The organism is uncultured Treponema sp. (assembly GCF_946187725.1).
Taxonomy (GTDB): Bacteria; Spirochaetota; Spirochaetia; order Treponematales; family Treponemataceae; genus Treponema_D.
In genome coordinates this window covers 1-57,671 of the sequence record NZ_CAMHSK010000001.1, presented here as the reverse complement: position 1 = coordinate 57,671, position 57,671 = coordinate 1, and the positions used below count along the sequence as shown (strand labels likewise).

General features: G+C 42.5%; 53 protein-coding genes and 1 riboswitch (1 of these 54 running past the window's edge). Of the genes, 33 read left to right on the top strand and 20 right to left on the bottom strand.

Annotated elements, in window-relative coordinates; genetic code table 11:
* Nucleotides 1-52: the 5' portion of a hypothetical protein gene (locus Q0Q74_RS00265; protein ID WP_294427413.1), read on the bottom strand. 680 nt of this gene lie to the left of the window's left edge; only the first 52 of its 732 coding nucleotides appear in the window; the start codon lies at nt 50-52; its stop codon lies off the left edge, out of view.
* 146 nt (nt 53-198) lie between these two features.
* On the opposite strand from Q0Q74_RS00265, the gene Q0Q74_RS00260 reads away from it, so the two are divergent.
* The 3 genes from Q0Q74_RS00260 (at nt 199) to Q0Q74_RS00250 (ending at nt 5,103) form a co-directional block, all read left to right on the top strand.
* The gene (locus Q0Q74_RS00260) at nt 199-1,974 is read left to right on the top strand and encodes a bifunctional diguanylate cyclase/phosphodiesterase (protein WP_294427412.1); all 1,776 of its coding nucleotides are present in this window, start codon (nt 199-201) and stop codon (nt 1,972-1,974) included.
* Nucleotides 1,975-2,093: 119 nt separating this feature from the next.
* Nucleotides 2,094-3,353, top strand: coding sequence for an OmpA family protein (locus Q0Q74_RS00255; RefSeq protein WP_294427411.1), 1,260 nt, complete (start codon nt 2,094-2,096; stop codon nt 3,351-3,353).
* Between the two features lie 79 nt (nt 3,354-3,432).
* Entirely contained in the window at nt 3,433-5,103 is a 1,671-nt protein-coding gene (locus Q0Q74_RS00250) for a RecQ family ATP-dependent DNA helicase (protein ID WP_294427410.1), read from the top strand.
* Here Q0Q74_RS00250 and Q0Q74_RS00245 read toward each other — a convergent pair.
* Entirely contained in the window at nt 5,015-5,248 is a 234-nt protein-coding gene (locus Q0Q74_RS00245; RefSeq protein WP_294427409.1) for a hypothetical protein, read from the bottom strand. The genes Q0Q74_RS00250 and Q0Q74_RS00245 overlap by 89 nt on opposite strands.
* A 71-nt stretch (nt 5,249-5,319) precedes the next feature.
* On the opposite strand from Q0Q74_RS00245, the gene Q0Q74_RS00240 reads away from it, so the two are divergent.
* From Q0Q74_RS00240 to hisF, 3 genes are read left to right on the top strand one after another with little or no spacing between them, the layout of a single operon-like run.
* The gene (locus tag Q0Q74_RS00240) at nt 5,320-6,525 is read left to right on the top strand and encodes a tyrosine-protein phosphatase (protein WP_294427408.1); all 1,206 of its coding nucleotides are present in this window, start codon (nt 5,320-5,322) and stop codon (nt 6,523-6,525) included.
* Nucleotides 6,526-6,556: 31 nt separating this feature from the next.
* Entirely contained in the window at nt 6,557-7,186 is a 630-nt protein-coding gene (hisH, locus tag Q0Q74_RS00235) for an imidazole glycerol phosphate synthase subunit HisH (protein WP_294427407.1), read from the top strand.
* Nucleotides 7,180-7,944, top strand: a complete 765-nt coding sequence (gene hisF / locus Q0Q74_RS00230; RefSeq protein ID WP_294427406.1) for an imidazole glycerol phosphate synthase subunit HisF — start codon at nt 7,180-7,182, stop codon at nt 7,942-7,944. The genes hisH and hisF overlap by 7 nt, the downstream gene beginning before the upstream one ends.
* Before the next feature lie 73 nt (nt 7,945-8,017).
* On the opposite strand, the gene Q0Q74_RS00225 is transcribed toward hisF, so the two are convergent.
* The 5 genes from Q0Q74_RS00225 to Q0Q74_RS00205 all read right to left on the bottom strand — a co-directional run bounded on the left by Q0Q74_RS00225 (nt 8,018) and on the right by Q0Q74_RS00205 (nt 13,551).
* Nucleotides 8,018-8,422 (bottom strand): DUF6672 family protein, encoded by a 405-nt coding sequence (locus Q0Q74_RS00225; protein WP_294427405.1) that lies wholly within the window; start codon nt 8,420-8,422, stop codon nt 8,018-8,020.
* Nucleotides 8,422-9,543 carry an ABC transporter permease gene (locus Q0Q74_RS00220; RefSeq protein ID WP_294427404.1) on the bottom strand — a complete coding sequence of 374 codons (1,122 nt, stop codon included), beginning with the start codon at nt 9,541-9,543 and terminating at the stop codon, nt 8,422-8,424. The genes Q0Q74_RS00225 and Q0Q74_RS00220 overlap by 1 nt, the downstream gene beginning before the upstream one ends.
* A complete protein-coding gene (locus Q0Q74_RS00215; RefSeq protein WP_294427403.1) occupies nt 9,540-10,604 on the bottom strand; it encodes an ABC transporter permease in 1,065 nt (354 codons plus the stop codon). The genes Q0Q74_RS00220 and Q0Q74_RS00215 overlap by 4 nt, the downstream gene beginning before the upstream one ends.
* Nucleotides 10,588-12,219: a sugar ABC transporter ATP-binding protein gene (locus Q0Q74_RS00210; RefSeq protein WP_294427402.1), complete on the bottom strand. Its 1,632-nt coding sequence runs from the start codon at nt 12,217-12,219 to the stop codon at nt 10,588-10,590. The genes Q0Q74_RS00215 and Q0Q74_RS00210 overlap by 17 nt, the downstream gene beginning before the upstream one ends.
* Nucleotides 12,220-12,330: 111 nt before the next feature.
* Nucleotides 12,331-13,551, bottom strand: coding sequence for a DUF3798 domain-containing protein (locus tag Q0Q74_RS00205; RefSeq protein WP_294427401.1), 1,221 nt, complete (start codon nt 13,549-13,551; stop codon nt 12,331-12,333).
* Between the two features lie 236 nt (nt 13,552-13,787).
* Here Q0Q74_RS00205 and proB point away from each other — a divergent pair, with 236 nt between their 5' ends.
* The 3 genes from proB (at nt 13,788) to ilvY (ending at nt 16,426) form a co-directional block, all read left to right on the top strand.
* Nucleotides 13,788-14,582 (top strand): glutamate 5-kinase, encoded by a 795-nt coding sequence (proB, locus tag Q0Q74_RS00200; RefSeq protein ID WP_294427400.1) that lies wholly within the window; start codon nt 13,788-13,790, stop codon nt 14,580-14,582.
* A gap of 55 nt (nt 14,583-14,637) precedes the next feature.
* Nucleotides 14,638-15,426, top strand: a complete 789-nt coding sequence (gene proC / locus Q0Q74_RS00195; RefSeq protein ID WP_294427399.1) for a pyrroline-5-carboxylate reductase — start codon at nt 14,638-14,640, stop codon at nt 15,424-15,426.
* A 106-nt stretch (nt 15,427-15,532) separates the two neighbouring features.
* A complete protein-coding gene (gene ilvY, locus Q0Q74_RS00190; RefSeq protein ID WP_294427398.1) occupies nt 15,533-16,426 on the top strand; it encodes an HTH-type transcriptional activator IlvY in 894 nt (297 codons plus the stop codon).
* A 135-nt stretch (nt 16,427-16,561) separates the two neighbouring features.
* Here ilvY and Q0Q74_RS00185 read toward each other — a convergent pair whose 3' ends face one another.
* The gene (locus Q0Q74_RS00185; protein WP_294427397.1) at nt 16,562-19,024 is read right to left on the bottom strand and encodes a glycogen/starch/alpha-glucan phosphorylase; all 2,463 of its coding nucleotides are present in this window, start codon (nt 19,022-19,024) and stop codon (nt 16,562-16,564) included.
* A gap of 43 nt (nt 19,025-19,067) precedes the next feature.
* Entirely contained in the window at nt 19,068-21,170 is a 2,103-nt protein-coding gene (gene glgX, locus Q0Q74_RS00180; protein ID WP_294427396.1) for a glycogen debranching protein GlgX, read from the bottom strand.
* 196 nt (nt 21,171-21,366) lie between these two features.
* On the opposite strand from glgX, the gene hisG reads away from it, so the two are divergent.
* The 7 genes from hisG to Q0Q74_RS00145 all read left to right on the top strand — a co-directional run bounded on the left by hisG (nt 21,367) and on the right by Q0Q74_RS00145 (nt 30,235).
* Nucleotides 21,367-22,239 (top strand): ATP phosphoribosyltransferase, encoded by an 873-nt coding sequence (hisG, locus tag Q0Q74_RS00175; RefSeq protein WP_294427395.1) that lies wholly within the window; start codon nt 21,367-21,369, stop codon nt 22,237-22,239.
* 72 nt (nt 22,240-22,311) lie between these two features.
* Nucleotides 22,312-22,926 carry an imidazoleglycerol-phosphate dehydratase gene (locus Q0Q74_RS00170; RefSeq protein ID WP_294427394.1) on the top strand — a complete coding sequence of 205 codons (615 nt, stop codon included), beginning with the start codon at nt 22,312-22,314 and terminating at the stop codon, nt 22,924-22,926.
* A gap of 108 nt (nt 22,927-23,034) precedes the next feature.
* The gene (gene hisIE, locus Q0Q74_RS00165) at nt 23,035-24,336 is read left to right on the top strand and encodes a bifunctional phosphoribosyl-AMP cyclohydrolase/phosphoribosyl-ATP diphosphatase HisIE (RefSeq protein WP_294427393.1); all 1,302 of its coding nucleotides are present in this window, start codon (nt 23,035-23,037) and stop codon (nt 24,334-24,336) included.
* Between the two features lie 215 nt (nt 24,337-24,551).
* Nucleotides 24,552-24,648: riboswitch (glycine riboswitch) on the top strand.
* Between the two features lie 70 nt (nt 24,649-24,718).
* Nucleotides 24,719-26,140, top strand: a complete 1,422-nt coding sequence (locus Q0Q74_RS00160) for a sodium:alanine symporter family protein (RefSeq protein WP_294427392.1) — start codon at nt 24,719-24,721, stop codon at nt 26,138-26,140.
* 55 nt (nt 26,141-26,195) lie between these two features.
* Nucleotides 26,196-26,891, top strand: coding sequence for a hypothetical protein (locus Q0Q74_RS00155; RefSeq protein ID WP_294427391.1), 696 nt, complete (start codon nt 26,196-26,198; stop codon nt 26,889-26,891).
* Between the two features lie 109 nt (nt 26,892-27,000).
* Nucleotides 27,001-28,392 carry a DUF3943 domain-containing protein gene (locus tag Q0Q74_RS00150; RefSeq protein ID WP_294427390.1) on the top strand — a complete coding sequence of 464 codons (1,392 nt, stop codon included), beginning with the start codon at nt 27,001-27,003 and terminating at the stop codon, nt 28,390-28,392.
* A gap of 61 nt (nt 28,393-28,453) precedes the next feature.
* Entirely contained in the window at nt 28,454-30,235 is a 1,782-nt protein-coding gene (locus tag Q0Q74_RS00145; protein ID WP_294427389.1) for a dihydroorotate dehydrogenase, read from the top strand.
* A gap of 54 nt (nt 30,236-30,289) precedes the next feature.
* Here the strand turns inward: Q0Q74_RS00145 and pyrF are convergent, their stop codons facing one another.
* Genes pyrF through Q0Q74_RS00130 form a run of 3 tightly spaced genes read right to left on the bottom strand, consistent with a single transcriptional unit; the run spans nt 30,290 to nt 33,091 of the window.
* On the bottom strand, nt 30,290-31,225 hold the full coding sequence (pyrF, locus tag Q0Q74_RS00140) for an orotidine-5'-phosphate decarboxylase (protein WP_294427388.1): 936 nt from the start codon (nt 31,223-31,225) through the stop codon (nt 30,290-30,292).
* Nucleotides 31,226-31,273: 48 nt separating this feature from the next.
* Nucleotides 31,274-32,392 carry a hypothetical protein gene (locus Q0Q74_RS00135; RefSeq protein WP_294427387.1) on the bottom strand — a complete coding sequence of 373 codons (1,119 nt, stop codon included), beginning with the start codon at nt 32,390-32,392 and terminating at the stop codon, nt 31,274-31,276.
* 39 nt (nt 32,393-32,431) lie between these two features.
* The gene (locus Q0Q74_RS00130) at nt 32,432-33,091 is read right to left on the bottom strand and encodes a hypothetical protein (protein ID WP_294427386.1); all 660 of its coding nucleotides are present in this window, start codon (nt 33,089-33,091) and stop codon (nt 32,432-32,434) included.
* Nucleotides 33,092-33,194: 103 nt separating this feature from the next.
* Between Q0Q74_RS00130 and folD the strand changes: the two genes are divergently transcribed.
* The 4 genes from folD to Q0Q74_RS00110 are packed head-to-tail and all read left to right on the top strand — an operon-like array spanning nt 33,195 to nt 36,775.
* Nucleotides 33,195-34,070 (top strand): bifunctional methylenetetrahydrofolate dehydrogenase/methenyltetrahydrofolate cyclohydrolase FolD, encoded by an 876-nt coding sequence (gene folD / locus Q0Q74_RS00125; protein WP_294427385.1) that lies wholly within the window; start codon nt 33,195-33,197, stop codon nt 34,068-34,070.
* A 29-nt stretch (nt 34,071-34,099) separates the two neighbouring features.
* The gene (locus tag Q0Q74_RS00120; RefSeq protein WP_294427384.1) at nt 34,100-34,993 is read left to right on the top strand and encodes a HindIII family type II restriction endonuclease; all 894 of its coding nucleotides are present in this window, start codon (nt 34,100-34,102) and stop codon (nt 34,991-34,993) included.
* Nucleotides 34,986-35,882, top strand: a complete 897-nt coding sequence (locus Q0Q74_RS00115) for a site-specific DNA-methyltransferase (protein WP_294427383.1) — start codon at nt 34,986-34,988, stop codon at nt 35,880-35,882. Before Q0Q74_RS00120 ends, Q0Q74_RS00115 begins: the two co-directional genes overlap by 8 nt.
* An 11-nt stretch (nt 35,883-35,893) precedes the next feature.
* Nucleotides 35,894-36,775, top strand: a complete 882-nt coding sequence (locus tag Q0Q74_RS00110; RefSeq protein WP_294427382.1) for a GTP cyclohydrolase I FolE2 — start codon at nt 35,894-35,896, stop codon at nt 36,773-36,775.
* A gap of 31 nt (nt 36,776-36,806) precedes the next feature.
* Here the strand turns inward: Q0Q74_RS00110 and Q0Q74_RS00105 are convergent, their stop codons facing one another.
* Entirely contained in the window at nt 36,807-37,169 is a 363-nt protein-coding gene (locus Q0Q74_RS00105) for a helix-turn-helix transcriptional regulator (protein WP_294427381.1), read from the bottom strand.
* A 132-nt stretch (nt 37,170-37,301) separates the two neighbouring features.
* On the opposite strand from Q0Q74_RS00105, the gene Q0Q74_RS00100 reads away from it, so the two are divergent.
* Complete coding sequence (locus Q0Q74_RS00100) at nt 37,302-38,081, top strand: outer membrane beta-barrel protein (protein WP_294427380.1); 780 nt, start codon at nt 37,302-37,304, stop codon at nt 38,079-38,081.
* 210 nt (nt 38,082-38,291) lie between these two features.
* Here Q0Q74_RS00100 and kduI read toward each other — a convergent pair whose 3' ends face one another.
* Together kduI and Q0Q74_RS00090 are read right to left on the bottom strand one after the other, a co-directional pair.
* Complete coding sequence (gene kduI / locus Q0Q74_RS00095; RefSeq protein WP_294427379.1) at nt 38,292-39,134, bottom strand: 5-dehydro-4-deoxy-D-glucuronate isomerase; 843 nt, start codon at nt 39,132-39,134, stop codon at nt 38,292-38,294.
* 2 nt (nt 39,135-39,136) lie between these two features.
* The gene (locus Q0Q74_RS00090) at nt 39,137-39,445 is read right to left on the bottom strand and encodes a hypothetical protein (protein ID WP_294427378.1); all 309 of its coding nucleotides are present in this window, start codon (nt 39,443-39,445) and stop codon (nt 39,137-39,139) included.
* Nucleotides 39,446-39,627: 182 nt separating this feature from the next.
* Between Q0Q74_RS00090 and Q0Q74_RS00085 the strand changes: the two genes are divergently transcribed.
* The 5 genes from Q0Q74_RS00085 to sppA all read left to right on the top strand — a co-directional run bounded on the left by Q0Q74_RS00085 (nt 39,628) and on the right by sppA (nt 48,146).
* Nucleotides 39,628-41,202: a GGDEF domain-containing protein gene (locus tag Q0Q74_RS00085; RefSeq protein ID WP_294427377.1), complete on the top strand. Its 1,575-nt coding sequence runs from the start codon at nt 39,628-39,630 to the stop codon at nt 41,200-41,202.
* A gap of 100 nt (nt 41,203-41,302) precedes the next feature.
* Complete coding sequence (locus Q0Q74_RS00080) at nt 41,303-42,871, top strand: GGDEF domain-containing protein (protein ID WP_294427376.1); 1,569 nt, start codon at nt 41,303-41,305, stop codon at nt 42,869-42,871.
* Nucleotides 42,872-42,880: 9 nt separating this feature from the next.
* Nucleotides 42,881-46,318, top strand: coding sequence for an MFS transporter (locus Q0Q74_RS00075; protein ID WP_294427375.1), 3,438 nt, complete (start codon nt 42,881-42,883; stop codon nt 46,316-46,318).
* An 84-nt stretch (nt 46,319-46,402) separates the two neighbouring features.
* Complete coding sequence (locus Q0Q74_RS00070) at nt 46,403-47,047, top strand: DUF975 family protein (RefSeq protein ID WP_294427374.1); 645 nt, start codon at nt 46,403-46,405, stop codon at nt 47,045-47,047.
* A gap of 19 nt (nt 47,048-47,066) precedes the next feature.
* On the top strand, nt 47,067-48,146 hold the full coding sequence (sppA, locus tag Q0Q74_RS00065) for a signal peptide peptidase SppA (protein ID WP_294427373.1): 1,080 nt from the start codon (nt 47,067-47,069) through the stop codon (nt 48,144-48,146).
* Here sppA and Q0Q74_RS00060 read toward each other — a convergent pair.
* The 3 genes from Q0Q74_RS00060 to Q0Q74_RS00050 all read right to left on the bottom strand — a co-directional run bounded on the left by Q0Q74_RS00060 (nt 48,137) and on the right by Q0Q74_RS00050 (nt 50,793).
* On the bottom strand, nt 48,137-49,066 hold the full coding sequence (locus tag Q0Q74_RS00060) for an alpha-hydroxy-acid oxidizing protein (protein WP_294427372.1): 930 nt from the start codon (nt 49,064-49,066) through the stop codon (nt 48,137-48,139). The genes sppA and Q0Q74_RS00060 overlap by 10 nt on opposite strands.
* A 48-nt stretch (nt 49,067-49,114) precedes the next feature.
* Nucleotides 49,115-50,509 carry an amino-acid N-acetyltransferase gene (gene argA / locus Q0Q74_RS00055; protein ID WP_294427371.1) on the bottom strand — a complete coding sequence of 465 codons (1,395 nt, stop codon included), beginning with the start codon at nt 50,507-50,509 and terminating at the stop codon, nt 49,115-49,117.
* Between the two features lie 74 nt (nt 50,510-50,583).
* Nucleotides 50,584-50,793: a helix-turn-helix transcriptional regulator gene (locus tag Q0Q74_RS00050; RefSeq protein WP_294427653.1), complete on the bottom strand. Its 210-nt coding sequence runs from the start codon at nt 50,791-50,793 to the stop codon at nt 50,584-50,586.
* Between the two features lie 94 nt (nt 50,794-50,887).
* Between Q0Q74_RS00050 and Q0Q74_RS00045 the strand changes: the two genes are divergently transcribed.
* The 7 genes from Q0Q74_RS00045 to Q0Q74_RS00015 all read left to right on the top strand — a co-directional run bounded on the left by Q0Q74_RS00045 (nt 50,888) and on the right by Q0Q74_RS00015 (nt 55,665).
* Nucleotides 50,888-51,172 (top strand): DUF898 family protein, encoded by a 285-nt coding sequence (locus Q0Q74_RS00045; protein ID WP_294427651.1) that lies wholly within the window; start codon nt 50,888-50,890, stop codon nt 51,170-51,172.
* 63 nt (nt 51,173-51,235) lie between these two features.
* On the top strand, nt 51,236-51,433 hold the full coding sequence (locus Q0Q74_RS00040) for a hypothetical protein (RefSeq protein ID WP_294427370.1): 198 nt from the start codon (nt 51,236-51,238) through the stop codon (nt 51,431-51,433).
* Between the two features lie 85 nt (nt 51,434-51,518).
* Nucleotides 51,519-51,764, top strand: coding sequence for a hypothetical protein (locus Q0Q74_RS00035; protein WP_294427369.1), 246 nt, complete (start codon nt 51,519-51,521; stop codon nt 51,762-51,764).
* 20 nt (nt 51,765-51,784) lie between these two features.
* Entirely contained in the window at nt 51,785-52,261 is a 477-nt protein-coding gene (locus Q0Q74_RS00030) for a DUF3990 domain-containing protein (RefSeq protein WP_294427368.1), read from the top strand.
* Complete coding sequence (locus tag Q0Q74_RS00025; RefSeq protein ID WP_294427367.1) at nt 52,251-52,709, top strand: hypothetical protein; 459 nt, start codon at nt 52,251-52,253, stop codon at nt 52,707-52,709. Before Q0Q74_RS00030 ends, Q0Q74_RS00025 begins: the two co-directional genes overlap by 11 nt.
* 95 nt (nt 52,710-52,804) lie before the next feature.
* A complete protein-coding gene (locus Q0Q74_RS00020; protein WP_294427366.1) occupies nt 52,805-54,784 on the top strand; it encodes a Na/Pi symporter in 1,980 nt (659 codons plus the stop codon).
* Nucleotides 54,785-54,849: 65 nt separating this feature from the next.
* Nucleotides 54,850-55,665, top strand: coding sequence for an esterase-like activity of phytase family protein (locus Q0Q74_RS00015; protein WP_294427365.1), 816 nt, complete (start codon nt 54,850-54,852; stop codon nt 55,663-55,665).
* 157 nt (nt 55,666-55,822) lie between these two features.
* Here the strand turns inward: Q0Q74_RS00015 and argC are convergent, their stop codons facing one another.
* Nucleotides 55,823-56,767, bottom strand: a complete 945-nt coding sequence (gene argC / locus Q0Q74_RS00010) for an N-acetyl-gamma-glutamyl-phosphate reductase (RefSeq protein ID WP_294427364.1) — start codon at nt 56,765-56,767, stop codon at nt 55,823-55,825.
* A 217-nt stretch (nt 56,768-56,984) separates the two neighbouring features.
* Nucleotides 56,985-57,467 carry a hypothetical protein gene (locus Q0Q74_RS00005; protein ID WP_294427363.1) on the bottom strand — a complete coding sequence of 161 codons (483 nt, stop codon included), beginning with the start codon at nt 57,465-57,467 and terminating at the stop codon, nt 56,985-56,987.
* Nucleotides 57,468-57,671 lie beyond the last annotated feature (204 nt).

Below are 57,671 nucleotides of genomic sequence, written 5' to 3'. Positions count from 1 at the left end.
TCGTAGGGAACAACTCATCATAATATTCTGCAATATTTTCAAGTAATTCCATGATTTAATGATAAGCCTGAAATCTTCAAAATGCAAGCAAAAGTCGAGGTTCAAAACTTTTCTTGTCATTCACGCAAATTAGGGCGATAATATTATAAAGGTCAACTTGTTTATTTTTTGCGGCGACCATCAAAATAGGATTTAATAATGATAGAAACAGATTTCAAGGAAATTCTAGAGAAAATTTCCACACCAATTATGGTTCTTACTTCAGGTAACAAAAAGAATGTAGAAAATTTTTCGACAGATTACACTGTCTGCTTTGAGAATGAAAGTTTCATAAGTACATACGGTGACCTCATAAAAATAGGACTCACCGCAGCTGAATGTGAAGAAAAACTCACAAAAGGAATAGATTGGATTGCACTTGCAATCGACAGCATTGAATCAGGTGAAGAAAGAGAAAACACTTTCTTTTCACAGATTCGCTCAACATGGCTTCGTGTTCACATCAACTCAACACAGAGCGGTTACCTTATAATCGCAGTTGTAAACATTGATAAAGACAAAGACCGCGAGCAGCAGCTTTTGCGTCAGAATTTAAGATTTGCGGCCCTCACGGACGAACTTTCGGCATCACGCGAAGACCTTAAAAAGCAGCTCGAACGCATTAATTTCCTGAACGAACAGCTTGAATTTACGGCTTATCACGATGCCATGACAGGCCTTTCCAATCGACAGAAATTCAAGATGGATTTCGAAAAATGGAACAAAGAATGTAAGGCAAATGAAGAAAAATTCGGTCTGATTCTGCTCGATCTGGACAACATGAAACTCATAAACGATGCACAGGGGCATTCGGAAGGCGACGATTTAATCTGTCACGCCGCAGAAATTCTCAAACGCTTCAAAAAGGAATTTTTCAAAGTCTACCGTTACGGCGGCGATGAATTCATCGTCATGATGAAGAAAATCAACTCGCAGGACACAATTCTGAATGCGGGCGACATGCTTCTTGAAGTAATGAACGAAGAAGGCATTGATTTTTCGGGCGGAATTGCGATTTACCCTGATGACGGCGACAATTACGATGATTTGCTCAAATACGCTGACATGGCAATGTACGAAGCAAAACGCAAAGGTAAGAACGATTTGAGCTTCTTCCAGTCAGTCATGCGCGAAAGATTCATGGAAAAAGTCTCTATCCAAAGCAAGTTAAATCAGGCGGTTTCAGAAGAGCTTTTCCAGCTTTACTACCAGCCGCAATTTGATGTCGCGACAAACAAACTTCGTGGATTTGAGGCACTTCTGCGCTGGTACGATGAAGATACTGGCTGGATAAACCCGGAACAGTTCATCCCAATCGCCGAAGAAACAAAACTCGTTATCCCGCTTGGTGACTGGATTCTGGAAACAGCAATTTCTACGCTCAAAGACTGGATTCAAAAGTACAATTTTGACGGCATTATGAGCGTAAATGTATCGCCGATTCAGCTCAAAAAACCGACATTCATTTTTGATTTAATGCAGCTCATCAAAAAGTATGATATCCCGACCGCAAATCTTGAAATTGAGATTACAGAAGGCGTTTTCATCGACAACAAGAGCGAAGTCATCATGCTGCTTCATCAAATCCGTGATATGGGAATCGGTCTTTCGCTCGATGACTTTGGAACCGGCTATTCAAGTCTCAGCTATTTGCAGATGCTCCCGATTACCACGCTCAAAATCGACAAATCTTTCATCGCTAACATCACTGACCGAGGCGGCGTTGAGGCAAACATTACCGACTCAATCATCTCTATGGTTACAAAAATGGGACTGGACACAATTGCAGAAGGAGTTGAACGCACAGAACAGCTCGATGTTTTGAAACAAATCAACTGTAAAAATATTCAGGGATTCTTGAAGGGAAAGCCAATGCCCAAAGAAATGTGCGAAAAAATCCTCAACGGTAATTACGATTTGGCCGACCATTTATAATTGGGGGCTACCGTGCTTCGCACGGTCGGGTGTTACGCATTTCCGCTTAACGCTCCATTGCCTTCGGCAACGCTTCGCGATGCTCCATACCCTAGCCCTTTTGAACGGAGGAATTTTTTATGAAAAAAATCATTAATCAGCGTAATCTGTGTAAGCTGTGTTTTTTCTTTCTTCTGACTTTTGACGCGAATGCCCAGGACAGCGAAAAATTACTCCGTTTCAAATACAAAACCGGCGACAACTATCGTGTGCTTTCAACGGTCAATGAAACCGTCAAAGTAAACGGCAGATTGAACCATGTCGCAGAAATCGTAAACCGCGTTTCAGCACACATCACTGATGTCGATGAAAATGGACGCGGATTAAACGAAGCGACTTTTATGACGACAGAAAATTCAACATCAACAAGTGCAAAAGGCACGCTCACTTACGGCAATGAATACGAGAGCAAATACTGGCGAGATGCGAAAGGCGTCTACGAAATCGGAAAGCAGTATTTTATGCCTGTTGTCCGTGATGTCCCATGCCTGCCAGAAAAAGCCGTAAAACCAGGTGATACATGGACTGCAAACGGTCATGAAGCTCACGATTTGAGACGCTCTTTTGCAAATGAAGAACCTTACATTGTGCCCTTTACTGCGACCTATAAATATATTCGCGATGAGCAGGGTGTTTCATCAGATTCAAAACACGAAAAAAAGACATTTCAGGTTCTTTCTGTAAAATACACGATGTCATTCGAAAGTCCAATTCCTGAAAACGCATGGTCTCTCGATGATTTTCCTGTCACCACGATGGGTTTTTCTAATCAGACACTCTGGTGGGACAATGAAAAAGGACAGATTGACCATTATACCGAAGATTTTAGAATCGTAATGGAAACCTATCTCGGCAATCAGTATGATTTCACAGGAAGGGCACACGCTGAAGTAACAGACTTTGAACGAAGCGCAACCGATGAAAATCTCTCCGTCGTGCTTGAAAAAGTGAAGGTTCTTGAGCTTGAAGATGTTTCCGTCACAAAAAGCGAAAAAGGCCTTACAATTGCACTCGAAAACATTCAGTTTAAGCCGAATTCTGCAGTTCTTATGGATTCAGAAAAAGCTAAACTCAAAAAGATTGCTAAAATCATTGAAGATTTCCCGAACGACCTTCTGATTTCAGGCCACACAGCCCTTTCCGGCACACCTGAAAGCTGTCAGGTTCTAAGTGAAGAGCGGGCAGATTCTGTTGCGCAATATCTGATTAAAACCGGCGTTCGTGACAAATATCACATCTTCACACAGGGATTCGGTTCACGCGTTCCACTCGCCTCAAATTCCACCCCTGAAGGAATGGCCAAAAACCGTCGCGTTGAAATCACGATTCTCGATAAATAATTTCTCAAAAATTTCGATTTTTTTCCTTCAAGATTGCCGAAATGTGATTTTCTTTTGCTATATATAGTCAGAGGAAAAAATGGAAAAAAATGAAAAGATTTCTTTTGACGGCGAAGGTGTTTCCGAAGGCACTGAACTTTTTGATGCAGACAATGCGGTAAAAGCAGCGCAAAACGGCTTTCATGTGAGCTATCTGTTTCCATGGCAAAGAATTGTTATCGCAAATATTCTTGATGGAGAAGCAGCCCTCAAAGCAGACAAAGAATTTTCGGAAAATCATGACGATGATGATTTGTATCGCGGGAGGCAGATTGTGCTGCTTCCGACCGGTGCCGGTAAGTCAATGTGCTTTCTGGTGCCGGCTCTGCTTCTTGAAGGGGCAAGCCTTGTAATTTATCCGCTTCTGGCCTTAATGAGCGATCAAAAACGACGCATGGAAGACGCAGGAATAAAGTGCGTTGTTTTTAAGGGCGGCCAAACAAAAGAAGAGCGTGAGGAAAATTTCAAAAGCCTTGAAGATAAGGAAAATCCGGCACGCGTGATTATCGCTAATCCCGAAGTCCTGAGCGGCGAAAATCTGCTTAACCGGCTGTCAAAAATCAAAATTTCTCATATCGCAATTGATGAGGCTCACTGTGTCTCAGAATGGGGAGATTCTTTCAGACCGTCATACCTGGAACTTGGCCGAATCATAAAAACGCTTGGCTGCAAGCTGATTACCGCATTCACTGCAACAGCAAGCAAACCCGTTCTTGACCGAATCGGTGAAATCCTTTTTGACGGGAATTATCATCTCGTTCAAGGAGCAAGCGACAGGGCAAACATTCACTACGAAGTAAAATATGCCTACGCGAAGAAAAAAGCCGCCCTGGAAGCCGCACTCACAATGAAAAAACCGCTGATAATTTTTTGCGGAACCCGAAGACGCACCGAAGAAATGGCTCATCTGTGCTCGGCATATTTTGGACTAGATAAAATCCGATTTTATCATGCAGGGCTTTCAAAAGAAGAAAAAATTGCCGTTGAAGAGTGGTTTTTCAATTCAAAAGACGGAATTTTAGCGGCGACTTGTGCGTACGGAATGGGCGTGGACAAGTCAGATATTGCAAGCGTGGTTCATTTAGATGCCCCTGAACATCTGGAGAATTTTGTTCAGGAAGCTGGACGGGCAGGACGAAACGGCGATAATGTCAATTCTCTTTTGATTTGGAATCATGCAGATGAAATCAGATGGCGGCAGGCAAGTGAAGGAAGCCGGGAGCGGGCTTTGGGTGACTTCGCACTGAGCAAAACTTGCCGCCGACAGATGATTTTGGACTATCTTGGCGGCGAACAGGCTGTATGTTCTGGGTGCGACATTTGCGACGCAGCACAGAAAGGCACAAAAATCGACTACAAAGCATGGGATGCGGAACTTGCATTCAATTTTATCAGAAAAAACCGGCGGCTCTATACAAGGGAAGAAACCGTCAAAGAACTTACAGAAATCTGCAATCGTAAGAAACTGGGGATTTTTGGAATCAATGTGTGGGAAGCAAAAGACATATCTGAAATTCTGGCTCAACTCTTCTCGGAACAGCGGATAAGAATCTGCGGAACCTTCTGGAAAGGCCGGCTAGACATAATAAAGTCACAAAAGAAGCAAAAATCCCTCTATTCTCTTATTCCTCATCGCCACCTGCATCGTCTCCACCGCCTTCGGCAGCATTTTCTGCGGGTGCAGGAGCTGGTGCAACAAATGTTTTCTTAGGCTTGCCAGCTTTAGGCTTTTTTCGGTATCGCACGACATAAGCGCAAAAATCCATAAAGAGGAACATAATCACGGCTGTAACAATCACGCGCTTGTCAGAGAGAACTGCTTTTATAACTGGAACGAAATCATTAGTACTCATCATATAATCGATTATCGGCAAAAAAAGCAGGATTCTTGCTAAAGTCTTCGGAAAAAGTGTAAAATCACTCACCAATGGACAGTCTGATTGTAAATCAAAAAGAATACAAAATCACTCAGGAAGACCGCCAGAAATGCTTTATCGAGGACAAAGAAAATTCCCGGATTCTGTTCATCTTCGATCATGCGACATGGGGGCAAATTCAGCCTGTTGAATCAGCCTATGTATGCGGTTCGTTTAATTCGTGGCAGGAAAATGAAGATTTCAAAATGCACTACTCACCAGAGCTTAACCTTCATTACCTTGCAGTTGATTTTTCAAAAGTCAGCATAATCGGAAATTCGGGCTACCCGGAATACAAATTCTGCATAAATCATGAATTCATCTGGTTGCAGGGCATCAACTTTATCCCGCCGGGCTACGCTTTTTTCAGCAGCGACAGAAATCTCGTCATAGTCCATGAAGGTGAAGATTTAAGCGAAGTCATAAAAGAAAGCAATATCGGTGAGACAATAAAATCACTTTCCGATTTTGACTTGAACACTCGCGAAGGTCAGGAAGAAATCTCAAATTTCAGGCTCGTTCCCGGCACAAAAAAACTTTTCCGGTGCTTTCATCCATTTTACTCAACAGGCGGAAGAAGCAACCGTTATGAGACAGAAAAAACACGAATCGAACTGGTTCAAAAACTTTGTGAAGAAGAAGGCATAAAGTCCGACATTAACCTTACTGACGACTACACCATTTATGCAGGCGAAGACATTCACTGGTATGACGGTACAAGCGGCAAGGTAACTATTCCTGATTTTTATCAGAAAATGCTCGATTCAAACAGCGTATGCAATGTAATGTCGGCCTCTGAAGTCGTTCCATACTACGATTATGTTTACACAAAACCGCGTGGTGAGCTTTTCGGTGAATGGGTTCAGAATGTCGTGTATTTTATAATCGATGATGCACACGAAGCCCCGTTTTCGATTCATTGTGCGATTGGTACGGACAGAACCGGCGTTTTCAGTGCATTGCTAGGCGGACTTTGTGGCGCAACTTGGAACGAAGTCGCAGAAGATTATCAAAAAACAAACCGGATGGGCATAAACGAGTACCGCTCAAAGGCACTTCTGGCTCAGGCATTTCAAAATCTGCTCCAAACCGAAGATGTCTCAAAAATCCCAGATTTTCAAAAAGCTTTGTGGGATTATTTCACGACCACTCCCCTTCACGGAAAACCAATTCTCACCGAAGAAGAGATTCGTAAGATAATTTTAAAACTAGATTGAGAAATTATCGTCTTTATGCTACATTTTCTGCATGGTAGGAATTGTAGATTACAACGCGGGCAACATCAAAAGTGTAGAGCGCGCACTGGCTTTCTTGAAGGCTGATTATGTTCTTTCAAAGAATCCATGCGATTTGGAAAAATGTGACAGACTGATTTTTCCTGGCGTAGGTGAAGCAAAATACGCTATGGAACAGTTAAAGCTCACTGGTTTCGACACCTTCTTAAAAGACTGGGCACAGGCAGGCAAACCTCTTGTAGGAATCTGTCTTGGTTCTCAGATTATTTTTGAACATTCCGAAGAAGGCGATGTTGACTGTCTGGGCCTTCTCAAGGGCACAATCCGCCATTTTGACAGCGTATGGAAAGAAAATTCCCATTCACTCAAAGTGCCTCACATGGGCTGGAATAATCTTGAATATGTAAACGGCTCTACCCCGCTTTTAGACGGAGTTGACCCAAAATCAGATTTTTATTTCGTACACTCATACCTCATTCAGCCGAGCGATGAAAGCATTGTAAAAGCTTATGCCGACTACGGCTGCAAAGTTCCTGCCTGTGTAAGCCAGGGAAGCATCACCGCATTCCAGTTCCACCCAGAAAAGAGCGGAAGAGCAGGCCTGAAGATTTTGGAGAATTACATCGGGGGCGTGAAATGCTAAAAAAACGAATCATTGTCTGTCTGGATGTTAAGGACGGACGAACTACTAAAGGCGTTAAATTTCAGAATAATGTTGATATCGGCGACCCGGTTGAAATGGCAAAAAAGTATTATGAGCAGGGCGTTGACGAGCTTGTTTTTTATGACATCATGGCAAGCGCACGCGGACGAGGCCCGATTCTCGACCTGATTTCACGCGTAGCAGAACAGGTTTTCATTCCATTCTGTGTTGGTGGCGGAATCGGCTCAATCGAAGACATTCGCTCAACAATTCTTGCAGGTGCCGAAAAAATCAGCCTGAACTCTCAGGCGGTCAAAAATCCCGACCTCATTCGTGAAGGCGCAAGAGTCTTCGGAAACCAGTGCATTGTTCTTGGAATGGATGCCGCAAAAGACAGCGAAATGCCGAGCGGCTACCGTGTTTACATCAACGGCGGACGCGTAAAAACCGACCTTGACGCTCTCGAATGGGCAAAAAAAGCCGTTTCGCTCGGTGCTGGTGAAATCGTTCTCAATTCAATTGATGCGGACGGTGTTCGGCAAGGATACGAGCTTAATGTCACCCGCATGATTGCCGAAAATGTGAGCGTTCCTGTAATCGCTTCGGGTGGCGGCGGCACTCCACAGCATCTGGCCGATGTCCTTACAAACGGCAAAGCTGATGCCGCTCTAATCGCGAGTATGGTTCACTCAATGGGTTATACCGTTGACGGAATCAAGCGTGATTTGTCAAATCTCGGTGTACCGGTAAGATTATAAAAACCCATAAAAAAAGAGGTGTCCAGAAAGCCATGTGCATTCCGAACACCTCTTTTATTTTTAAAGAAATTCCTTAGTTCAACTGAAATTCTTCCATTGCCTGTGTTTCATCCATTCCCGCAGCAAGTTTCGGGATTGAAATCAGCACACTGTCAGTCTTCAGCGGAATCTTGAAGGTATAGACCTTATCAATTTTGCCGTCAAATGACTGAACCTTTACTTTCAGTGTTTGCCCTTTGATGACGAACTTGTCGCGGTCACCTTTCATGAATTCCGACGGTTTGCTGTTGTTAACCGTTACAGTCATGCCTTTAATTGCATTGTATGAGCCGTCTTCTGCAGCATGATTGTCAATCAAAACCGTGTGGCTTCTTCCTGAAACAAACATGATTATAGCAAGAAGAATATAAATCACAATGATGACGCTTCTTACAACAAGCGAGCGTTTTTTACTGTTAGAAATCAACTGCAAATTCATTATGCGTTTCCTCCTGCCGCAGCCTGTCTGAGTGATTCACGGGCTTTTTCGGCCTTTCTGTGCGTTCTCCATGCGTGGATTATCAATGCGAAAGCGATTGCACCATAGCCGATGAACTGTCTGAAATATTCACCGATATTAGCGTTTCCGAAAAGATTCTGTCCGGCTCTTGGAACGACAATGTACATCAAATGAAGAAGAACAACGCCTGCAAAACAGTTTTTGATGCTCGCTTTTGAAGCCGAAGCACCGCCGACCAAAATTGCCGCAGCAGCAAAAAATCCGGTCTGGTCATGCGCATTATAAGTCTGCATGTTTCCCATGTTCTGCAAGAAGATAATTTGTCCAATACAGGCAAATGCAGTTGAAATTACGATTGAAATGATTCGTGTGCGTTCAACCGGAATTCCAGCAGAATTTGATACAGCCTGATTCTGACCGACAGCCCTCATATCCTGACCAAGCTTTGTCTTTCTGAACCAGATGATGATAAAGCAAAGCCCGATGATAACAAGATAGCTTGACATCGGGACAGAAAGTGAGCCGATTTTGAGCATGAGAATGTTATCAAGACTCTGACGAACAGGATCAAGGTTCAGCGTGTTTCTGACTCCATAACCGCGTGAAAGAGCGATTGCCTTGTTGTGAAGCGGAATAAGTGAACCGAAGAGATAGAGAACGATGAACTGATAGATTCCGTTAAAGAAGAATCCGATGATGTAACTTGTGACCATCTCGCGGCCTCGTGCCTTGTTCAAAATGTTGCCCGCAATGCAGCCAAGAAGAATCGAAATTGGAAGACCGACGAGAGCAGCAAAGATAAGTCCCTGCATGCCTGCAATTCCCCAGTCCATTGCGAAAATAAGTCCAATCTGACCGGCCATTGCACCCAAGACCATACCGAAGTTGATTCCCATACCCGCCATGATTGGAAGAATCAGCGAGAATACAAGGAATGCGTTTCGGGCGATTCGGTTCAAAAGTTCCTGAACAATAAACTGACCTGAATACTGCGACAACGGAATTGATACGATTGTGAGTGCAAGGAAAATCTCCGCAACCAGATAATCAGCCATCGCACTTTTTAATTCTTTTGGTTTAAGTGATTTTATTGAGTTCATCGTGTTGCTCCTGTTTTTCGAGTCAAAGCATAAAGAATCATGCCGTTTGAAAGAACGATACGAATTACTTCCGACATATCAGTTTGCAATACGCTGTTGATAACCGAAGGCGTGAGTGTAAGAATTCCCTGGAAAAGAATTGTTCCGATTATGACATTTGCGATTGAGACTTTGTTGATTGAAGCACCGCCAATGAGGACAGCCGCAACAGCAGGGAAAGCCATGTAAAGAGGAGCCTGATAAAGCTGGATAAATCCGTAACTCTGCTGATACATGAGGATTCCGATTGCACCAGTTACTGTTGAAACGATTACGCTGATTGTCCTCATCTTGTTGATGTTGATACCGCTTGAACGGGCATAATCCGGGTTTGATCCAACCGCCGTGATTGCAGTTCCAGTTTTGCTTCGCATGAAGAGCCACATGAGGAAGCTGCAGAGTGCACAGAACAAAATCATACCAGTCGGGAACTCAAAATCACCAATTTTAATCATAAGGAAATTGCTGAACTGCTTGACCCAATAACCGTCAAGAGTGATTGTTGTTCGCAAACCTTTTCCTTCATAGCCCCAAACCATGTTCACGCTCGTATAAGGCAGAATAAGCCACATGATTGACATGAACATGACGGCCGCAAATCCGACATAAAGAGCAATTGTCATTTCTTCGCCACGAACGCGGTTCAAAAGAAGACTGTAAAGCCAGCCGAAAAGAACACCGAACGGCACAGAAATAGCGATTGCGCCAAAAATACCTGCCCAGCCAGTCAGGCCAAACTGCATCGCAAGAGTTGAGCCTAAAAGACCACTGATTACGCCAAGTGAAAGACCAAAATTCAAGCCAGCTCCAGAAAGAATCATCGGCACCATAGCAAGTGTCAGAAGTTCATTCTGGCCAAATCGGTTGCAGATATCCTTGAGGGTTGCCGACATTGAAACGCCCACGAAAGGAGCGGCAATAAAAAGCACCAAAAGAAATCCTGCAATAATGAGACGCGGCAGACCGAATTCACGCAGGCTTTCACGAATTTTTTCGCGTTTTGAATCATTTATTTGAATCATTTTCTGCTCCTTCTGTAATGCCCGACATCAGCAGGGCAAATTTTTCAGGTGCTTCACGCGGCGAAAGGACACCTGCAATCTTTCCGCCTGTGACAATCGCAACACGGTCACAAACAGAACGAAGTTCTTCAAGTTCGCTTGAAACCATTACGATTGTCGTTCCCATCTGCCTGTTGTACCTTCTGAGCGTATCAAGAACGATAGCCTTCGCTCCGACATCAATTCCACGAGTCGGCTCCGAAACAAAAAGAAGCCTTGGATTGAGGGAGAATGCCTTGGCGAGACAAACTTTCTGCTGATTACCGCCCGAAAGTTCCTTTGCCTTTTGCTTTGCACCAGTACACTTTATCGCAAGCATTTCAATGTAGCGTTCTGCATTCTTTTTCATTGCCTTTTCATCACGCAATTTGAAAAGTCCGCCCAAATAAGGCTTTAAATACTCACCGTTGACCTGCATTGCCGAAAAACAAATGTTCCAGTCAAGGCTTTCGTCAAGCAAAAGACCAACACCGCGCCTATCCTCAGAAACGAAAGCAAGGCCTTTTTTAAGCACGGCAGCGGCATCATTGAGAGGAACTTCAGCGTCCTCAAAAACGACTTTTCCACCAGCTGCAGAAAGTCCCATGATTCCGTTTGGAATTCCAAGCTTTCCCTGACCCGCAAGACCGCCGATTCCAAAAATCTCGCCCTTTCTGACCTTAAAATTTACATCGCGTACGGTTTCACCGGGCATATCGACCCACAAATGCTCAACCGAAAGCACATAATCTTCAGGAAGCGTAGTTTTTTCAGCGGCATTAAGTTCTGCCTGTTTTTTCAGATGCTCTGCGGTTACTGTACGACCGACCATTGAAGCCGCAATATCAGAAACATTTGTCTCAGAAGTTGCAATGTCACGGATAGTTTTTCCGTCACGTAGCGTTACAACGCGGTCACAAATCTTCATGATTTCGTGCAGTCGGTGTGAAATAAAGATGACTGCAATTCCCGAAGCGGCAAGTTCTTTAATCGCCTTCAAGAGAATGTCTGCTTCTGATTCGGTTAAGACGGCTGTCGGTTCATCAAAAACAAGAATCCGAACATTGTCTCTGTCAATCTCGCGCGCAATTTCTGTGAACTGCTTGTGTCCGACCGGCATTTCAGAAACCTTCATTGACGGATCAATTTCAACACCGAGACGATTAATTGCCTTTTCGGCACGCTTTTTCATTGAAACATGGTCAAGAACGCTCATTCGCTGACCAAAAATGTCAACCATCGGATTATTCTTTGTAAGTTCGCGGTTGAGCATGATGTTTTCTGTGGTAGTGAAGCCCGGAATAAGAGAGAATTCCTGATGAACCATACCGATTCCAGCATCAAGTGCATCAAATGGACTTGAAAATTGAACTTCTTTTCCTTCGAGCTGAATGCTTCCGCCATAACCGCCAGTCGAAGCGATTACAGGCATTCCAAATAAAATGCTCATCAAAGTGGTCTTGCCCGCACCGTTTTCTCCGACAAGACCCAAAATTTCGCCTGAATGCAGATCAAATGAAACATCTTCCAAAACGACTGTGCCTGCAAAATCTTTTGTTACGCTCTTCAAACGCAACAATGGAGTTTCTTCTTTCATTGTAAAATAAGAATTGGTGGCCGAATCTGCTAAAGCCACCAATAAAAAAGAGAAGTCATTCGCAACGCCAGAGGCAAATGCACAGACTCAATGACTATTTATTAAAATCGATTATTTTGTGAACTTAATCTTGAAGTATTTCTCTGGAACCTCAAGTTCTGTTGTCTTGAGGAAGCCCTGTCCAAGAATGTATGTGTCCATGTAGATAAGAATCTGATTCTTTGCACGAACGCCTGTGCTCTGATCAATGTAGTAACCACCGTTCCAGTTAGCCTCTGGAGTGAACTCTCCGAGAGCCTTGAACAAATCAGCGCTTGAATCTTTGCTTGCAGTTCCTTCAATAACTCGTTTTGCAAATTCACCCAAACCAGCACTTACAGAGAAACCGTAGCTGAATGCCCAGGTTCCGAATTTGCCAGCACCACCGTGCTCACTAACAACCTGCTCAACTTTTCTGAGGATTTTTGGGAAATCACCAGCTTCTTCAGTCAAGTCAATTCCGAATGCTCCAGGATAACCCATGAGTGGAGAAGGCAAATCAGCCTCAACAAAGAATCCGCCGTACTGTGAGAGCTGTTTCAAAAGTGGCTCTGTGTGTGCGTCGTTTGTACAGAAGAATGCAGTATCTTTTCCGTATTTTTCAACCCACTGAGGAACTTTCTCAAGGATGAACTGCTGTGCACCAGCAACACCGACATCGCTTGTTGGATCAGGAGCAGTCTCGAAAACGAACTGAATTCCCAAATCTGCACAAGCCTGTTCCATGATGTTTCGGCGCAAGCCCAAAGATTCATAAGACATGTGGCGTGGGAAAGAAATGTGAACGAAAGTCTTTGCACCAAGCTGTTTTGCAGCCCAAACGATTGTGTAACCGCGAGACATGAAATCTGCGCTTACAGCCAAATCTGCTGACTTCTGGATAACAAGTGGATCTTCATGTGGCTCACCAGTAAAGCAAAGAATGTCCGGGTGAGCTTCTTTGATTCGGCGGAAAGCTTCTGCTGTTCCAGGAACACCCTGGTTTACAACAACGGCCTTCATTTTTGGGTCATCTGCAAGTGCAACAATCTGAGAAATTGTTGTTTCCTGCTGAGACATGAAATCATCCGGGTAAGTGATGTGCTGAATCATGCCACCGTCTTTTACGGCACCGTAGCGGCGGATAAGCTCTTCTGCACCACGCAAGTCATCCTCTGACTGCGAAACTGTTCCTGTTACGACTCCGATGTGGAAATCGCTTTCTGCTTTTGTATCAGCTGCTTTTTTATTACAGCCAATCAAAACGAGAGATGCAGCACAAACAAGGGCTGCAAGTTTTGTAACTTTTTTCATCAAGATGCTCCTGACTTTATGAATTCGCTACGGAAATATTAAAATTTTCGTAACAAAAAATTATATCACATTGTTAAAAAGCATTTCAATAATTATGAATAACAGAAAGAATCTTTTTCCGACATTTTAGGATTTTTCCGTATTCGCTTTAAGTCATCAAATATCGTGCACGCATCGGCATACTTCTTAACATGAAACCGAAAATCTGTTACTATATATAGAAAATAGGAAGAATTATGACTATCTCACAAATATTGAACGAATCACGCAAAATCGTTATCAAAATAGGCTCAAACACACTCGCAAAAGAAGACGGAACTCAAAACACCGAATTCATGCATTCTTTTGCCCGTCAGTGCAAAAATCTCATCTCTAAGGGCAAACAAATTGTCGTTGTCTCTTCTGGAGCGCAGGTTTCCGGGGTTTCAACGATTTCAGGCTGGTCTCATAAAAAGGACATCCATTATAAACAGGCACTCGCTTCAATCGGACAGGTTGAGCTAATGAGCCAGTGGCGCAAGGCTTTTGCGGAACAGGATTTGCACATCGGTCAGCTTTTGCTCACAAAAGACGATTTTGAAGACAATCACCGCTCGCTCAATATCCGCAACACGCTTTTTACTTTGATTGACGAAGGCGTAGTTCCAATCATTAATGAAAATGACTCTGTTGCAATCGAAGAATTCACAATCGGTGACAACGACAACCTTTCGGCTCTCACAGCCATTTTGTGGAGCGCGGATTTACTCATACTGTTCAGCGACATCGAAGGAATCTTCACGGACAATCCAAAAACAAATCCAAACGCAGAACTCATCGAATCCGTAAAATCAATTTCTGAGCTCCGCAAAAAAATCACAATCGGTGAAACAAACGCATTCGGCACAGGCGGAATCGAAACCAAAATTCAGGCCGCAACCAAAACCACAAGCTATGGAATCCCGATGATTCTGGCAAACGGCGGAATCGAAAATGTTCTGGACAAACTTGTGGACGGAAGTGCCCGCGGAACGCTCTTTTTGGCTGACTAAAAATCCCGGAACAAACCGGCAAATGCAATAAGTTTTCTATATTTTGGAGTAGATTATGACAATATCTTGTATTGGAACTGGTGCAATGGGCGGTGCAATTATGCGCGCTGTCTGCAAGAAATTTGATGTAAAACAAATCAAAGTAACAGATAAAAATGCCGAAGCAGGTAAAAAATTTGCCGCTGAAAACGGCTGTACTTTCGTCAAAACAAACAAAGACGCTCTCAAAGCAAAATTCATTTTCCTGGCAGTTAAGCCTCAGTTTTTGGGCGATGTTTTTGATGAAATAAAAGAAGAAATCGGTGCTGAGTCCGTAATCATTTCAATGGCTGCAGGCGTTAAAATCGAAAAGCTTCAGTCATTCGCTCCAAAGGCACGCTTCGTACGAATGATGCCGAATGTCTGTGCGCAAATTGGCGAAGCAATGACCGCAATCACCTGCAATGACGACATAACAGAACAGGAACTTTCTTATGTAAAAGACATTTTGAGCGCGGCAGGCAAAGTTGAAGAAGTTCCCGAAAAGCTCATGGACTGTGTTACTGCTGTAAGCGGTTCAGGACCGGCTTTCGTGTTCATGTTCATTGAGGCACTCGCTGATGCCGCCGTACGCTGCGGAATGCCACGCGCCCAGGCCTACACTTACGCAGCCCAGACAGTCTACGGTTCAGCGGGAATGGTCTTGCAGTCAGGTACACACCCGGCAGTCCTCAAAGACATGGTTTGCTCTCCGGCCGGCACAACGATTGAAGGAGTCGCCGCATTGGAAAAAAACAATTTCCGTAATGCAGTGATTGAAGCCGTAACTGCCGCAAACAGCCGTTCAATTGCACTTGGAAAATAAAAGCCGCACAGCCTTGTAGCACCTGCGAAGCAGTTCCGAAGCAGAGCGAAGGAATGAGGGTGACCGAAGTGCGAAAAGGCGTCAGACAGTTAATTTTGCGCCATAAATGGACTTTTTTGAATTAAATGCCTTTTTGAATCTTTCTCAAACGCTTCATTTTGCCCACACGGCCGAAAAAGTGAACCTTAGTCCGTCCGCATTGAGCCGATTGATTTCGCGCCTCGAAGATGAGACAGGCACAGTCCTTCTCGAACGCAACAACCGCGAAGTAAAACTAACGCCGCAAGGTGCCGATTTTGCCCGTTTTGCCAAAAAATGCCTCGAAGAGCAGGAAGACATCTTCAATTCATTCAAATCGTCCGGTGACGAAGTTTCGGGCTCGCTCCATGTCTACGCTTCGGTCACGGCCTGCTATTCAATCATGCCGCCGTTTTTAAAAGAACTTTCCGAAAAATACCCAAAAGTTCACCTCGAAATAGAAACCGGTGACCCAGCCGGTGCCGTGAATGCTGTCAAGGAAGGCCGTGCTGAACTTGCCGTAGCCGCCATTCCAGAAAGCGGACTTTCAGGCTTCGACACAATTCCTGTCCGCCGAACGCCTCTCGTCTTTGCGGCAAACATCGGCGGTGCGTATGAAAATGCCGCCGGAAGCCCGCAGGATATCGTTTCTTCAGTACCGCTGATTTTACCAAAAACCGGCCTTGCCCGCGAACGATTTGACACCTGGATTGAAAGCCGCAATGTAAAGCCCATGATAGCCGCCGAAACCGAAGGCAACGAAGCCATCATGGCATTGGTTCAGCTTGGAATTGGAATCGGCTTAATTCCGCACATCGTACTCACAAACGGCCCGTACAACCAAGGCTTCACCTGTCTTTCCGCAGGCAACGCGCTAGGCTACTACGAAGTCGGCTTCATCCAAAAGAAAGAAATTTCCGGCAGCGAATCCCTCAAACGAATCCGCCGGGCAGTGAACGAGATATTGGACAAAATGCGGTAGGGGAAAATATACAAAGCAAAAAAAACGCTCACGATTCAGCAAATCACTGAAAAGTGAGCGTTTTTGTTTTTGCGGTAGGGATGCGTCGCAACTTTGTTGCTTAGCCCGACGGCACGAATGTGCCGTACCGCCCTATTATTTTACTTCGCTGTCGTCAACGATAACTTTCTTCAAGTGCCAGATGTCGCGGACATAATCCTCGATTGTACGGTCACTAGAGAATTTACCAGCGTTGGCGATGTTGATGAGAGCCTTCTTTGCCCAGCCTTTTTTGTCCATGTAAGCTTTTGCAAGCTCTTCCTGTGCCTTACAGTATTTGTCGAAATCTGCAAGAACATAGTAAACATCTGGACGCTGACCTTCAACACCGTAAACAAGTGAATCATGCAATTCCTTGAAAATCTGGCGGCTTGGGTCGTAAGTGCCATCGATAAGCTGCTCGACAACTTTTTCGAGGCGTGGGTTGCGCTCAAGATACTGCTGCGGGTTGTATGAGTGCTCTTCTTCCATTTTGAGGATTTCTGGAGTTGTGAGACCGAATACGAATCCGTTCTCTTTTCCAGCTTCCTCGAAAATCTCGATGTTAGCACCGTCAAGTGTACCCATTGTGAGTGCACCGTTGACCATGAACTTCATGTTTGAAGTACCAGAAGCTTCCTTACCTGCTGTAGAAATCTGCTCTGAGACATCTGCTGCCGGGAAAATCTTTTCTGCTACAGAAACACGGTAGTTCTCGATGAATACGACGCGGAGTTTTCCACCGATTCGGCGGTCGTTATTTACGCGCTCAGCAACTGTATTAATGAGTTTGATGATTGACTTTGCACGGCGGTAGCCAGAAGCTGCCTTTGCACCGAAGATGAAAGTTCGGTTTGGTGCATTGTATGTCGGGTCCTCAATGATTCGGTTGTAGAGATACATGATGTGCAGAATGTTGAGAAGCTGTCGTTTGTACTCGTGAAGTCGTTTAACCTGAACATCAAAGATTGAATCCGGGTCAAGGAATTCGTTCTGTTTGTGCTTGAGGTAATCAACCAAAGCCTCTTTGTTGTGGCGTTTGATTGTGATGAGTTCTTCGAGTGAAGCGTCATCATCAGCGAATTTCTCAAGTTCCTTGAGTTTTGTCAAATCTTTTTCCCAGCCGTGACCGATTCGTTTTGTAATGAAGTCAGAAAGCTCTGGGTTAGCGCTCAAAAGCCAGCGGCGCTGTGTGATACCGTTGGTCTTGTTGTTGAATTTTTTAGGATAAAGCTCGTACCAGTCTTTAAGTTCCTGCTTTTTGAGCAAGTCTGTGTGGAGGGCAGCAACACCGTTTACGCTGAAACCTGCGTGGATTGCAAGCCATGCCATGTAAACCTTTCCGTCATGGATAATTGACATGTGGTTGTGCTTTGAGTAGTCGCTCGGATATTTTGCACGAAGCTCAATCATGAAGCGGCGGTTAATTTCCTCAACAATCTGGTAGATTCGTGGGAGCAAGCCCTGGAAAATTGCGATATCCCACTTTTCGAGTGCTTCTGCAAGGATTGTGTGGTTTGTGTATGCAAATGTCTTCTGAACGATATCCCATGAAGCATTCCAGCCCAAGCCGTACTCGTCCATGAAGATTCGCATAAGCTCAGGGATAGCAACAACAGGATGTGTATCGTTGAGCTGAATGACATGGAGTTCCGGGAAGCGAGTGAAATCAGTACCATAGTTGGCAACAAAGTGATGTACCAAATCCTGTAATGAAGCAGATGTAAAGAAGTACTGCTGCTTGAGGCGGAGTGCCTTACCTGTTGGGCCTGAATCGTTCGGATAAAGAACGCGGCTTACATTTTCTGCACTGTTCTGTCGGAAAACAGCCTCGTTGTAGCGCATATCATTGAAGAGCTGCAAATCGAAGCCGTTCGGTGAAGATGCCTGCCACAATCGGAGAGTATTTACAGTGTTTGTGTCGAAACCGACGATTGCGATATCGTAAGGAGTAGCTGTTACTTCTTCTGCATTTTCGATATAGAAGCGGTCCTGACCATCCGGAGTTTTACCATATTTGATTTCGCCGCCGAATTTGACTGTTACAGCCAAGTCAGAGCGTTTGATTTCCCATGGATCGCGGTGTTTGAGCCAGTTGTCAGGATATTCAACCTGATATCCGTTTTCGATTTTCTGCTCGAACATACCATACTGATAACGGATTCCGTATCCGTGTCCTGGATAATCCAATGTTGCCAATGAGTCAAGGAAACATGCTGCCAATCGGCCAAGACCACCGTTTCCGAGACCTGCATCAGGCTCTTCATCTTCAATGAGATTGAAGTTGATGTTCATGTCTTTAAGAACTTTTTTTACTTCCTCTTTGATTCCGAGGTTGATGAGGTTGTTGCTCAAAGCGCGTCCCATCAAGAATTCAGCAGAAAGATAGTAGAGCTGCTTTGTTGGCTTCTTCTCATAAGCATTTCGAGTAGCCATCCAAGCCGGCATAATCAATTCCTGTACCGAAGCTGAAACTGCGTCGAACAAGTCGTGACTGTTTGCCTGAGAAATGTCTTTTCCGTACTGTCGGCGAAGACGAGCGGAAAGGTTCTCTCTGAATTTCTCTGCATCAAATTTCATGTGTTTTCTCCTTTTTAACTACGCTTCAGCGTCGTTACACATTTTATTTGCTTATTAAAACCAGGATGCTGTTTGCAACAAGCACACAGTGCTCCTGGGAATTTAAGTTTTCTTCTTCACCGCTCAACAAAATCGATGAACGGTTGGAAATTGAAGTATCAATTGCCCTGTACCATTTGCGCCCGCTTGAAGGCTTTGGCACGGTAATCGTCATGTCATGAATATCCATATTTATAGCGATGAAAAAATCATTGTCATCTTTGGGCAAGCCCGCAGCCTTTCCGCCAAGTCGGAACGCAAGATAACGGTTCATTTTCTTCCAGTCGGGAACAGTGCCGTCATAATTGAACCAGCTGATGTCTGGAGGCTCATTGAACTGACTTGTGGAAGCCCCGCCAAAGAAAGTCCGGCGATGGAAAACAGGATGCTGATTTCGCAAAGCGATTAATTTTTGAACGAACTCAAGTATCTGGGAGTTGTTATTTAAATCTTCCCAATTGAACCATGAGGTCTCGTTATCCTGACAGTAGGCGTTGTTATTGCCCCCTTGAGTACGACGCACTTCATCACCAGAAAGTATCATTGGAACACCCTGAGAAATCAAAAGTGTCGTAAAGAAATTGCGGATTTGCTGGGCACGCAGGTTTTCGATTTTTGGATTTACGGTAGGTCCTTCGTAACCATAGTTGTAACTCATATTGTTGTCATTGCCGTCACGATTGCCCTCGCCGTTGTCCTCATTGTGCTTACCGTTGTAAGTCACCAAATCATTGAGAGTAAATCCGTCATGAGCGGTAATGAAGTTAATTGAGTGAATTGGTCCTCTGCCACTAAGAGCGTAGATGTCGTTAGAACCTGCGATTCTCGTGGCCGCCTCATTCGCAATGAATTCATCGCCACGGATAAAACGGCGGATTCCGTCGCGGTAGTGGTCATTCCATTCGCACCATCTTCCGCCCGGGAAATTACCGATTTGATAACCGCCGCCACAATCCCACGGCTCAGCGATAATTTTTGTGTTACGCAAGATAGAATCTTCTGCAATTCGTTTGGCTATTGGCGCATTGTCGCAGATGAAGCCCTTTTCATCGCGGCACAATTCGCTCGCCAAATCAAAACGGAAGCCGTCAACATGCATTTCAAGAACCCAATAATGCAGACAGTCGATGATGAAATCCTGCACGACCGGATGATTTGCATTGACCGCGTTACCACAGCCAGAATAGTTCATGTAATATTCTTTGTGGTCTGGTACAAGGTGATAGAAGATTTTGTTGTCAAAGCCCCGGAAATTGAGAGAAATGCCGTTTTCATTGCCTTCAGCAGTATGATTGAAAACAACATCGAGAATGACTTCGATTCCTGCATTGTGAAGGGCTTTTACCATGTCCTTGAATTCACGCACGCAGCCACCGGGAGTTCTGTCACTGGAATAAGAGCATTTTGGAGCAAAGAATCCGATTGTGCTGTAACCCCAGTAGTTTTTCATTCGGGCACCAGTACGCGGATTGATGTTCGTATTTTCGTATTCGTCAAATTCCATGATTGGAAGAAGCTCGACGGCAGAAATTCCAAGCGACTGAAGATAAGGGATTTTTTCGATTAAACCACGGTATGTTCCAGGATGCTCAACTCCAGAAGAAGGAGATGCGGTGAATCCTTTTACATGCATTTCGTAGATGATTGTTTTTTCAAGAGGAATTGAAAGAGGTTTGTCATCTTCCCAATCGTAATCTTCATCATCAACGATTACGCATTTGGGCATACGCTCCATGTATTTGTCTTTGCCGGGAAGCATATATTTGAAAACAGAACCTTCAGAAAAAGCCTTTGCCCTGGGGTCAAAAAGAGATTGCGTTTTATCGAACCTGTGACCTCTGCTTGGAGTAAATGGGCCTTCGACACGATATAAATACAAATCTCCTGCTTTTAAACCTTCAACAAAAACATGCCACATATCACCAGTACGGTTTTTGTCAGGAGTCAACTCAATCGTATAATACGGTGTTGCGTCCTCGGCGGAAGCATATAGTTCGAGATATATTTTTTTGGCATTCCGACTGAAAACAGTGAAATATACACCCTTGGGTGTAACGGACGTTCCCATTCGCATGGGGCGGCCCGCTTTAGTTCGAATCGAATCCATATCACATTATTTTAACAAATTCGCGCGAAAAATTAAAGATGGAATTCAGACAATCATACGATAGTCATAGATTTTATAGAAAAAATTTGTATTCAATCGTGAAATCTTGTATAATTTTCCAATAAAAAAGACAAAAGCTGTTTCAAAAATCAGACAAATTTTGGAGCTTGCTAGATTTTATTTTAAGGAATGTTTTATGGATAAACTTCGAGTATTATTGGCAAAAGGCAGAATTTACGAATCTGTTTACGAACTTTTGAGCGATGTAGGTATTTCCCTCAAACTTGCAGAACGAACTTATTTCCCTTCTACAAATCAGGACGACCTTGCATTTCAGGTTGTAAAACCGCAGATTGCAAGTGCACTTCTTGCTTCAAACAAAGCCGATGTCGGTTTCTCCGGCAAAGACTGGGTTTATGAAAACGGCGTTCAGGATGATGTCGAAGAAATTATGGATTTGGGATTTGACCCGGTTCGAATCGTTGCAGCAATTCCGAATACCGTAGATTTCGAAGCTCTCATTCAGGGCAAAGTCACAATCGCAACAGAATATCAAACCCTCAGCAAAAAATGGATTGCAGACAAAAAGATTGACGGAACAATTTTCCGAACATGGGGCACAAGCGAAGGTTTCGTTCAGGATAACGAAGATTCTTTGGCACAGATTTTGATTGACAACACATCGACAGGTTCAAGCTTGCGTGCAAACAACCTCAAAATCGTCGATACGCTCATGACTTCTTCAACAAGAATGTACGCATCAAAAGAAGCCCTCAAAGATCCTGCAAAAAAACAGAAAATCATGGAGCTCAAAATGCTCTTCGAATCTGTTTTGAACGCTCGTGGCCGCGTAATGCTCGAAATGAATGTCGCAAAAGACAAATTCGACGGCTTAATCAAGGCACTTCCTTCAATGAAGAGCCCAACAGTCAGCCCTCTCTTCGGTGATGACGGCTACGCAGTTAAAATCGCAGTCAAAAAGAGCGAAGTTCCAACCCTCTTGCCCAAATTACAGTCTCTGGGCGCAACGGACATCCTCGAATACGCATTGCGAAAAGTAATGATGTAAAGAATTAGCAGTGAGCAATCAGCAATGAACCCAAGCCCCTTAAAATCCCCGATTTGCTGAAAGGAGTTTTTTGTGAGAACAGCTACAATCGAACGAATCACTGGCGAGACTCAGATTTCGCTTACTCTTAATCTTGATGGCACTGGAAAGTGTAGCGTGGAAAACCCGATTGGGTTCTTTGACCACTTGCTCAAATCTTTCTGTAAGCACGGTCTTTTTGATTTGTCCGGCTCTATCAAGGGCGATTTAGATGTTGACCAGCACCACACAATCGAAGATACAGGCATCGTTTTGGGTCAGTGCTTCGGAAAGGCTCTTGGTGACTGTGCCGGCATTTTCCGAAGCGGCTCTTTCCTTTATCCGATGGATGAATCGCTTCTTCGTGCGGCAGTTGATTTTGGCGGACGACCATTTCTTGTCTGCAATGCAGAACTTTCAAATATTCCGCTCGTAAGCGTGCAGAACGGCAAGCAGGGAACTTTCCAGACCGATTGCTTTGACGATTTCTGGAACGGCTTCGTGCAGGCAGCAAAATGCAATCTCCATCTCGACACGCTGCGTGGCAGAAGCGACCATCACAAAATGGAAGGCTTGTTCAAGGCGGCTGCCCGTGCAATCCGCGCCGCAGTTGAAGTTGACCCGCGCCGTAACGGTGAAGTTCCTTCAACAAAAGGCGTTATCGTTTAAGGGGAACTTTCAGAAAATACTGCGGGAAGTGCAGATTAATCGCGATATGTGGTAATCGGCACTTGCCTAAGTTCCCTAAAATCTTTCTTTTCGTTATAATTCTCTCCTATGGTAATTGCTTCAATCGACATGAAAGACGGACATGTTGTCCAGCTCAAAAACGGAAAGGATTTGGTTCTCCAGAGAGACGATTCTGATTCTTTGATTTCTGATTTCAATAAATACGGCGAAGTTGCAATAATCGACCTTGATCAGGCTCTCCGCAACACAGACGAAAAGGGTAACACCAAGAATACAGCCCTGCTCAAATCCCTGCTCAGAAAAGGAAATGTCCGCGTTGGCGGTGGCATCCGCGATGTTAAAAAGGCCCGCGAGCTTATTTCTTTGGGAGCTGAGAAGGTCATCATCGGTTCTGCCGCATGGAATCCTTCTCCAAAGACTGGCGAATCTGTTCTTAACGAAGCATTTCTTGAAGAACTCTGCAAGACAATCGGAAAGCAGCGCGTAATTATTTCCGTTGATTCAATAGGCGGAAAGATTGCCGTCAAAGGTTGGACTGAGACAGTTGATATTCCTTTGATTGAAGGCGCAAAACAGGCTGAAAAATACTGCTCTGAGCTTCTTTTCACTTGTGTCGAAAAAGAAGGCTGTATGCAGGGAACTGACATGGACTCATGCAAGGCTTTGCGAGAAGCTGTCAGCTGCCGTGTCGTTGTTGCTGGCGGCGTAAATACTTTGGAGCAGATTGTTGAACTTGAAAAACTCGGCTGCGATGTTCAGCTTGGAATGGCTTTGTACACTGGCAAGGTAAGTCTCAAAGACGCTTTCATCGGCTGTCTCAATTTTGAGAAAGTTGACGGCATGATTCCAGTGATTGCCCAGAGCCCAAGCGGCGAAGTTTTGATGATGGGCTATTCTAACAAAGAAGCATTCGAAAAATCTTTTGCAACAGGAAAGCTCACTTTCTTCAGTCGCACGCGAAATGTTCTCTGGACAAAGGGCGAGACAAGCGGCCACTTCCTTGAGCTTCTCAAAATGCGCGTTGACTGCGACCGCGACACAGTTCTTGCAACTGTTATCCCGCATGGCGGAGTCTGCCACACTGGAAGTTTCACTTGCTTTAGTTCCGAAGCTGACGCAAAATCAAATCTAGAACGACTTTACGGCACGATTGCAGAGCGATTCGCAAATCCTCGACCGGGAAGCTATACCGCAACCCTCGATGCAAAACGAGTGCGCGAAAAGGTCATGGAAGAAGCCGAAGAGCTTTGCGATGATGCGGATTCAAAAGAAGAAGTCATCTGGGAAGCAGCGGACTTGCTTTACTTCGTGAGCGTTCTCATGTACAAAGAAGGCGTAAACTGGCAGGATGTCTACAACGAGTTGGACAGACGCCACAAAGAAAAATAATCGTACTTTCAGACCAGCGTTAGGGAGTGTAGCGCCGCGCAGCGTTCCGAAATGAGGGAGCAAGGCGACCGAATGCAGGAATGGAGCGAAAGCGGAAGCGCGAAAGACCCGACCGCCCGTGCGCAAGTACGGGCGGGAACGCCCACTATTTTCTCTCTAGTCAAGCACAAAATTTTCCGATACAATATTTAAGCCGTTTTTTGCTTGTGGGCAGATTTCGGCTCTCTGGAGAGTTCTCACGATGGGGTGAGACGCCGAAGGGTTAAAGCTATTACAGCCGACATCTCAGGCACAAAGGACAGGGCAAAAGTTCTATGTCACTCTTTGGAGAGTTTGTTTCGTTCCCGGGACAAACTCTATTTTATTTTAAAAGGATTTAAAAATGTTTGACAAAATCCTCAACTCTATCGACGATGTAGTATGGGGAATCCCGACCATCGCACTCATTCTTGCAAGCGGCTTGATTCTTACAATTCGAGCCAAAGGCTTGCAGTTCACAAAACTCGGCCGTGCTTTCAAATCAATTTTCAAAGAAAATGAAGGTCATGGTGAACTTTCTGGATTTTCCGCACTTTGTACGGCTCTTTCTGCTACAATCGGTACTGGTAACATCGTAGGTGTTGCAACAGCTATCGCAGCTGGTGGTCCTGGTGCGCTCTTCTGGATGTGGATTGCCGCAATTCTTGGTACTGCAACAAAATTCGCTGAATGTATGCTCGCAATCAAATACCGCGAAGTAAAGGAAGACGGTCATGTTTTGGGCGGACCGTTTTACACAATCGAAAAAGGTATGGGCAGCAAATGGAAGTGGCTCGCTGTTCTCTTTGCAGTCTTCGGCGTTCTTGCTGGTCTTCTTGGTATCGGTACAATGACACAAATCAACGGTATCACTTCTGCTGTAAACATGGCATTTGACCCGAACAATCAGAACATTGCTTTCACAATTGGTGAAAATTCTTACACTTGGGCAACAGTAATTGGCGGTGCAGTCGTAACAATTTGTGCAGCTCTCGTAATTCTTGGCGGTCTCAAACGAATTTCAAAGGTTGCAGAGAAAGTCGTTCCGGCAATGGCTGTAATCTATGTATTCCTCGGTATTTCAGTCTTGATTATGAACGCAACTCACATTCCGGCAGCATTTGCACTTATCTTCAAATCTGCATTCGGATTTAATGCTGTAGCTGGCGGTGCAATCGGCTGGACAATCAAACAGGTCACTGAATCTATGCAGAAAGGTATTGCACGAGGAATCTTCTCAAACGAAGCAGGTCTCGGTTCTGCACCAATCGCAGCTGCCCCGGTTCAGACAAAAGAGCCTGTTGAGCAGGGCCTCGTTAACATGACAGGAACTGTAATCGACACACTCATCGTTTGTACAATGACCGGTCTTGCAATCGTAATCGCACTTTGTAACCCGTCATTCAATTCTGAAGGACTTAAAGGCGTTCAGCTCACAGCGGCAGCGCTTTCATTCGACTTGGGCGGTGACGGCGTTTCGGTTCAGTTCTTGCTCATGCTTTGTCTTGCATTCTTTGCATTCACTACGATCCTTGGCTGGGACTATTACTCAGAAAAATGTCTGGAATACATAACAAACGGCAAAATGAAGCTCGTTTTCATCTACCGATTGATTTACATCTTCGCAATTGCAATCGGACCGTATTTTACAGTAAATTCAGTATTCACCATTGCTGATATTACAAACGGTCTTATGGCAATTCCAAACTGTATTTCGCTAATCGTTTTGAGCGGCGTAGTCGCAAAAGAAACCGAAAGTTACTTCAAACGATTCCCAACATTATAAAAAATTGTAACTAAAAGGGCTTTACGCCCTTTTTTTATATTATGGAGGAATTTAAATGAAAAAAATCATCGCTCTTGCTTTGGGTGCAGCAGTTTCTGCTATGCTCATTTCATGCGGCTCAACACCAAAACCAAAGGTTGTTGATATGTCAGCTTCAATCGCTACAGAGATTTTGGAACACAAAGGAACTGCCTGGGGTGTAGCACAGCCGGAATGGGTCGGAACAGTTCTTACAACACCGAACCAGAAAACACTCAAAAAAGCACTTGGCCTTTCTGACAAAAAAATCTGGGTTCTCACAAAGAACGGCTCAAACCTCGACTTCCTACAGACATGGGTCGATCAAGTAGATGCACGCGCAGAAATCGCAGCATCAATCAAACAGACAATCGGTGACAGAATCAAGGCAAGCATGGCTGGAACATCAGCAGATACAGATCTTGAAAAAACAATCGAACGCGAATCTGAGCGACTTGCCGTTACTTCAGTCGCAGGTCTTGAAAAAGAAACTGACTGGTGGACACGAAACCGCCGCCTCAAGGATGGTCTTGAAAAAGGTGAAGATACCAGCGACTACATCACACAGTATAGCTACATGGTTGTCTATGCAATGGATGAACAGCTCTTCACTCAGCAGTTGAGCAACGGCTTCAAGAACATCAAAGACATCGATGTTTCAAATGAACTTCAGGAATCAATCAAAAACGACTTGGTTGAGCAGTCAAAAATCCAGACAGCTGACTTAGAATAGAATTCTTATCAAAACTGTTCTGAAAACTTTTAATGGGAAGTACGGGTTAATCGCTACAAGTGACAATCAGCACTTCCCTTAATTTTCTGTACGACTCTAAAATCATATTTTGAAAAAACTTTTAACCATTCTTTTCATTTTCACGATTTTTTCTCACAACATTACCGCCCAGTCTGAAAGCGAATCTGGTAATTTTTCAGCACGAGACATTGTGATTGCGGCAGGTGATGTCTTTTTAATTAATATCGGTTTTAATAGCGGTGCCAGAATCATTCTTCAGGAAGATTATGCCGAAATAAATCTTTCCACAATGAACGAGAACCTTCACAAAAACTGGTGCTGGGATAAAGACGGATTCTTTATGAATCAGTTCGGGCATCCCTATCAGGGGTCGCTCTATTTTAATGCAGGTCGTTCAAATGGCCTCAATTTCTGGCAATCATTTCTTATTACGGCGGGCGGTTCCCTCATGTGGGAAGAATTTGGTGAAACAACTTGTCCTGCCGTCAACGATTTCATAACGACGCCGATTTGCGGTTCAATAGTCGGCGAAACTCTACATCGTCTTTACATTGATGCAAGTGAAATTTTTTATCCTTTGGGCTGGATTGTTTCACCAATGGATGCAATCAATACAATGTGCAAGGGAAAATCAACGCAGGTTTCCGGTCGCACAGAAGAAATCGACTTTATTTTTCATGGCGGCTCGGATTTTTCACATGTAGATTTTTCAAGCGAACTTGATTCTGAAACTGTAAAAAAAATCTCCGGCGGGCACGGAATGCACATTCAATATGGCCTCCCAGAAGCTCATGATACAAAAGAACCATTCGATTTGTTTACCGCAGATTTGGATTCAGGAATTTCATCCGATTTTTATAAAATTGAATTTTGCATAGACGGATTTCTGTATTCGCGCGCCCTCTATTTTGAGGAAAGTCAGGGCACGCTCGGTCTGAACTTGATTTATGAGGGCGAAAAATCCAGCATCGCAGCCATTTCAAATGCCGCTTTAGGAGCAAAGTATCTTTATTCAATGCCTCTTTTTAATACAGACGGAAAATTCAATTTCTTTACGCAGTTGGACGGTATTTTCTTGGGAACACGAAGCCTCTATCGCCTTTCTCAAGACATCGAACTCAAACGAAAAAACAAAGAAGTTGACCGTATGAATCCGCCACGAACATATAATTTCGGTGCAGGAGTACTTTTAAAATCAGGATTTTCCATCGGAAGTGAAAAACTTGGAACACTTTACGCAGAAGCTGAAATCAATTATTTGATTCCATATATTTATTCAAAACTCGATGAATCTGAAGCAACAAGCCATTTTGCTTTTCAGGCGAAAGCCTCTTATGAACACAAAATCAGCAATCATTTTTCACTCGGTTTGAACGACACTTTCATTTTTAAGGCCGATAAGTTTGCTCAAGAAGCAGATACCCGACAATTTATAAATACCGCTCAAATCTACGCAAAATTAATTTTTGCAAGGAAATAGCGGCAAGTGTTTATCAGCCTCACCTAGTTACTCAAATTCCGTTCTATGCTATAATTTCCCTATGGAAAAAGTGATTGATTGCAAAGGTGAGCCTTTACCTGTATTTGGAAAAGGTGTTGTAACATATTGTTCTGTTGAAAATGGTGCTTCTCCTAAAGGGAGCGTATGGCTTCTTAAAGTTCTGATGAATGACAGTCCGCTTCCTGTCGCGGGGCAATTTTATCTTTTACGCGCAGTAAAATCAGGTGTTTTGCTTGGGCGGCCAATCAGCATTTACATGTCAAAAAAAGCTGGAAACGGTGTCGCCCTTGATTTTCTAATCCTCAAAAAAGGTACAGGAACTCAGGAACTTTGTGCGCTCAAACAAAATGATCAGATTGAATTGATTGGTCCCTTGGGAAATTCTTTCCCGCAACCAAAAGCAGATGATAAAATTTGTATCGTAGGAGGCGGAATCGGCATTGCTCCTGTGGCAGGTTTTGCATCCACTCTTAGCGAAAAATCCTATGACTTCTTCGCGAGTTTCAAAAGCGGCTCGTATGGTCTTGAATACATAAACCCCGCAGAACTTACCGTCACCACGGATGACGGTTCCGTCGGAATTCACGGAATGTTACCGGCAGCCCTTAACGCTCAAATTCTCAAAGAAAAAGGCTACACGGTTCTTTATGCCTGCGGTCCAACCCCAATGCTTGCTTATTTACAGAAAATTTGTATTGAAGCGGGCGTTCAGTCTTATCTGAGCATGGAAAACCGCATGGCCTGTGGTGTAGGAGCTTGCCTTGGATGCACAATCACCACAACCGAAGGAAACAAACGCTGCTGTAAAGACGGTCCTGTTTTCCCGGGCGAGATTTTGAACTTCGAACCACCAAAATTTAAGGCAATCCGCAAAGAATCTCCAGTTTCAGACGCTGATATTGATTTAAGTGTTGAAGTCGCGGGCGTACGCTTTGAAAATCCAGTTATCGCGGCAAGCGGAACTTTTGGCTACGGTTCAGAATATTCGAGCATTTTCGATGTAAATTCTCTTGGCGGAATCTGCTCAAAAGGCCTCACGCTGCAAGCACGCCCTGGAAACACCGGCACCAGACTTGTTGAAACTCCATCAGGCTTAATAAACTCTATAGGTCTTGAAAATCCCGGAATTGCACATTTTATCAAACATGAATTACCTTCGATGCTTGCATTAAAGCCTGTCACAATCGCCAACCTTTCAGGCTCATCACTTGAAACTTATATTGAAGGCGCACGACTTCTTGAAAAAACAGCCGTTCCGATGATTGAACTTAACATAAGCTGTCCAAATGTGAAAGCCGGTGGAATGAGTTTTGGTATGCAAGCAGAGGCGGCAGCAAGCGTCACAAAAGCCGTACGGGAAGTGACAAAAAAGCCGCTCATGGTAAAGCTCACTCCGAACGCACCAGATTTAATCGGAATCGCAATGGCTGTCCGTGAAGCGGGAGCTGATGCGCTCAGCCTGGTAAACACTTTTCAGGCAATGTCAATCGACTTGCATACAGGCCGACCGGTATTTGATAACATTCGTGCAGGATTTTCTGGCCCGGCAGTAAAACCAATTGCACTCCGAATGGTCTATGATGTGGTTCAGGCAATGAATAAACTGCCCGAAAATGAACGAATTCCTGTTGTCGGCCTCGGCGGAATTTCATGCTGGCAGGATGCAGTAGAATTCCTGATGGCAGGCGCAGATGCAATACAAGTTGGAACAGCGACTTTCGCAAATCCAAACACAATGATTGAAATTGTAAATGGCTTACGAAACTTCATGAAAGAAAAGGGATTCAGAACAATCTCTGAATTCAAAGGAATCGCCCAGTAAAAAAAATACCGATTAACTCAAGTGCGAGCTAATCGGTATTTTTTTAGATTTCAATTATATTCCAAGTTCTTTTTTAGCATTAAGCAAGTCTGCGGTAGAATCTCGACAAGCCTTTCCTGCCGAGTCAGCGATGTCCTTCAAACAAAGGATTCCTGCATCACGCTTTTCAGCAAGCTCTTCATCTTTCTTCCATGCGCACAAAATGCCTCGTGAAGAATTTACTGCACCGCCAGCTTTATCAAGCAGAGTGGCGGCAATTCGTGCAGCCCCGCCTTGCGCACCATATCCAGGAATAAGGAAGAAAATATCAGGATAAGCATCCCTCAATGCTCTGGCATCGCTTTCTTCAGTGCAACCAACGACAGCTCCAACCGGCGAGCATGTCTGCTCTGGATAAAGAGTTTTGAACTCAGAAGAAATACGCTCAAGTTCAGCACCCGTTTTATCAAGAACCCGGCCGCCAGCCTTCAATTCCTGCTGTTCAATATCAACCATGCCAGGATTTGAAGTTCTAAGCAAAACGAAAATGCCTTTTCCTTCTTTTGCGCCCTGTGGTTTGCAATATTCTGTGAAAGGTTTGAGTGTATCAAAGCCCATGTAAGGATTAACGGTAATAATGTCAGTCTCGAATTCGCCAGAAAAATGTGCTCTTGCATAGGCTTTTGCCGTATCTGCAATATCACCGCGCTTGATGTCACTGATAGCGATAAAACCAGCCTCGTGAACTGCCTTTATTGTCTCAATGTACGCTTTTAGTCCTTCGATTCCCATTGCCTCATAATAAGCAATTTGAATTTTGAAACAACATGCAGATTTATCAGATGCAACCCGTTTTATGATTTCTTTATTGTAAGTCAGGATTGCCTCAACAGGAGTTTCAAAAGCCTTTAAAACCGATTCTGGAAGATAAGACGGGTCGGTGTCCAATCCTACGCAAAGAGGGCCGTTTTTGAGCGAAGTTTCCTGAAGCTGCTGCATTAAGTGTTTCATAAAAATCACCTCGAAATTCAAAATCTTTTTATAATTAAGCGTTTACTTCTATTCTCTGTTCCATTTGCCGTCTGTTGCAAAATATGACCACAAACCGACATTTCCCAATGATGCAGAAGTACTTGAAGTTACAGCTGAAGCAAAAATCGTTGCTTTAGTTTCGTTTCGCGAGGAATCAAGCACTAAAATTGAAGGAACTTCGTAATATGAAGAAAGTGTTGAAGCGGCATTTGTATCAAAATCTGCATTTCCCGCTGAAGGAACATTTTCTTTGAGTGATGTATGAACAATTCCGCTGTCTGTTCCGGCAAGAAGATAATCCGAAGTAAGTGCCATTGAATAAATCACATCACAATTCAAGCTAACTGATGTCCATGTAGAAGCATCTGCTGAATAGTAAACATAGTCGCTACTTGAATAATAGATGTAAGTTGCATCAGATTCCGGAGTTTCGTTAGTCGCCATTGCATACGCAGAACTGAAGTAAACAGATCCTTTAAAATAAGAACAAGAGCGTGACAGATAGGTCGGAACGGTTTTATTGTCATAGTCAGAAAAAGTCTTTCCTGTCGCAATACCACTTTCCTGAACCGTATCAGTTCGTTTGTTTTCGTCTGAAAGTTCTGTGGTACCGCTCAAATCCCAAATATCTGATCCATATCTGAAATAAGCCTTTCGGTTTGCAACTTTTGGAGTGTTTGTACTCATAAGAATTGCCGAAGCGCTGCCGTCATAAGATTTTGACCATATGTTTTTCCAGGCACTGCCGTCATAGCAGTAAAGATTTCGCTCTTTACCGACATTGTATCCATCATCATCTTTTTCGATTGTAATTGAAAGCGCGTAAAGATTTGAAGAATCAGCTGCAATCGAAAAAACAAAGCCTGACGGGGTTGGGAAATCGCCAAAAGTCATTTTTGTGCCAGCAAGAGTACCATCAATGCTTCTGTAAGAAATTTCACCGGTAGAGACAAAAACATGCTCTTTGCCATCAAGCGTATAGCGAACAATATTCTGAATGTCTCCGGTAATCTCCGCATCAGCGAGCTTTACTTCATCACGGATTGTATCAAAAATAACACCGTCACATGAGGAAAGCAGAAAGAATGAGGAAAATCCTGCAAGAGCAGAAATCAAAGTCTTTTTTATCGTTTTATGATTTTTCATGTTTCTTCCTATTTTATAAGACAATTTGAGCAATCTGATTTAGAAATGGTAGCGGGCCGAAACTACGAATGAACCGAAAAGTCCGTAATCATTATATTTCGGGTCATCATACCACTGCGGCATGTACATGTAATCTCCCTCAAGTCCGAAAGACCAGCTTGGCGTAGCACGGTAAAAAGCACCTGCCGAACCACGAAGAATCAAACCAGGAAAATAAGTGCGGCTCAGGTAGTTCTCCATTGCAGCACCAATTCCAATTGTGAGCGGAAATTCAAATCGTTTAAAGGTCGGCTGAATCGTTGTGTCTAGAACAAAAGGAATGTAAGTAAAGAGGTTTTCTCCGATTGTAGGATGATATCCAAAATACACATCAAGTCCGACAATCCACCAGTTTGTAATAAACCGATGATAACCAAGCATTCCCGAACCGCCAGTAGCAAGATTTCCATCGCGGAACAACGGGAAAGAACCGCCAAAATTAAGCGGGCAAGTCATCATAAGACCAATTTTTATGTACTGATCACCAGGTTCGTTGAGATTCAAAGTGCTTTTAATTACTACATCTTGATCTTCATTATCTTCTTCAACCTTAGGCTGCTCCTGATCAATGTCATCGTTGATGTCAACTTCTTCATCGTCCGCAAAAGCGAAACCTGAAATCAAAAAAAGCGCACAAAAAAGCGCAAGAAAGCGTTTCATAAATCCTCGGTGTGGTTTAAATAATAGATAGTAATTTTATCGAAAATAGAGTATATTTTCAATTCTTATAGAATAAAGAAAAGAATTACCAAGAGGTTACAAAATGAGCGCACAGATTATCGATGGAAAACAGATTGCTTTGGATGTACGGGCTGGAGTTGCAGAAAAAGTTGCCGCCCTCAAAGCAAAAGGCATTACCCCATGTCTTGCAGTCGTTCTCGTAGGTGAAAATCCTGCGAGCGTAAGCTATGTCACAGGAAAGCGCAAGGCACTCGCCGAAGCAGGCATGGCCGACCGAAGCGAAGTTTTACCAGAGAACACAAGCGAAGAAGACCTCCTCGCCCTCATCGATAAACTCAACAAAGACGACACAGTTCACGGAATCCTCGTCCAGCTCCCTCTTCCCAAACATATCAACGAAGACAAAATCATCATGGCAATTTCGCCAGAAAAAGATGTTGACGGCTTCCATCCGGTCAATGTCGGCAATCTTGTAATCGGCAAAAAAGCATTCCTTCCTTGCACACCGCACGGAATCATCGTTCTCCTTGAACGCATGGGAATCGAAACAAGCGGAAAGCACGCCGTTGTAATCGGTCGAAGCAACATCGTAGGAAAGCCGGTCTCACTTCTTCTTGCCCGTAAAGAAACAAACTGCACCGTTACAATCTGTCACACAGGCACAAAAAACATGGCAGAAATCACCCGCCAGGCAGATATTTTGATTGCTGCAAGCGGCCACCCTCACACAGTAACGGCTGACATGGTAAAAGACGGAGCCGTTGTAATCGACGTTGGCGTAAACCGAATCCCGGACAGCACGAAAAAGAGCGGCTTCCGCCTGATTGGTGACTGTGATTTTGACGACCTCAAAGAAAAAGCAAGCTACATCACGCCGGTTCCAGGCGGAGTCGGCCCTATGACAATCGCTATGTTGATGTACAATACATTAGAGGCTGCGGAGAATACGGTAAAATAAATGTTGAAAACTTAAAAACGGAGCTGAAAATGTTTAATGCTTTTTTAGATAAATTATTCGAAATTTCTAAAACAGGTAAATTCTTAGACCAAACTCAGAAACTTTCCGAGTATGTAGATTCTTTGGATAACACTGCTATAAAAAATATCGTAAAAAATATTGGTACGATTCCTGAAAATATAAAAGCAAGTTCCTCAGAAGAAAAATTATTCTCAAAAGCATCTGATATAATTCTTGCAAAGTGTTTTAGACTTTTGGGTATGGATTCTCGTGCAATTTCTGAGCGTGGTGACAGTGCGGATGTTGTTGCAAAAAGTTTTTATCATGGATATAGCCTTGTTGCTGATGCAAAATGCTTTCGTTTAAGCAGAACTGCAAAAAATCAAAAAGATTTCAAAGTTGCAGCGTTGAGCGATTGGAGAGGTGCAGACCATGAACATGCTGTTTTAGTTTCGCCTTATTTTCAATATCCAAAAGAAGAAAGTCAGATTTATAAGACAGCACTTGATAAAGATGTGTGTCTTTTATCTTGGGAGCATATTTCGATTTTGCTTGAGCAAAATAAAAAGGAAAATGAGAATTTCTCTTTAGAATCAATCTGGCAAAGTTCGACAAGAATTTCTCGTGATTCGACTTTTGCATATAAAAATGCAAAAAATTGTTTTTTGCCAAAAGTAAATGAATTTATTGCAGCAAAACTTAATATTGACTTGCCAGAGTTTTATAAGATTCTTGATTCGTATAAATATGTGATAATAAATCGAGCTCATGATGAAATAAAATATTGTGTGGAAAAACTTGACAATATCAGGAATTATACAAAAGATCAGGCAATTAACGAGCTTATAAAAGAAACGAAACTTGAAGAGAAAATTTCAGTCATCACAGATTATATTTCTTCTTTAGGGGAAAAAGATGAATAGAGTGGAGCTTGGAGATTCAATCCAGCTTATAAAGACGATTGGAGACGAAACAATTCATTTAATTCTCTCTGATATTCCTTATGGAATTAACTATGATGATTGGGATGTTCTTCACTCTAATACAAATTCAGCTTTACTTAAAGAAAATCCTATTGAAAAGCAAGCACATGGAATTTTCAAGAAACGTGGAAAACCTCTGAATGGTTGGTCAGAGGCTGACAAGAATATACCGCAAGAGTATTATGATTGGTGTAAGTCTTGGGCTGGTGATTGGTACAGGGTTTTGAAGCCCGGGGCAAGTTGTTTTATATTTGCTGGAAGAAGAATGGCACATCGTTGTATTTGTGCTCTTGAAGATTCTGGTTTCATTTTTAAGGATATGATTTCTTGGGAAAAAGATGCCGCTGCATATCGTGCACAGAGGGTTAGTTGTGTCTTTGACAGAAGAAATGATTTTGAGAATTCCCAAAAATGGTCAGGTTGGAAAGTTGGTAATCTTCGCCCCCTTTTCGAGCCCATCTTGTGGTTTATGAAACCTTATCCAATCGGAACAACATTGACAGATAATATTCTCAATTACAATTTGGGCGGATATAATGAATATGCACTAAAAACTTCCGAAACGCTGAATGAAGGGTTGGAAGTTTGTTCAAATATACTGAAAGTCAAAACTCAAAAATCTGACAGAGGCTTGCATCCAACACAAAAAGCTGTAAGCTTAATGGAGATATTGATAAAGATGGTGACTTTAGAAGGTCAAACTGTTTTAGACCCATTCTGTGGTTGTGGAACGACATTGGTTGCAGCAAAAAATCTTAACAGAGATTATATTGGATTTGAGATAAATCCAATATATTATGACAATATTTTAAAACGACTTAATCAATAAAATAGGCATTTATGATAGATATTCAGTCAACCCAAGATACACGCGAAGTTCCTCTGCAAAAAGTCGGTGTTAAAAATGTCCGCTATCCGATTCAGGTTTTGGACAAGAACCATAAGGTTCAGTCAACAACTGGCACGGTAAATCTTTTTGTCAATCTGCCGCATAATTTCAAGGGCACTCACATGAGCCGCTTTATCGAAGTCTTCCACAAGCACCACAACGACATTTCGATGAACAATTTTCTTGAAATGCTCGAAGAAATTCGTGCAAAGCTGGACGCGGAGCGTGCTTTCGGGCGAATCACATTTCCTTACTTTATCGAAAAATCCGCCCCGGTTTCAAAATCCGCCGGCCTCATGGAATACACATGCTCGTACGAGGGGGAAGTGAAAATTAGCAGTGAGCAATTAGCAATTAGCAATGGGGAGGGGGAAAGTCTTCCCCCTGGGGTTCAAGCTTCGCTTTCACCCACACCCCCTTCTCCTAGGGGCAAAGCCCCTAAAACCCCAGTTTATTCAAAATTCTTCATTTCAATTAAAGTACCGATTGCAACGCTTTGTCCTTGCTCTAAGGCAATTTCGGAATACGGTGCGCATAATCAGCGTGGATTTGTGAAAGTCAAAGTGCTTTACAGCAAATTTTTCTGGATTGAAGATGTAATTTCGATGATTGAGGAATGTGCATCGACTCCGCTTTATTCAGTTTTGAAAAGGCAGGACGAAAAATTCGTTACGGAGCACGCATACGACAATCCGCGTTTTGTTGAGGATGTCGTTCGCGAGGTCTATCTTGCCTTAAAAAAAATGGACTTCAAATGGTTCACGGTCGAAGCCGAGACGGAAGAAAGCATACATTATCACAACGCATACGCTTATGCTGAATATGGGGAATAAGTGTTTCACGAGAATTACGAAGTAATTCTCGCTAGGATTGAGCTAAATTCTCTTCAGGGGAGTTTTGCCGAACAATTTCATCCACAAGAGCACGCACCAGATTTTTCTCATTTTCTGTCATTTCTGAAATTTTTCTGGCCATTTGCCTTATATCAGCAGAGAAAGTTTCGGAGGTTTCAAGATTTAACCGTTTTTCTGTTCCTGTAACTAAAAATTCTACGGAAACATTTAGGGCATCAGCGATTTTTACGGCGATATCGGCTGGCGGAATATTGCCTTTTTCTCGAAGATAATTATCAAGCGTCCGTTTATTGATACCTGTTTTTAAAGAAAGCTCTTTGACCAATATTCCTTGAAAGGAAAGCTCCGATTTCAGATTCTCTCTAAAGCCCATGCCTTATAATACTTTGATGTGCGTAATATGATTGAAAATTAGTTGGATTAAAGTTATACTTTGACACAGTTGTTAAATCCGCGTAGTCATATATTTGAATACGCGGATTTTTACACATAGGAGTTTATTATCATGAAAAAAATCGTATCATTGGTTGCAGTTGGAATCTTGATTGCTTCTACTGCGGTAGCTCAAGAGTCAGAAGCACTTTTTGACCAGAAATCTTTTGGCGTTCGTGGCTCGCTCGGCGCAAGTATATTGAACATCTCGGAAAAAGAAGAGCGCGAATTAGGAAGCATTTTAAGCTTGGTTGCTACTAGACTCTCTGGAACTACAGCATCTTATTCTGTTGATAATGATGCTGCCGGTACAGGAGGATTGGCTTTCTGGTGCAATCGAAATTTTACAAATTTTCCAGCCCTTGGTATTCAAGGTGAGATAGGCTTCCTTTTCAATAATGGAACAGAAATTAATGCCGAATCAAAAACTTATGATTCTGAAGCTGGTGTTGTAACTTTGGAAATGAAAGGCAAGATTTCTTATACGACGATGGAAGTTCCTATTCTGCTAACATATACCGTAAACAAGGGCGGTTTCTTTGAACTCATTCCGCACGGAGGATTTTATCTTTCTTTTCCGTTAGGAAAGTGTAAAGAAGATTTTGAGATTACGGCAAAAGGTGCAGGAAAAACAATTCCTTTATACGATGAAGGAACAAAAGACACAATCACTAATTCTGTTTTGTTTGGAATGGAAATTGGCGCTGATTTGGCAATTAATTTCTCAAAAACATCTGCTCTTGTCTTTAATACCAGATATATGCATGATTTTACAGAACTTGAAGTTGATAATGACGAAGTTGCATGTCGTTCTGTGTTCTTGCTTTCGGCAGGCTATCGCTACACCTTCTGATAATTCTTGCTTAACGCGCCAGGGATAGTAGTGGCAGCCCGTTAGGGCTGTTCCGTAGCAAAGCGAAGGAATGGAACCACGGATAGCCCGACCGTCGCTTCATGCGACGGTGGCGCCCAATTTTTAAATTTTCTATCGCAGATCCGGCGTGCGAATGAGGCGGACAAGCCGCCTCGTTCTGCAAGGAAGTTATTTAACTTCGCCAGACTGCTATCGCAAATCCGGCGTGCGAATCCAGTCCTGGTCGGTGTAGGTGCGGTTTTCGCCGCCCATGCTCCAGATGAAGGTGTAATTGCTTGTGCCGGCGCCTGAGTGGATGCTCCAGCTTGGGTTGATTACGGCTTCGTTGTTGTGCATTACGATGTGGCGTGTCTGCTGTGGTTCGCCCATGAAATGGAATACAACCTGATCTTCCGGGAAATCAAAATAGAAGTAAACTTCCATGCGACGCTCGTGTGTGTGAGCTGGCATTGTGTTCCAGACTGAGCCTGTCTCCAAGTGTGTCATGCCCATTGAAAGCTGGCAGGTGTCCAAAACAGACGGATGAATGTACTGGTTGATTGTGCGGTCGTTTGACTCAGCGGCTGAACCCATGTGAATGTGATTTGCCTGTTCATAAGTGATGATTCGGCTTGGGTATGTGCAGTGAGCCGGAGTTGAATTCATGTAGAATTTTGCTGGTTTTGACGCATCTTTTGAAGCCAATGTAACTTCTTTTGTTCCTGCTCCAAGATAAAGTGCATCATAGTGTTTTACTTCGTAAGTTGTACCGTCAGCAACAACAATTCCGTCACCACCGATGTTAATCATGCCGAGTTCCCGTCTCTGCAGGAAGAAATCAACACCAAAATCTTTCATCGCATCAATATTTTTGTCGAGGCGAATTGTCTCATCTACAGGCATTGCGCCCAAAGTCACAATTCTGTCGATGTGGCTGTAAACGGCAGTAACATCATTTTTGATGAAAATGTTTTCGATGAGGAATTCCTCACGCATTTCTTCTGTAGTCATTCTTTTGAACGGCTCTTTTCCTGTTGAATAACGAATGTCCATTTTTAGTCCTTTTTAGATTTCGATGAATCGTCTGATGAGAATGCTTCTTTGAAACCTTTATCAAAAGCTTTGGCTGCTGATTCAATCTGTTTGCCCAGTTCACCAAGAGCCTTTCCAGCTTCTTCAAAGCCTTCTGTTGGATTATCTGATTGTGCACTCTTTTCAGAAGATTTTGTTGCCGAATTTTTGTCTTTTGCTGACTTTTCGACTGGCACTTCAGTGTCATCAGCCTTGCCGGAAGCAGCGAGTGGAATTGCACAAATCATAAAAACAGAAACAGCTGATAAAAACAGTTTTTTTGCGATTTTCATATAAAAACCTCATTAAAATTAAGTTTTGCGGGTCGATTCAAACAACTAAAGATTTCTGACCCCAAAGTCCAATATAGCAAAGAAATTGCCGTATCTGCAAGACAAAAACAATTTTCTTTACAATTCTTAAAATTCTCTGGTAAAATGTTTAATACCACCTTAACCATAAGTGAGGATATTTTATGAAGAACAGAGGCCTCTCTTTCAAATTTACACTCATGTTTGTGGGATTCACGCTGGCCACTCTTATTCTTACTTCCCTGCTTTCATTTTACAGTCAGATGCACATATACAAATCCCAAAAGGAGGAAAGTCTTCAGAAAGTTGCAGTCTATCTTGAAAAACTTCTTGTAACCGATGGCGAAGAATTTCTTCTATTTAATCAATATTTTATCGAACACGCGTCAGAATTCAAAATTCCTATCGATTTTAACTGGGACACCGTAGAACAAGACCGTGTGCGGTACGAGACGCTTTTTCAGCAGCAGAATCCAGGAAAAGTTCTTGGACAGACAGTTTCTTTTGACGAGCTTTCCGACGAATTAAAGCATATTTTCACGCAGTACAATTTTGAATATTACCGGATGCTTTTTGATGAGGTTCAAGACACTTTTGGAATCATTTACGCATACTATCTGATTCCAACTGGAGAAAAGGGGCACATGTACTGGGTTCTTGATGCAATTCGCGAACCTGTTGAAAAAGACGGTGAAACTTACATGAATCTTTGCATCGATGTACCAAATTCCGAAGAAGGATATCCTCTGATGTGGGAAGCATGGTATTCAGGAAAAAGCCCGCGTGGCTACCATATTTACAACAACGAATACGGAAAAACTTACGCATATTATGCACCTCTTTCTGTCAAAGAAAAAACAATCGGCGTAATCGGTGTAGAAGTAGAAATTGAAAATGTAAACCATGAAATTCTAATCGATACGCTCAAGCAAATGCTTGTAACTGGAAGCATACTTATCCTTTCAATGAGCCTCCTTCTGGTCATAATCCGCGTACTCTACATAAAGAAGCTGGTTAAATTACGCAATTTTGTTGAAGAATATTCCTATGAAAAGAAACCTGAAATCACCAAAAAACTGAAGGCAGAAATTAAGAACAAGGATGAAATTTCCACGCTCATGGCAAAGTTCTCCGACATGATTTACGAACTTGAACTTTACATGCAGAATCTCAGGAAAACCAAAAAAGATTTACAGAAAACGCGCAAACAGGCAATCGAACTAAACGAACTTGCCTACAAAGATGCACTCACTGGAATCCGAAATAAAACCGGATATGACAGGGAAGTTATGTTAATCGAGTGGGAAATGGCGGAAGGCCTGCAGGAATTCGGAATTGCCCTAATCGACCTGAACTTCCTTAAAAAAATCAACGAAACCTTTGGTGACGATAAAGGAAATGCCGCTATCGTACTGCTTTCTGAAATCATTTGCCGCGTATTTGAGCATTCACCAGTATTCCGTCTCAAAGATGGCGAATTTGCAGTTGTTTTAAAAGACAGTGATTTAAAAAATATTACGGAACTCATAATTGAATTCCAGAGAAGGCTCGGTGATTTCCAGAAAAACCACCATCTTGAAGTCTGGCAGCGAGTTTCCGCCGCAATCGGATTTGCAATTTACGACCCAAATATCGACGCTGCATTCGAAAACCTATTTAAACGGGCCGAAGAAGCACTGCATGCCAACAAAAAAGAAATGAAGGCGCGTTTTCAGAATTTGACAAAGAGTGCCGATTAATCAAGGTAAGTGTTAATCACTACCCCCTAATTTTTTTGATTTTCTTAAAAACCTCAATTATAATGGTTTAAAGAGATTCCATGTAAACAGGGGTACAACTATGAAGAATCGCTCTCTCACTTTCAAATTCACGCTTATGTTTGCGGCATTCACTCTTCTGACGCTTATCATTAGTTCACTTCTATCCTACATCAATCAGACCAAACTTTACAAAACACAACGCGAAGAAAGCATTCAGTATGTGGCATCTTATCTTGATGACCTGCTTGTTACTGACGGCGATGAATTCATCTGGTATCAGAAATATTTTCTTGAACACTACAAAGAACTTTTAGTTCCTCACAGTTTTACAGCCCAGGACATTCCTGTCAGCAAAGCCAGATATGAGACGCTTTTTGCAAAGAATCATCCTGGAAAAGTTTTGGGACAAACCATCGCTTTTGAAGAGCTTGCAGAAGAAGTCAAAACAGCCTATGCCATTTACAAGCATGAGTATTATCTGGATAAATTTGAAAAATCACGCCAGCGATTCAACCTTATTTATGTCGAATACATTATTCCATTTCCATCAGCTGAAGAAGATTCACTGGACATAATGTACGCCCTTGATGCCATGCGTGATGAAAGAATCGTTGATGAAAAAAAATACATTGAGCTTGGAATTACCGTAACTCATAAGCGCGAAGAACACCAAAAAGAATTTGAAGCATGGCTCTCAGGTAAACGCCCCAAAGGTTACGATTCTTTTGACAATGAATACGGAAAAACTTATGCTTTCTATTCACCGGTCATAATAAACGGAGAAAAGCTAGGTGCCATCGGTGTTGAAGTTGAGATTGCCAAAGTCCACAAGGGAATTCTTTATGCCACGATTCAGCAGATGCTCATGATTGGCGTGGTCCTGAATCTCTTCATGTTTTTCCTTCTATTATTAATCCGCTCTAAATACATCAGAAAACTCATGAAAATCCGTGATTTCATCGAAGAATATTCAAAGACAAAGAAGACTGAAATCGCAGAGAATCTTACGCTGGAAATCACCAACAAAGATGAAATTTCCTCAATCATCGGGAAATTCACCGAAATGATTTATGAGCTTGACCGTTATATGAAGAGCCTGTCTCGTACAGCAATGGACTTGCAAAGCACAAGGCAAAAGGCAATGGAGCTGAGCGAACTTGCCACAAAAGACTCCCTCACTGGAATCCGCAACAAAACATCATACGACAAAGAAGTTCAAAAAATCGAATGGGAAATGTCTTGTGGCCTTACAGACATTGGTGTTGCCATGGTTGACTTGAATTTCCTCAAACGAATCAATGACACTTACGGCCATGCTAAAGGAAACATCGCAATCGTCTCTGTTTGTAAAATCCTCTGCAACATATTCAACCACTCTCCTGTCTTCCGAATCGGTGGCGATGAATTTGTAGTCATCTTAAAAGGCGAAGATTTGGCAAATGTCGAAGACCTTACCAATAAATTCAAGGCGAAAATCAAAGAACTTCAGGACAATACGGAACTTGAATATTGGGAAAGAACTTCAGCCGCAATCGGTTATGCTATCTTCAATAAAGAAATCGACTGCTCCTACGATAATATATTTAAACGAGCAGACAAAGAGATGTATACTAACAAAAAAGCAATGAAGGCTGTTCGGGAAGAATAAAGGCAAACTATGAAAACAATGGTAAAATACTGCTTTCTACAGGGCTTCTTCTGGATGCTCTTTTGCAGCACTTATGGTTATATTACTTTTTACCTTCTTTCACGAGGCTTTTCTGCCTCTGGAATCGGGATTATCACGGCGACCTTCGGTTTGATTGGAGCATTTGCACAGCCGATTTTTGGTCGCCTTGTGGACCGGGGACGCAGCGGCTGGAAAAGTCTTTCTTTTATACTGATTTTAGCACTCGCTTTCTGTTCATTGATTCTCGTTATTTTTGACCATACGCTTATTCAGGGAGTGTTTTTTGGTCTTTCCCTGATTTTCCTCAATTCTACACTGCCACTAGTAAACCGGGCGGGTTTTATATGTCAAAGCAAAAGCGAGAAAATCAACTACGGTATCGCGCGGGGAATCGGTTCGCTCAGTTATGCCTTTCTTTCCCTTGTTCTCGGAAAACTCACACTGATTTTTGAAAGCTCTGTCGTTCCGCTTAGTACGGCTGTAATATCACTCTGTCTCATAACAGTCATACTCACAATGCCAAAAGGTGAAACTCCTGTCGCGGAAACGCAAACCAAAACATCAGCCTCACCTCTTTCGGTTCTAAAAAAATATCCTGCATTCACGCTGATGTGGATTTCCTGCATACTTCAGATGACTTTCCACAATCTCGCGACAACATTTTTGATTCAGATTTGTGGACGAGCCGGTGGCACTTCAGAAACACTTGGATTCGCACTTGCCATTTCCGCAGTCGTAGAGCTTCCAGTGTTGTTCTGCTTCACGCGAATAAACAGGCACATAAGCTCAAAAAAACTTCTTCTTGTTTCAGGTCTTGCGTTCATCATAAAAGCTACAGGTTACGCAATTTCCCTCAACATTCCGATTTTATTCATCACGCAGCTGACTCAGGCAATTTCCTTTGCAATTTATGCAAGCGCATCCGTTTATTATGCAGAAGAAGCCGTAAATTCCGAAGACAAAACAACAGCCCAGTCCTTTTTAAGCGGTACACAAACAATCGGTTCTGTTGCCGGAAGTCTTGCTGGCGGAATCCTGATTTCCGCTGCTGGAATCGAAGTAATGCTCCTTGCCGGAATTGCAATAACCGTAATCGGTGCGGTTTTCGCAGCTCTTGCTTTAAAAGCCCGAAATACCATTTCCAGTTCAAATTCAGGTCACGGCTCCCTTAAAATTTCGCGCTCATCGCTGTCCGGATTCAAGAACAACGAAGATTTAGAAATTCAGTTCTATTCTATAATAATAAGCGGTCATGACATAAATGACGATGATTGCCCAAAAATCAATTTCTTGCCTGCAAGTCGCTTCAGGGAATCAACCGAAATAAAAATTGAAAATGTTCCCGCAGGCCGAGACCGAATTGTTACAATAAAAGCATTCGATAAAACTAAAAAAGAACTTTCTGTATTCCAAATGCGGGCTGTCGTTGACATCATTGCGGGAAGAGAAAATTCGGTTCTTGTAAGCAAAAACACAACGGCCTTTGGCGATGTTCTTTTTGGTGTCAAAAATATCTTCAACTTTGAAGAACTTGAAAATGACGGCCGAATGGACACGGTTCGAGCCGTAATCGACAGTGAACTTCCACCATGCCTGTTCAATTCTTCAAAATTAATCGGTGAGCTTCAAGGCTTTTCTTTCCCTTATAGCTCAACAAAAGCCGATTACAAGCTTTCAACAGGTGCGGTCATTTTTGACTATCTTCTCAGTCAAAATTTTTCGGTAAGCGTAAATGATCCGCTGTCATCAAAACTCTCAAATCAGAATGCCTCAGGCTCAATCGTGCTTGAAGGCATTGCGCCGGGAACCTGGATTCTGTCAGTTTCTGATTCAAACGGAAAAATTCTTGACAGAAACGAAATTCAAGTTGAAAGCGGAAAAACAAGCGTTTTGGGCCATCTTGAGCATGATGGAATCGCCATCATCATGCGTTCAGAAAAATACTCTTCTGGAAAAGAATTTAAGTTTATTCAGTACAAAAATTTAAAATATGACGAAAGTGTTCCCGAAGCAGAAAAGCTGCATGATACAGAAGTTCCAGTCGAAATAATCACAAAAATCAAAGTTCAATCCCCGCAGGAAGCACTGGCTCAACGAGACGGCGAAGTTCTCAAAGAATTCTATCTTTACGACTTCAAGAATGTTTTCTCCGCAGAAATTTTCATCACAAACGGAACCGAGCAGGATTCAGAAAAATTCTGTTTAACACCTATGATTCCGGAATCAAAGGGCGTTTATTGTGTTTATTCCACAGGACTTGCTTCACTCACTAAAATTGCTTCCTGGCAGACACCGATTGATGAACTTCAGATTACTGAGGAAAATTTCCGAAAATGCTTCATTGACGACAGCGCAAACAAAAGATTTGTCGTTCTATTTAGCGAAGAACTTTTCGGCTCAAAACCGCGTTCCGTAAAGGCTCACTTCAACAAGGGAATCAACGACCACAACGGCGAATACAAAGGTACTCACTACACGATGACACGAAACCCAAAAGGATTCTGGTACTGCTCAGTCCAATATGGTGATGTTCAGCAGACAAACCAATCCGGTCAGCCTTCGTATAATTTCAAGGTAGATGGTAAGATTATTCCGCCGCCAGATTTCGTGCCCGACGGATATATTTATCAGAAATTCAACGGAACTGATAAAGGTGAGAAATTCCTTGTGCTGATTTATTCAACACAAAACGAACAATTCATTACGGAAAGACTCTCTGCAGCCAAAAAATGCAAGACTCTTTCAGATTTTGACCTCGACAGCGAAGAAGGACAAAAGCAGATTGCTAATTTCAGGCTTGTTCCCGGAACCACAAATCTTTTCCGCTCTTTCCATCCATACAATGATGAAGACAAAAAAACAGTTTCAGATACAAGCCAAAAGCGAATGGAATATGTGGCAAAACTTTCAGAAACAGCAGGAATCAAGGCAGATATCAACCTGTCGGATTCATGTCAAAAAAACACGACTTACGGAATGCCTGAATATTATCAGTCAATCATCGATAATGATGCAGTTCTTTACATAACGGATTGCAGTTACAGTGAGTGTTATGAAAATTCTTCGAGCAAAAAATTTGCCGAAGGAATAAAGAAAATCGTTCAGTTCATCAATAAAACCGAAGGTCCCTATCAGATTCACTGTGCAATCGGAACAGACAGAACTGGTGTTGTCTGTGCGGTGCTTTCCGGCTTATGCGGTGCGTCCTGGGCAGAAATTGAGGCTGATTACTGCGATTCAGTTAACATGGGAATCTACGAATACAGGGGGCCTGGAGCTGTTCAATATTCAATAATTCATCTCCTGAATGTTGAATTTATCGAAGACATTCCAGATTTGCAAAAATCGCTCACTGATTATTTTACAGCCGGAGGATTCCTTACCTTGCAGGAAATTGAAACCATGCAAGAAAAATTGAAATCTTAAAAACAAATAATAAATCACTCTTTCCTAAGCTATTATCTTTTAAGGAATAGTGATATTATCATAAGACTTTTACAGGAGTTTTTTATGTTTGACAGAGTAAAATATAAAACAGCGGCATTAAACACACTTCACTCAAACTGGAGCGTTCCATGCATTATCGCATTGGTTTATCTTGTCCTTTCGTGCCTTTCAAATTTAGGCGGCTTCCCGGTCAGCATGTGCGTGGGTGGAATTATGAGTGTCGGCATCATCTTCACTTTCATGAAAATGATTTCCATTTCAATGTCTTTGGGTGGCAGAGCCTCTGAGCCTTACGAAAACATTTCTTTCAACACTTTCCTTCAGGGACTCGAAGAACACTGGCTCAACGCGCTTTTGGGCAGTCTTTGGAATTTCCTGTGGGTTTTTCTCTGGTCACTTCTTTTCTTTATTCCCGGAGTTGTAAAATCTTACAGTTATTCAATGATGTTCTTTGTTATGGCCGAAAATCCAAAAATCAGTGCGATAAAGGCAATGGACATCAGCAAGATTTTAACAAGCGGTCACAAAGCCGATCTTTTCGTCATGGATTTGAGCTTCTTGGGCTGGATGATATTAAGCTTGATTGCCTGCGGAATCGGGTTCATTTGGCTTTATCCGTACATGACAATGGCAAAAACCTATGCGTATTATGATTTAAAACGAATGGCTTTCGCACAGAACAGGCTTTCACCTTCAGATTTTGAATAATTTTGAATAGGACAGTAAAATGAAACACAAAAAGGGATTGATAATCTTAATCATCATTGCGGCGATTTCAATGATTCTTGGTGCCAAGTCAATCATTTCAAAACTCAGCGACAAAGGCACTTTCTCCTTCAAAATTTCCAGCACAAATCAGAACGAAGATTTCGAAGAAGACTTTGATGAGGATTTTGACGATGAAAGCTCCGACACTCTCAGCAAAATCTTATCACTTAAATTAGGCAAAGATTTTGATGAAGCACCCAAAAACACCAACAAACCGTACATTTCAGTAATTTACATTTCCGGCGTTATTTCCGCAGAAAACAAAACTTACAATCAGAAATGGCTTTTAAAACAAATCAAACGCGCAAAAAATGACAGCAAAAACCGGGGAATTCTTGTAAACATCGATTCTCCTGGAGGCACAGTTTACGAATCAGACGAAGCATATCTCGCCCTCATGGATTACAAAAAAGCTACCGGCAGACCAGTTTTCGCTTACTTTGGCTCACTGGCTGCTAGCGGCGGATATTACATCGCATGTGGTGCAGATTACATCTACGCGAACAGAAATACCCTCACAGGTTCAATCGGCGTAATCGCTGGTCAGAGCATTGATGCAACTGCCCTTCTCGACAAGCTTGGAATCAAAATGACCACAATCACGGCCGGAAAAAACAAAAACATGGGAAATTACAATTCCGTTCTGACCGAAGAACAGCGTTCAATCCTGCAGTCAATCGCAGATGAAGCTTATGAGCAGTTCACGGAAATTGTTGCCGATTCACGCAAAATGAACATTTCTGATGTAAAAAAACTTGCAGACGGAAGAATTTACACGGCAAATCAGGCACACAAGAACGGTCTCGTAGACAAAGTTTGCTCGCTTGAAGACGCAAAATCTGACATAAAGACTTATCTGTCTGAAAAAGACGAAAACGCAAAAGATGAGCAAATCAATTTCGTTGAATACAAATATCGCTACGGCGAAAACTGGATTTCACTTTTTTCAGAGGCTTCTAGTCTCATCAAAAATCCAGAAGCAAGTATTTACGGGCTTTTGGGAAACACTTCCAGCAAATGCCTTTATCTTTACGAATAAAAACCGTATTTCAAAAGGCTCAATTCAAGAACTTTACCGCAAAGCTCCTCTGCTCCACCATGACACAAGGCGGAAGCAAAGGGGCGGCCTACAAGAACACAATCCGCACCTAAAGTCATTGCAGTCGCTACATCCTGCGAAGTGCGGATTCCTCCATCAATCCAGAGTTCACCGCAATATTTTTTGATTTCATCGCCGTAAGTTGCAAAAAATTCCGCAGTACTTCCCTTTCGAGTTTCAACCCTGCCACCATGATTTGAAATATAAGCAATGTCAGGTTTGACTTCTTTTAAAAGCTCAAGGTCTTCTTTGAGAAAAATGCCCTTTATAGCAAACGGCATCTTTATATGATTTTTGATTTCAAGCAACTGTGCGACAGACTTTTTTTCAAGTTTTGCGAGATTTCGCATCGTCAAAATATTGTATGAATCGATATCTATTCCAGTAACTTTTACACAATCTTTCGCCCATTCAAAGCGTTCAATAATCTTTTCGTTAGTGTATGGCTTTATAAAAACAGAAGTGCGTGCATCCGGAGCTTCAATTTTGATTTTTTGAAGAGCTTCAATTCCAAAACGCAGCTTTTCATCAGGGTAGCCGTCTCCTATGCTCAAGCCAACTCCAACCCTGTGCATTGCCTGTATAATCGCATCATAAAAATCAGATTCATGTGCAAAACCGATGTTTTCAACCGCACCAGTCATAGGGGCAATGCTTATAGATGGAACACGAAATTCCGGCTCCAATTCGAGAAATCGTTTGATTTTTTCGATATTTTTATTCCGTACCTTTTCCCAGGCTGAGCAGTTTTTTATGAAATTCTCGTTTTTATATACACCGCCCATTCCGGGTAGCTGAGAGATACAACCTTTCCCGTTACAGACCTTGCAGAAATTGCACTTGAACTTATTTTCAGTCACTGAATTATTATAACAAATCTCGCCGTCATTGAACATCACAAATTTCGCCTAAAAATGATGTGGTTTCAAAGACTGATTTCCAGAACTGTTAAGCTTCAGTCTGAATAGTTTTGAACCACGATTTGGATTCCATGTTTCACGCCGTTTTTGCGGCAATGACGAAATATCATCAGGAACAAAACCCTGCTTTTCGAACCAATCAGCCGTCTGCGTCGTAAGAATGAAAACGCTTTCAATTGAAACCATTTTGGCCTTTTCGACAAGATATTCCATCATTTTAGGCCCGATTCCAATGTGACTGCAATTTTCATCAACTGCGACAGCCGCAATTTCCGCCTGCGAGCGGTCATAAATGTGAAGAGCCGCACAAGCACGAATCGCACCGTCAAGCTCATACACAATGAAATCATTATATTCTGCTTCCATCTGCTGTTCCGAACGAGGAAGCAAAATCTCCCGGTTAACGAAGGGGCGTATGAGTGAAAGAACCGCAGAAATATCTTCACGCCTCATAGCACGGAATTTGCCGTAATTAGAAGCATAAATCATGGTTCCAGAACCCAAATCACTGAAAATCTCACAAGGCAAAGAACCTTCAAGAGAACCATTCAGAATATGAACACGCGTAACCCCTGATTTTACAGCCTTTTTTGCAAGATTCAGTAAGGAAAGGATTTTATCAGACAGAAGATTTTTCTCATCGTCATGAACAGATTCACCGCACTCATTAATCTTCAAGAATTCATCAAGTTCTTCGAGATTCATCGCAGGAATACAACCTTCTGGAGAAAGCCCCTGCTCTTTTGGAATCTCAAAATATTTCTGTGAAAGTTCGGCATCTGGCAACAGAAAGAAAAGCTTGTCAGCCTTTAAATGAGTCGCAATCTGAGAAGCAAGTTGTGCCGAAGAAATGTTGTAAGGCTTTCCGTTCAAACTCCAGCCGATGCAGGGGAAAATCGGAATAAAGCCACTGTCCAGAATCGTGTTGATTGTACTGTCATCAAGCTTATCGATTTCACCAGCAGTTCCAAAATCAACACCAGAAAGAACACCTTTTCCGCGTGCACGAACCCAGTTTCCAATAACAGCCGTAAGATTTTCACCCGCAAGACTCGTCATAACACCGTTCGCGACTTCAAAAGCTGCATTACGGATTAAAGGAATTGCTTCGCCAGGTGTTATACGACAGCCATTCTGATAAGTCCAGGAAATATGATTCTGAGTAAGCACTGCATCAATCTTTTTTCTGGCACCAGGCACGATAATCACACGAAGACCTGCCTGATGAATCAAAGCAATGTCACGGATATGACTAACGAACAGCGGAGAGTCAATGATTTCATCGTCAATATGAATGACAACCGCCGCGTTTTTAAATCGCTTAATGTAGCGAATAACATCACGGATTCGCTCTGCTTTCTCAAGGATTGGGGATGTGGTCATGCCGAAATTGTAACACAGCGCAAGATTTTTGCATAGAATTGAGAGTTACTTGCAATCTTCGCTCAGATTTTCAATTAGTGAAAGAATAGAATTGCGGGATTTTTCGGGAATTGATTCCAATTTTTCGATGGTTTGAGCGTATTTTTGAATTTATTTATGTTCACGGAATTTTGTTGTTCGGTTGATTTTAAATTTTTTCCTGTTACAAGATATTCAACTGGAACATTCAAAACCTCTGCAATTTTTACGGCAGTTTCGACAGAAGGACTGCTTTTTAATCTGATTCCCCTAGCAATATTTGAGGCATCAAATCCTGCTTTCTGTCCGAAATGCGGAACAAAAGTCGGAGGAACAGAAGCTGTCGTTGCATCAACATCTGTGACAAAAATAAACTCAACAGAAAGCTATTTTGACGGTGGTGTCTTGCAGAGATTTTGTTGGTCGTTGCTTGGAGGGCTTGTAACAGGCCCAACATTCGGAATCTTATATCCGCTTGCTATTTGCTGGCTTTATGAATGGGAAGCAAAACACACAGTGATTGACGGTCATAGGCTCAAATTCACAGGAAGTGCGGGTGGACTTTTCGGCACTTGGATTCTCTGTTGGTTCCTTACGCTCATAACTTTTGGAATTTACGATTTCTGGGTACCGCTCAAAATCTGAAAATGGCGAGAATCAAACACATTCTTTGAAGACGAAATTCCAAATTTTTCTGCACAGCAAAATTTGCGCAAAGAAAAAGCAAGTTATTTTGACGGCGGATTGTTGCAGCTTATCGGATGGAGTTTGCTCGGTGCTATTGTAACAGGCTTGTTCGGAACATGGATGCTCTGCCTGCTTTTGGCTTTTGTCACGCTTGGAATTTATTGTATTTGGATTCCGAACCAATGGTTCAACACGAGGGAGCATGAAATTTTCGGTTAATGCTCTGGATACTTTTATAAGAAAGCTTTGTGCGTACATTATTGAGCACGGTGAATAAAAGATTACCTTATTTGGAGGCAGGGATATGGATTTTTCACGAATAGATTTGAATGGGCTTACAGCTAATGATTTTCTCGGTAATCCAGAACAATCAAAATTTATAGGATTATTGAATGGTAAAATGAGTTATTATAATGTTCTTGATGTAATGGAAAGAACTTTTAAAAGACCTTCTATTGGCATAACTGTGGCAGGAAGTATTTTACTAAAATGTGGACTTCCCTTGCAGTGCATATCCTGCCAGTATAAATTCCATTCGCTATTTCACTAAAAATACACTATAATTATTTCATGGCAGAATCAAAAATTCTCTATCATGGAAGCAAAGAAATCGTTAGGTCTCCAGAAATTCGAATAACACGATACAACAAGGATTTTTATTTTGGATTTTATTGTACGCTTCTTATGGAGCAGGCCAAAAGATGGGCAATTCGTTTCAACGAAAAGGGTATTATGAATGAATATACTTATATGCCGAATCCGAATTTAAAGATTCTTTCTTTTCCAGAAATGACAGAAGAATGGCTTGATTTTATTGTTGCTTGTCGAAGCGGTAAGTCGCATGATTTTGATATTGTAGAAGGTCCGAAGGCAAATGATACGATTTTCAATTACATTCAGAATTTTGTAGACGGAAAGATTTCTCGCTCTGCATTTTGGGAACTCGCACGATTCAAAAAGCCAACACACCAGATAAGTTTTCATACCGCACGAGCATTGGAAACTCTTTCCTTCAAAACGGCTGATGAGGTCTACGATGAAAAATAACAATTCACTTTTTTACACATGCAGTTTGATTGAATATATTGGAAGAAAACTCAAACAAGAGCGTTCAGTTGTTGTGACTTTGCTAGGGAAAAATTTTGTCACTCGGATTTACAAAGATGCTGATGTCCTGCATTGTGAGCCAATTGAAAAAATAGCGGATGAAGTCATTGAAATGAAATCTCTAGCGAACGGAGTTTTTGATAATGTCGTTTCTTGTCGCTACGAGGTTCCAGATTACTGGACAATAGGTGAAGTTTATGAGCGATTGATAGAAGATATTTGCGGCGAAAATGAAAGCATTGATTTTATCGCAGAAACGCTTTGCAAGGTTTACAATTCATGGATAAGCAAGGCGATTTCAAATTACAACACAGATTTTTTCTATCAGTCACGCCAATATATTTACGAGTGTTGGAAAGCCGGTGAAATCATTCAAGATGCTAGTTGAATTTTTGAACAAACAGCAAAGACCTTAACCTCAAAATTTACATACAATTAACATAAATTCCCTATCATATTTGTTTTTGTGCCGTTATAGTATAAATGATGATAACTGTAATCAGTCAAATTTCAGGATTTGTCGGCTCTCTCTGCCTTCTTCTTTTTGGTATGGAGATGCTTTCCAACGGTATTCAGAAGGGAGCCGGAAACAGCCTGCACTCTTTGCTGGGAAAAATCTCCGGGAACAGGTTCACGGCGGTGCTGACAGGTATGGCCGTTACCGCAATCATTCAGTCCTCGGGTGCGACCACGGTAATGGTCGTGAGTTTTGTAAATGCGGAAATAATAAATCTTGTGCAGGCGATAGGAATAATTTTCGGTGCGAATATCGGAACGACTGTCACGGCATGGATTGTAGCTTTTTTTGGCTTTTCTTTCAGCATAGAGGCGGCGGCGATTCCTTTGTTCGGCTTCGGCTTTATCCTCAAATATTTCAAGAAGCTCAAGATTCACAACTTCGCCGACTGTTTCATGGGCTTCGCCCTTCTTTTTATGGCACTGGGGCTTTTAAAAGCTTCGATGAACTTAAAGCCTGAGTCAGTCGCTTTTCTGCAGGATTTTAACAAGCTTGGCTGGGCAGGGCTTTTGCTCGGAGTTCTGATAGGAGTTTTCTTTACCGCACTGATTCATTCTTCGTCTGCCACCACAGCCATTGTCCTTACCATGTCTGCCAACGGCTCCCTTTCCTGGAATTTGGGGGCGGCCATGGTTCTTGGAAGCAACATCGGCTCCACGGTTGATGCCGTAATGTCATCTTTTGGGGCAAGCGTGAACGCAAAAAGGACGGCGGCGGTTCATGTCGGATTCAATGTCACGGGAACTCTCCTGGCGCTGATTTTCCTTCATCCTTTCCTTAAGCTGATTGATATTATCGTTCCAGGAAGCCCGTCACAGAACATAACGACCCACATAGCCATGCTGCATACGGTTTTCAATATCTCTGCGACACTTTTGTTCCTTCCTTTCGTAAAGCAGATTTCTTTCCTTGCCGAAAAATTTATCCCGGAAAGCCAGAAAGAAAAAGACGCCCACTACAAGATGCCTGTCATTCTTCCTTCAAACCATATCAGCGCCGATTTGTACAGTTTCCAGATTCAAAAAGAAGTCACCAAGATGTCCGCCCGTGTAATGGAGATGATGGACTGCCTGGGGGAAAGCCTGAGCCGGAAATCAGACAGACTTGAAGCTTTGAGCGAAGAGGTCAATGCAAAAGAAGAATATGTGGATGAGATGAACCACGAAATCACTTATTTCCTTCAGAAATGTTCCCGCCTTCCCACAGCCAATCACAATGACCGAAACAATTTTGCCCGCATGATTTCAATTGTTCAGAATCTTGAAGATTTAAGTGATGAGTGCTGTTCGATGATGCATACAGTCTGTAAGTTCAAGAAAGAGGCGGATAATCTCGCATTCGAAAATCAGAAAACGGAATTGATTTCATATTTTGACACGGTTCATGTCTTTTATGAGCAGGCCTGCACTTACATCGCGCTGGGACTTTCAGAAATTGATAAGGTTCTGTTGTCCGAAGTTGAAGACCAGATTGATAAGTCAAAGCGGGAACTTAAAAAAGCAAGCCGCAGACGAATCGAAAATGGAAGCAATGTAAAAGCCGAGCTTAATTACATGGATATTGTCCGCAAGATTGAAAAAGCCGGAGATTGCGTTTTCGGTGTGATTCAGGCAATACAGCCGAACTTAAACGATTCGATTTTAGCCGACGGTACAGAAAAAAATCTGATAAGCGCGCAGAATATAATCATCAATACAAAAAGCCGGAAAGTGTTTGTTTCCGGCAGTGAAATCCAGCTTGCCGTAAAAGAATACGAGTTGCTTGCCCTTCTTATGGAAAACAAAGGCGAGATTGTCACAAGAGATCAGATTCGTGAAGCGGTCTGGAATTATGACAAAGAAATCGAAAGCAGGACGCTTGATGTGCACATCAGACTTTTGCGGCAAAAACTGAATAACCAGAAAATAATCGAAACTGTACGTGGGATTGGCTATAAGATAAACTAAAAAAAATTACGGAACTATTGTTTTTTCCTTTTTTGCAATACTTTTTACATTCAGTAGGAGGAATTATGAAGAAATTCAAAAAAATTGGTATTCTTCTTGGACTTGCTTCGATTTGTTCTGTAGCAGTTTTTGCAGAATCTTCTAAAAAGTTTAAGGTCAACGAAAAAGGAGCAAAAGTTCCGTACAAGGTTCTTGGAAAAACAAAGGATGGTGTTGAAATCCGAATCAGCCTCAAAAATCCAGAAGGCAAAAAACTTACAGGCCTTCCAAATTCAAAAGGACTGGGTGCAACAGGCGAGCTTGGCTACGACCTTGAAAATAACATTCTTGGTACTGACGAATACGGTATTGATATTGAAGGTCTTGTCGCAATGAGCGACGGAACTTTCTGGGTTTCAGATGAATATGGTCCTCATATCGCTCATTATTCAAAAGACGGTGTAGAGCTTGAGAGAATCAGTCCTTATGAAATGACAACAAAGGGTAGAAAAATCCCTGCCGTTTATGCCAAACGTCGTGCAAACAGAGGTATGGAAGGTCTTACAAAAACTCCTGATGAAACAGATTCTTGCTGTGGAATCGAGGCTCTTTCAAATGATGAGTTCCTCGTAATCGAGCGCGACAGCAAGTACCCAACTCAGGAAGAATTGATTAACGCTGGAATCGTATTTGTCAAAAAAGAAGTGCTTACAGATTTGGTAAAAGACAGAGCTTACAAACACGAAAAACTTGAAAGTATCTGGCTTTTGGACAAAGACACATTCTGTGTTGCTAATGACAATGATTTTGCTCTTATTGTAAAAGACAATGTACTTTGTCAGAAAATTCTTGGTGGCGATACTACAGCTGAAGATAATGTTGTTTATCCAGTAAAATTCTAAGGATGTACTGAAATACCTTTTTAGCAGGAATTGCTGTTTTTTTGAGCAAGAGTTCCTGCCTTTGCAAAACTTTTTTGTTTTGCTTGCTTGGCCAGAATTTCGCCATTTACAGGTGAAATTCTGGCCTTATTTTTTTTACTTTTATCTAAGTGGTGAATTACAGTCCTGTTCCTTCGTCAATTCCCATCATGATGTTCATGCACTGGACGGCAGCACCGCTCGCCCCTTTGCCAAGATTGTCGAAACGGCTTGTGATAACGATTCGCTCATCGTTGCCGCAGACGAAAATCTGCATGTTGTTTGTGCCGGCGAGAGTGTTTGCCGGGATAAAGCTTTCGGTCAAAATGCCTTCGCCCATGAAGTCAGCTGCTTTTACGAATTTACAGCCGTCATAATGCTCCTTGAAGACTTCGGCGATTTCCTTTGCGGTGAGCTTTTTTTCCAGAAGGCGGGCATGGAGAGAGACCGTGACAGTCATTCCCTGGAAATAATCGCAGACATAAGGATTGAAAATCGGCTTGTAGTTGAGGCCGCTCACTTTCATCATTTCAGGAAGATGTTTGTGTTCCTGAGTGAGGGCGTAAAGTCGTGGTGAATCAAGCTCCGGGTTGCGGGCAGGATCTTCGTACTGGGCGATTGCTTTTTTGCCCGCACCAGAATATCCCGAAACCGCATGGCAAACCACAGGATAATCAGGTGACATAATTCCGCGTGAAACAAGAGGATAGCAGATAGAAGCAAAACCAGAAGCATAGCATCCAGGGCCAGCGACACGGTTAGATTTTTCGATTCGAGCGCGGTGCTCAGCCGAAAGTTCCGGGAAGCCGTAAGCCCAGTCCGGGTTTGTGCGGTGAGCCGTAGAAGCGTCGATAATGCGTACCTTCGGGTTAGTGCAAAGTGAAACAGCCTCGATAGAAGCCGCATCCGGCAAACAAAGGAAGGTAAAATCCGAAGCGTTAATCATCTTAGCGCGTTCAGTCGGATCCTTTCGCTTCTCCTCGTCAATTAAAAGAATCTCAATGTCCGTGCGTTTCTCAAATCGCTCGTAAATCTTGAGACCAGTAGTTCCTTCTTTTCCGTCAATGAAAATCTTGTATGCCATTTTTTGCTCCTTTGTGGCTAGTTTTTTTATTTTTTGGGCGTTACAGTTCGCCTTCGGCGAACTGTCGGGCTTTGCTTCGCCCTAAAGTAAAATAAATAATATAAAGCAAGCTTGACTTGCTTTATATTATTTTCCAATTTATTCAAGTGCTTCTTCGTCATTGCTTTAAAATATATAAATTATTTTTTTCAGAAAGCTTGTCTTTCTGAAAAAAATTCTATTGTAAAAATACGGCATCCAAAGCTCTAGCAATTGCTTTTTTTATATCATCAGCTTCTGTATCTCCAATTCCTTCTGCAGTTGTTACACAAACGACTTCATTTGTATTTGCTGTAAGAAATTGAATTGTAACTTCGGTTGTATAGCCCCAAAAAACATCTCTCCTTCCGCTTTCGCCGTAATTAACAATTAGAGTTTTATCAATCAAATCATTTTCCTTTTCTTTGAGAATAATGAAACCTTTTTTTATTAAGTAACCACTTATCACATCACCTGGATTTACGGATTTTCCAGTTGAAAAATATCCGCCATCATATACTGTTGCTCCGAAACTTGAGTTTAATGTTTCAGTGGAATTTACAATTATATATTTATATTCCCTTATATCTTTAGTTTTTGTTACTTCAGCATCTTTTAATGTGACACAACTCGTAAATGAAAGTACAAAAATAGAAAAAAGAATAAAAAAGTATTTTTTCAATTTGCTTCTCCTTGAAAGCATCCCAGTTCGGGTGTCCGTGTAACAACTGCTTAAACCGTAAAAACGGTTCTGCCAACGGCAGAATTGGCGCAAAAGTTTTTATCGGCTTTGAAGCTTTGTTATACGAAAATATTTCTTATAAACATTTCTATTTTTCCATTCATTTCTTAGAATAGAATACCAAACTTCATCAATTATTCCTTG

Bases quoted from the DNA above. Each gene is read 5' to 3' on its own strand.
- Q0Q74_RS00260 (WP_294427412.1), top strand. From the start codon at position 199: ATGATAGAAACAGATTTCAAGGAAATTCTAGAGAAAATTTCCACACCA.
- Q0Q74_RS00255 (WP_294427411.1), top strand. From the start codon at position 2,094: ATGAAAAAAATCATTAATCAGCGTAATCTGTGTAAGCTGTGTTTTTTC.
- Q0Q74_RS00250 (WP_294427410.1), top strand. From the start codon at position 3,433: ATGGAAAAAAATGAAAAGATTTCTTTTGACGGCGAAGGTGTTTCCGAA.
- Q0Q74_RS00245 (WP_294427409.1), bottom strand. From the start codon at position 5,248: ATGATGAGTACTAATGATTTCGTTCCAGTTATAAAAGCAGTTCTCTCT.
- Q0Q74_RS00240 (WP_294427408.1), top strand. From the start codon at position 5,320: ATGGACAGTCTGATTGTAAATCAAAAAGAATACAAAATCACTCAGGAA.
- hisH (WP_294427407.1), top strand. From the start codon at position 6,557: ATGGTAGGAATTGTAGATTACAACGCGGGCAACATCAAAAGTGTAGAG.
- hisF (WP_294427406.1), top strand. From the start codon at position 7,180: ATGCTAAAAAAACGAATCATTGTCTGTCTGGATGTTAAGGACGGACGA.
- Q0Q74_RS00225 (WP_294427405.1), bottom strand. From the start codon at position 8,422: ATGAATTTGCAGTTGATTTCTAACAGTAAAAAACGCTCGCTTGTTGTA.
- Q0Q74_RS00220 (WP_294427404.1), bottom strand. From the start codon at position 9,543: ATGAACTCAATAAAATCACTTAAACCAAAAGAATTAAAAAGTGCGATG.
- Q0Q74_RS00215 (WP_294427403.1), bottom strand. From the start codon at position 10,604: ATGATTCAAATAAATGATTCAAAACGCGAAAAAATTCGTGAAAGCCTG.
- Q0Q74_RS00210 (WP_294427402.1), bottom strand. From the start codon at position 12,219: ATGAAAGAAGAAACTCCATTGTTGCGTTTGAAGAGCGTAACAAAAGAT.
- Q0Q74_RS00205 (WP_294427401.1), bottom strand. From the start codon at position 13,551: ATGAAAAAAGTTACAAAACTTGCAGCCCTTGTTTGTGCTGCATCTCTC.
- proB (WP_294427400.1), top strand. From the start codon at position 13,788: ATGACTATCTCACAAATATTGAACGAATCACGCAAAATCGTTATCAAA.
- proC (WP_294427399.1), top strand. From the start codon at position 14,638: ATGACAATATCTTGTATTGGAACTGGTGCAATGGGCGGTGCAATTATG.
- ilvY (WP_294427398.1), top strand. From the start codon at position 15,533: ATGGACTTTTTTGAATTAAATGCCTTTTTGAATCTTTCTCAAACGCTT.
- Q0Q74_RS00185 (WP_294427397.1), bottom strand. From the start codon at position 19,024: ATGAAATTTGATGCAGAGAAATTCAGAGAGAACCTTTCCGCTCGTCTT.
- glgX (WP_294427396.1), bottom strand. From the start codon at position 21,170: ATGGATTCGATTCGAACTAAAGCGGGCCGCCCCATGCGAATGGGAACG.
- hisG (WP_294427395.1), top strand. From the start codon at position 21,367: ATGGATAAACTTCGAGTATTATTGGCAAAAGGCAGAATTTACGAATCT.
- hisIE (WP_294427393.1), top strand. From the start codon at position 23,035: ATGGTAATTGCTTCAATCGACATGAAAGACGGACATGTTGTCCAGCTC.
- Q0Q74_RS00160 (WP_294427392.1), top strand. From the start codon at position 24,719: ATGTTTGACAAAATCCTCAACTCTATCGACGATGTAGTATGGGGAATC.
- Q0Q74_RS00155 (WP_294427391.1), top strand. From the start codon at position 26,196: ATGAAAAAAATCATCGCTCTTGCTTTGGGTGCAGCAGTTTCTGCTATG.
- Q0Q74_RS00145 (WP_294427389.1), top strand. From the start codon at position 28,454: ATGGAAAAAGTGATTGATTGCAAAGGTGAGCCTTTACCTGTATTTGGA.
- pyrF (WP_294427388.1), bottom strand. From the start codon at position 31,225: ATGAAACACTTAATGCAGCAGCTTCAGGAAACTTCGCTCAAAAACGGC.
- Q0Q74_RS00135 (WP_294427387.1), bottom strand. From the start codon at position 32,392: ATGAAAAATCATAAAACGATAAAAAAGACTTTGATTTCTGCTCTTGCA.
- Q0Q74_RS00130 (WP_294427386.1), bottom strand. From the start codon at position 33,091: ATGAAACGCTTTCTTGCGCTTTTTTGTGCGCTTTTTTTGATTTCAGGT.
- folD (WP_294427385.1), top strand. From the start codon at position 33,195: ATGAGCGCACAGATTATCGATGGAAAACAGATTGCTTTGGATGTACGG.
- Q0Q74_RS00120 (WP_294427384.1), top strand. From the start codon at position 34,100: ATGTTTAATGCTTTTTTAGATAAATTATTCGAAATTTCTAAAACAGGT.
- Q0Q74_RS00115 (WP_294427383.1), top strand. From the start codon at position 34,986: ATGAATAGAGTGGAGCTTGGAGATTCAATCCAGCTTATAAAGACGATT.
- Q0Q74_RS00110 (WP_294427382.1), top strand. From the start codon at position 35,894: ATGATAGATATTCAGTCAACCCAAGATACACGCGAAGTTCCTCTGCAA.
- Q0Q74_RS00105 (WP_294427381.1), bottom strand. From the start codon at position 37,169: ATGGGCTTTAGAGAGAATCTGAAATCGGAGCTTTCCTTTCAAGGAATA.
- Q0Q74_RS00100 (WP_294427380.1), top strand. From the start codon at position 37,302: ATGAAAAAAATCGTATCATTGGTTGCAGTTGGAATCTTGATTGCTTCT.
- kduI (WP_294427379.1), bottom strand. From the start codon at position 39,134: ATGGACATTCGTTATTCAACAGGAAAAGAGCCGTTCAAAAGAATGACT.
- Q0Q74_RS00090 (WP_294427378.1), bottom strand. From the start codon at position 39,445: ATGAAAATCGCAAAAAAACTGTTTTTATCAGCTGTTTCTGTTTTTATG.
- Q0Q74_RS00085 (WP_294427377.1), top strand. From the start codon at position 39,628: ATGAAGAACAGAGGCCTCTCTTTCAAATTTACACTCATGTTTGTGGGA.
- Q0Q74_RS00080 (WP_294427376.1), top strand. From the start codon at position 41,303: ATGAAGAATCGCTCTCTCACTTTCAAATTCACGCTTATGTTTGCGGCA.
- Q0Q74_RS00075 (WP_294427375.1), top strand. From the start codon at position 42,881: ATGAAAACAATGGTAAAATACTGCTTTCTACAGGGCTTCTTCTGGATG.
- Q0Q74_RS00070 (WP_294427374.1), top strand. From the start codon at position 46,403: ATGTTTGACAGAGTAAAATATAAAACAGCGGCATTAAACACACTTCAC.
- sppA (WP_294427373.1), top strand. From the start codon at position 47,067: ATGAAACACAAAAAGGGATTGATAATCTTAATCATCATTGCGGCGATT.
- argA (WP_294427371.1), bottom strand. From the start codon at position 50,509: ATGACCACATCCCCAATCCTTGAGAAAGCAGAGCGAATCCGTGATGTT.
- Q0Q74_RS00035 (WP_294427369.1), top strand. From the start codon at position 51,519: ATGGATTTTTCACGAATAGATTTGAATGGGCTTACAGCTAATGATTTT.
- Q0Q74_RS00030 (WP_294427368.1), top strand. From the start codon at position 51,785: ATGGCAGAATCAAAAATTCTCTATCATGGAAGCAAAGAAATCGTTAGG.
- Q0Q74_RS00025 (WP_294427367.1), top strand. From the start codon at position 52,251: ATGAAAAATAACAATTCACTTTTTTACACATGCAGTTTGATTGAATAT.
- Q0Q74_RS00020 (WP_294427366.1), top strand. From the start codon at position 52,805: ATGATGATAACTGTAATCAGTCAAATTTCAGGATTTGTCGGCTCTCTC.
- Q0Q74_RS00015 (WP_294427365.1), top strand. From the start codon at position 54,850: ATGAAGAAATTCAAAAAAATTGGTATTCTTCTTGGACTTGCTTCGATT.
- argC (WP_294427364.1), bottom strand. From the start codon at position 56,767: ATGGCATACAAGATTTTCATTGACGGAAAAGAAGGAACTACTGGTCTC.